Raw genomic sequence first — 56,530 nt, 5'->3', positions numbered from 1 at the left:
CAGCCTCGAGCTCGCGCCGCTGTCCGCCGAGGACGCCCGCGCCCTCGCCCAGGCCCTGCTCGCGCGCCAGGGACGTACGGGCGCCGGACCGACCGACCCGACGAGCGACGAGGCCCCCGCCGAGGCCGTCGCGCGCCGGGCCCAGGGCAACCCCTTTTATATCGGCCAGATGGTCCTCGGCGACGACCCGCACGAGAGCAGCGACGCCTCCCTCGATCGCCTCGTCGCCCGGCGCATCGTCGCCCTCGACCCCGGGCCCCGGGCCCTGCTCGCCGCCGTCGCCGTGGCCAGCGGACCCACGCCCCTGCCCGTGGTCCTCGCCGCCGGGCTCGCGGCCCTGCCCCCCGAGCTGCGCGCCGAGAACGGCCAGACCTTCGACGAGGCCGCGGCCCTGGGCAACCTCGAGCGCGAGAACCTGCTGATCCGCCACGAGGACGGCCGGGTCGAGTCAGCCCACGATCGCATCCGCGCCGTCGCGGTCGGCGAGCTCCCGCCCCACGAGCTGGCGGCCACCCACCTCGCCCTGGCCGCGGCCTACGAGCGCCACGGCGCCGGGGAGGCCCAGGCCATCGCCGAGCACTACGCCCTCGGCGGTGATGAGCAGCGCGCCCTCGAGTACACCGAGCGCGCGGCCGACGAGGCCGCCCAGGCCCTCGCCTTCGAGCGGGCCACGGAGCTCTACCGCCGGGCCCTCGCGATCCTCGGGCGCGCCGACGAGCCCGACACCAGCAGGCGCCGCCAGCTCGAGCTCGCCCTCGCCAAGCAGCTCGTCGACATGGGCCGGGGCGGCGAGGCGGCCGACCGCTTCGAGGCCCTCGCGCGCACGGCCGAGGACCCCCGGGCGGCCCGAGACCTGCGCCGCCGCGCCGCGAGCGAGCGCGTGAAGATCGGGCTGCTCGACGAGGGCATGGACACCATCACCCCGGTGCTCCGCGAGATCGGCGTGTGGCAGCCCCGGGGCGTCGGCATGGCCATCCTCAGCACCGTCTGGCACCGGCTGTGCCTCATCGTCCGAGGCCACGCCTTCGAGCGGCGCGCCGAGGCCGACATCGATCCCGACCTGCTCGAGCGCATCGACTCGCTGCTCGCGACCAAGACCGGCCTGTCCCACCACGAGGCCATCTTCGCCGGCTACCAGCAGTCCCGGGCCATGCGCCTGGCTCTGCGCGCGGGCGAGCCCAAGCGGCTGATCCGCTGCCTCGTCCACGACGCCTCGATCTTCGTGGCGATCGGTCGGCGCGAGAAGGGCCGCGAGCTGATGACCGCCGCCCGCGAGCTGCTGCCGCACATCGAGGAGCCCGAGTATCACCGCGTCGTCGAGTACGTGACCGCCAACCACCTCGACCACTCGGGGCGCTGGCCCGAGGCCGCCGAGGCCTTCGCCGCCCTCCAGGTCCGCCTCGAGACCAGCCCCAACTCGGGCTGGATCCGCGGCGCGAGCACGGTGCAGTGGAACTGGGTGCGCAAGATCCTCGGGCGCTACGGGGAGCTGCGCGCCGAGCTGCCCGAGCTCCTGGCCGTGGCCCGCGATCTCGGCCAGCACCACGTCGGCGTGTCCCTGGGCTCGCTCCACGCCCTGACCCTCGCGGTCTACGGCGAGGGCGAGGACGCGCTGCTGCGCCTCGACGCCCTCGCCCGCCAGTGGCACCCGCGCCAGGTCACCTTCCAGCACATCGTCCTGGCCATGAGCCGCGTCGAGGTATCGCTGCTCATGGGCGACGCGCCCGGGGCCCTCGACGCCGTCGCGGCGGTCCTCGACGACTGGCGGGCGAAGGTCGTGGCCAACATGATGCCGAGCCACGTCGAGTTTCACGAGCTGCGCGCCCGGGCCCAGCTGGCTGCCCTCGCCGACGGCAGCCAGCCGAGCTCCGACCGGGGCCGGGCCCTCGCCCGCGTGCGCAAAGATCTGGCCAAGCTCGCCAAGAGCCACAAGCCCCAGGCCGCGCCGCTGCGCGCCATCTTGCTCGGCTCGCTCAGCGCCGTCGAGGGGGACGAGTCCGCCGCCGAGCAGACCTGGCGCGAGGCCGCCGAGCGCCTCGAGGCCCACGACATGCAGGCCCACCTCGCGGCCGTGCGCGTGCGCCTGGCCGCGCGCGGAGACGCGGGCGCAGCCGCGGCGGCTCAGGCCTACTTCGAGGCCCAGGGCCTCGACGACCCTCAGCCGCTCATCGCGACGCTGGTCCCGGCCCCTCGCCGCTCGAGTTGAGGGCCGCGATCGCGGCCTGCTCGAGCCGGTCGGCGATCTGCTCGACCCGAAACGCGAGCGCGGCCCGGCAGGCGACGGCGATCACCGCGACGCCGAGGCCCAAGCCGACGGGGCCAAAGGCGTCCGCGGCGTCTCGCACGACCCGGACCGAGTAGGGCTCGAGGGGCGGCCCGGCGAAGTTCCGAAAGGGAACCAGCAGCTCGAAGATGGCGCTCAGGACACCGAGCATCAGCGCCACCGAGCCCAGCCCCGTCAGCGTGGACAGGCCTCTGCGCAGCCGATGCAGCTCCTCGAGCAGCGACGTGTGTACGGCAGCGACTGCCCCAAGCCGCAGGCGCACGCCTCGGATGCGAACCCAGCGCTCGATCACCACGCCGAGCACGAGGACCAGGCAGCCGCCGATGGCGCTGGTCAGCCAATCATCCGTGGCGAGGTAGGGCAGCTCGACCATGCCGTCGAGAAAGCGTAGTCGACCTGCGCGCCTGCGCCAGCGCGGCTCGCCCGAGACCGCGTTGACGAGCCTAAGCCGCGACCACGCGCTCGGCGATCCACTCGGCGACGGCCGAGATGGTCATCACCGGGTGGCTGCCGATCGCCGTCGGGATCACGGCCCCGTCGGCCACGAACAGGCCCGGGTGGCCGTGGACCTGCCCGTTGATGTCGACCACGCCCTCGGCCGCCGAGCTCGACAGCGCGCAGCCGCCGAGGTTGTGGACGGTGAAGGTCTTCTTGAACGGCCCCCACAGCGGGAACTCGCCGAAGGTCCCGCCGTAGTGGCGGCACAGCTCCTCCATGGCCTGACGCTGGTAGCGGACGAGCTCGGCGTTCTCGCGGGCGTAGTCCCACAGCATGTCGAGCTTGCCCCGGCGCAGCACCAGCCGGCCGTTGGCGTTGTCCTGGCCGATGGCGAAGATGATCGCGTGGCGTCGGGCCGGGCCCGCCCCCGTGGCCGGGACGCGCAGGGGCTTGGACACCAAGCCCGAGCGAAAGCCCCGGCGCAGCAACCCCGGGACGCTGCGCCACAGCATGGGCGCGAACAGCTTGACCGCCTCGCGCGTGGGCGGCTGCCCAAAGGAAGCCAGGACCTCCATCACCGGGCGGTTGTAGGTCGGCGTGGCCAGCACGAAGCCGGGCTTGTCCATGCCCTCGGGCGGGTAGTGCCAGGCGACGGAGGTGACGTCGGGCCCGACCCAAGGATCGAGGTTGAGGTTCGCGTTTTGGACGTTGCCGAGGTAGTCGCCGTTGGCCGAGTAGCCCCGACCCAGGCGCCGCGAGAGCTTGGGCAGGGTCCGCGCCTCGTCCCGGCTGCGCAGCAGAATTTCGTTGCTGCCCAGGGTGCCCGCCGCGAGCACGACCTTGCGCCCGGTCACCACCGCGGGCTGGCCGGTGCGCATGTCCTCGTAGTGCACGTGCCAGCCCCCGCCCCGCGCCGGCGAGACGTGGGTGACCAAAAAGCCCGTCGCGACCTGGGCCCCGAGCGCCTCGGCCTTGGCCAGGTAGGTGAAGTCGAGGGTGTTCTTGGCCCCGTAGCGGCAGCCGAACTCACACTCGGCGCAGTGCTGGCAGGTCTTGCGGCCCTGGCCGTGGCCCTCGGTCGAGCCGTGCAGCTTGGTCCAGCTCACGGCCTGGGGCGTGTCGAAGCTGTCGAGCTGCATGGCCTTGGCGGCGCGGTGGAAGGCGTCGCGCTTGGGCAGCGGGACGTCGCCCGGCACCGGCTCGACGCCGAGCTCCGCCGAGACCCGCTCGTAGTAGGGTCCGAGGCTGTCGAGGTCGAAGGGCTCGGGCCAGCGCGGGTCCTCGAAGATCCGCGCCTGCGGGCGGTAGTGAATGCTCGCGTAGATCAGCGAGCCCCCGCCGACCCCGGCGGCCACGGCCGTCGACACCCCCGAGAGGGTGCGAAAGTCGAACAGGCCGTGGGAGCGCGCCTCGTCCGGGTAGCCCCACAGCAGCTCGTCGACGTCGCGCACGTCCCGGGGAAAGTCCCGGGGCGCGTAGCGGCGGCCTCGCTCGAGCACGAGCACGGACTGCCCGGCCTCGGCCAGGCGCAGGGCGTTGATCGACCCGCCAAAGCCCGAGCCGATCACCACGGCGTCGTAGGTCGAGCGGGACACGGTCGGGGCGGGGCTCCACTCGCGCGGACGGTCGCGGTTCACAGGTTCGCCTCCAGGTGCTCGAGGATGTGCGGGTAGACGTGCTCGGCGGCGTCCTTGCCGAAGATGCAGTCGATGTGGCCGTAGTCGGGGATGACCACCCGGGAGTAGAGCGCAGGATCGTTGTGCTGGCGCAGCCAGGCGTAGCTGCGCTCGCTGCCCGAGGGCAGGTAGCAGGCGTTCTCGGCCCCGTGGATCATCCGCAGCGGCAGGGCCAGGCGCCCGACCTGGGGCAGGTAGACGTCCCCGCCCTCGGCGTCGACGATGTGCTCGGCCCGGATGATCGCCCCGAGCTGATCGAAGCAGCTCAGGTTGGCCACGCCGAACAGCTCGTGGAGGGTGTCGTGGGTCGCGACGTTGAGCTGGTCGTGCTCGTAGAGCTGCGAGTAGAGGAAGGTGATGCGGCGGGCGGTCGCGCTGGCGCCCCGCTCTTCCTCCCGGGCGACGGGGTAGAGCTCCAGGGCCCGGTCGTAGAGGCGGTCGAGCCAGCCGTCGTGCTTGTCGGTGTAGGCCGTGAGCGAGGTGAAGCCGAGGCTCTCGAGCACCGCCGGCAGGCGCAGGCCCGACTTGATCCGGTGGTCCCGGGAGCCGTCGATGTGCGGCGTCGCCTGGGAGGTCAGCGCCGCGCGCACGCCCTCGAGCTTGCCGGCCAGGGCGCTCATGTAGAACAAGGTCGCGCCGATGCAGTGGGCGATGACCTGGACCGAGTCCGCGCCGCTGAGCCGGCGGACCTCGGCGATGCCCTCGGGCAGGTCGACGGTCGCCATCAGGTCGCAGCTCGCGGGCACCTCGGCGCTGGCCAGCTCGATGCTCGCCCGGAAGTCGAGGAGCCACAGGTCGTAGCCGTGGGCGAACAGGTACTCGACCAGGTTGGTGCCGATGGTGTCGACGGTGAAGATGCCGCTCGACACGCCCAGGCCGTGGATCAGCACGACCGGGCCCTTGCCCCCGCCGCGGTAGCGGGTCAGCACGAGCGGGGCGCCGTCCGAGGTGTGGAAGTAGTGGATCGTCGGCGCGTCCGCGCGCAGGTTCCGGCGCACCCGCGGCGGCGCGTCGGGGTCGAACACCGAGGGCCGGGAGAACACCCCGGCGTAGGTGTCGAACAGCGAGCCGACGAAGAAGCGGCCGAAGCGGACCTGGGCCGTGAGCGCCTCGAGCCGGGACTCGGCCCCGGTCACGTCGATGGTCCGCAGCTGCTTGGCGAAGTCGGCCATGGAGATGTGCAGCTTCCCGCGCGCGGCCAGGGCCCCGGTCTGCGCGTCGTGGATCTCGACGAAGAGCGTGGTCGTGTCCGACCACAGGTCGAGGCCGCGGTCGTCGTGGACGTACTTGACCCCGCGAAAGCGCCACCGCCGGCCGTCCTCGGCGTTCAGCGTCATCGCGTAGATCATGTTGGTCGTGGCGCGGTGCTCCGGGTCGTCGGACAGCAGCGAAAAGTGGCCGTCCGAGACCTGCAGCGGCTCGGGCGAGAGCGCCGGGATGTCCACGGTGCCCGCGATGTCCATGGGCTTGGTCGGGCTGGCGAGGGTCGCCTCGAGGTTGGCGCTGCTCAGGGTCAAGACGAAGGCGCAGCTGCTGCGCTCCCGCCCCGCGCTCGCCGAGGCCTCGAAGTCGACCTCGCCGGCCATGCGCTCGGTGAAGCGCACGCCCACGCCGGACGGCGCCACGGGCAAGCGCGGCGGCCCCGAGGGGCGGTGGTCGAGGGCGTACTCGATGGTCCAGCCGCGCTCGCGGGCGAGCAGGGCCATGTTGCGCTCGGCCAGGGCCGAGATGGTCAGCAGCGGGTTGACGCCCAGGGGCGAGGGCATGAGCGAGCCGTCGGCGACGTAGAGGCCCGGGTGGACCCGCGCCCCCGAGTCGCCGGCGAACACCTGGCCCTTGTGGTTGGTGACCCCGCCCTCCGCGTCCTCGGCCATGGCGCAGCCGCCCAGGGGGTGCACGGAGATCAGCGAGGACTCGAGGCGGTTGCTCCACAGCGGGTTGGGCACGAAGGTCCCGCCCAGGGCCGCGGTCGCGTCGACGAGCTTGGCGTGCAGGCGAGCGATGCTCGGCTCCTCCTCGACCCCGGGCCAGTCGATCCGCAGCTGCTCGTCGACGTCGAGCTTCAGCGTGCCCGCGCCGCTGTCCAGGGCCATGCCCAGGTAGGTCTGGGTGTTGGCCACGGCCCCGGCCAGGGCGCCGCCGGGCAGGCGGCTGCGCAGGATCCGAGCCCGCTCCTCCACGGCGTCGACCAAGCCCGAGTCCGTGGCCTCGCCGTGCGCCCGGGCCTGGAGCTCGAGGCTCGTCGAGTAGATGGCGTCGATGCAGCCCGGCAGCGCCCCCTCTTGGAGGACGAAGTGCTCTCCGAGCGGCCGCTCGGGGGTCCGCCCGTCGATGACCGAGGTGATCGTCGGGCCCACGGGGTGCTCGGCGCTGGGCTTGCGCGGGCCCGCGCCCACGCCGTCGATGCGCTGGTCGTTGTTGTAGCCAAAGGCCAACACGTCGGAGTTGCCGCTGAAGGACTCGCCCAGGCGGGCCGAGAGCGGCAGGCCGGCGGCGCGCGAGCGCAGCAGGATCTCCGTCGAGCCCAGGGCGCCCGCGGCCAGCACGACGAGCTCGGCGATCACCACCGGGTCCACGTCCGCGTCGAACTGCTCCCGCCCGGCCTCGACGGGGCTGTAGTGTACGGCCCACAGCCCGTCGCTCCGGGCCTCGACCCGGTCGACGGCAGCTCCGTGACATGCGCGCGCCGTGGTTCCACGCGTCGCGCAGGTAGGTCCCGGCCACGGTCTTCTTCGCGCCGTAGTTGCAGCCGGCGACACAATCACCACACAGGGTGCAGGCCGCCTCATGGGTCCCGAAGGCGTTGGTCTTCTCCGCGAAGCTGACGTTGATGGGCGTGCGCGCGAAGGGCTCGCCCATGGCCTCGGCCGATTGGCGGTGGGCGTCGAGCTTGGCCAGCCGCGGCCAGCTCTCGGGGTAGGTCTCGGGCGCGAGCACCTCCTTCGCCCGGCGGTAGCCCGCGTCGATGCCCGCGCCGTCCTCGGCCAGGGCGCGGGGCCAGCGGGGGCCGGCGAACACCCGCCGATCGGCCTCCAGGGCCACGCCCGCGTTGATCAGCGAGGTCCCGCCCAGGCCGCAGCCGCGCAGCACGTTGAGCACCTTCTCGACGTGAAAGTCGAACAGGGCCAGGCGCGACCCGAGCTGCTCGCAGCCCCCCGCGGCGCCCGGGATGCTGGCCTGGGTCTCGCGCGCGGCTTCGGCCTCGCGCGTGGGAAAGTCGCCCGGCAGGTACTCGCGGCCGCGCTCGAGCACGACGACCTCTCGGCCCGCCCGGGCCAGGCGCGAGGCGGCGATGCCCCCACCGTATCCGCTGCCGACGACGACGACCTCGGCTCGCAGGGGGAGCTCGCTGAGTTTGGAAGACAGCCGCATCATGGCGCGGCCAGGGTACCACCGCGGCTTCTATTCGGGGCCCGGCTCGGGGACCGCCTCGGGGACCACCTCGGGCTCGATGTCGACGACGTGGGCGAAGCCGCCGAGGGGCCCGGCGTCGACCTCGACCCGGTCCCCCGGACGCAGAAACCGTGTCGAGCTCGTGAACCCGCCGATCGCCGCCCGGAGCTTGCCGACGCGGTCGAGCAGGCGCTCGCCGACGGCTCGCTTCCACCGCGGCACCGTGAACGCGATGCCCGAGGGCGTTCCCGTCAGGACCACGGCCTTCGCCGGCAAGGGGCCCGCCGACGCGAGGATGCGCCCGAGCATCTGCCTGGGCGTCTCCATGAGCAAGCTCGTGCTCGCGTCCTGGCGCAGCTCGCCGTTGACCCGAGTGCGCAGCCGCAGCTCGGGCCATCGATCGAGGGGGAGGGACTCGAACAACCAGGCCCGCTCCGCGGTCGGGGCCAGGCCCGGCAGAGATTTCGCGGCGCCCCAGTAGTCGAGGCGCGCGCCCTGGCCCTCGCCGAGGATCTGCAGGCTGCGCGCCGTCAAGTCGTTGGCCACCGCCATCGCCACCCGGCCCGGCTGGCTCAGCTCCTCGACGCGCGTCAGGCCCTCGGGGAACACGAGGGCGAGCTCGACCTCGTAGTCGAGCATCGCGGGCAAGAAGCCAAAGCCAGCCAGCTCCTGGCGCAGGCCCGGGTCGAGGCGCTCGCAGGCCTCGAAGAGCGCGGCGCTCGACGGCCGGAGCAGGCGGGCGGGCTGGCGCTCGCCGTGGACCGGGAGGCCCACCCAGGCCGAGGGCGCGACCTCGAAGACCACGGGGTCGGCCGCGCTCGCGGTCTCTCGGGCGTGGGCGCGGAAGGTCAGGCCGAGGGCCAGGATCCTCGCGGGTCGCTCGACCCGGATCCAGCGCCCGGGGCCCAGCGAGGCGCTCGGGTCCTCGCTCGCCTGGGCGCTCACGGGGGGCTCGCGGCCGCCTGCGCCCGACTGCGCCCCCTCCCCTTCGGCGTCCCAGGGCGCGTAGCGAAACTCCGGGTAGTCCGGCAGGCCGTGGAACTCGAGCGCCGCGCAGGTCGAGCGGCTGCGTCGCAGGGGCTGCCAGCCCATGCCGACCCGGGTGTAGTGCTCGAGCTCGGCGTGGCCGAGGTTCGACTGGGCGACGTGCAGATCCAGCGCCGGGCCCGAGCCCGCGGTCTGCCGGTAGTCCCAGCCCGCGAAGGTCTCGGGCCGCGCCCACACCCGCGCGACCACCCGGCCGCCCGCCCCCGCCTGGTTGCCGCCGGGGCTGGCGACGTGGTGCAGCACCCCCGGCCGCGGGGCCACGAGCTTGGCCCGCAGCGCCTGGGTCAGGCCGCAGCGATCGATGATCGTCGTCGGCGACCCGTCGGCCCCGGCCCGGGCCCACAGGTTGACCAGGTTGCCGCCCCCGTCCTTGGGCGCGACCCCGGTGAGCTCGAGGGCGCCGCCGTCGTCGAAGCGCGGCGCCCAGGCCCAGCGCAGCCACTCGACCCGCGTCGTCCCCCAGATGTGCATCTGCGAGAGCAGGCCGCCGCCGAGGCTCAGCTCCCGCTCGCCCACGCGCACGCTGCCGGTGACCGGCGCCTCGGCGTAGGGATGGTTCGCGTGGGTGCCCACCGGCACGAAGCCGGGGACCCGAGCGACCCGCTGGACCCCGGCGTCGCCGGCTTCAAAGCGCAGCGACCACTCGACGTCGCCGCAGCGGCCCTGGGTCTCCCCCGCCAGGAAGCGGACCGACTCGCCCACCGCCAGGCCGGGGCGCCCGCCCTCGTCGAGCTCGCGCAGCGCGTCCACGGGCAGGCGCTCGCGCTGGGTGTGGACCGAGCCCGCGTCCGAGACCACCGCCCAGACCCGCGCGTCCGACTCGCCGGCGTGGGCGAAGCGGGTCATGCGGACCCACAGCGCCCGCTCGGCGCCGGGCACCAGGACCACGAAAAACCAGATCTCGAAGCCCTGGCCTGTCCAGCGCGGGCGGTTGGCTCGTTCGGCGGGGGTCATGGCGGGTCTCGGCGCCGAGCATAGCTCAAGCGAGCGAGCGCCCGAGTGCCCGAGCACACCCACAGGACCGCCAAACGCCGACGGCCCCGGACTCGATGTCGAGCCGGGGCCGCCGCGAAGTATCCCGTAGGGGAGTCGAACCCCTGCCGCCTGGTTGAGAACCAGCCATCCTGACCGCTAGACGAACGGGACGTGAAGTTGTCGTCATGAAGCATCCCGTAGGGGAGTCGAACCCCTGCCACCTGGCTGAGAACCAAGCATCCTGACCGCTAGACGAACGGGACGTGAAGTTATGGATGATGAGCATCCCGTAGGGGAGTCGAACCCCTGTCTCCTGGTTGAAAACCAGCCATCCTGACCATTGGACGAACGGGACTTGGCGCGTGCGCGCGATGTGGGGGACCAAGAGGGCCCGGTGGGAATCGAACCCACGTCCCCGGGCTAACAAACCGACGCTAAAACCACTCAGCTACGGACCCTGATGTTGCGATTGCTCGCGAGAGTCGACGCAGCCTGGGCTCCAGCGTGGGGTTCCAGTCCAGTCGCGGTGACGGATGGTGGCTCTGATTGTTCGGCAGAGATTCAGCCCACGGACCGCGTCGACTCGCTCACATTGCGACCTTCGGCGCTGCGTTCTCGCGCGCGCTCGGTCGCATTGGCGTGATTTCGATTGCGTTCCATGGGGACCAACCTCTACGGGCTCAGGAGTAGCGCAGCATCGGGGGGGCGCAAGCTCGAATGTCGAAAAAAGATTCGCGCGCGCGAGCTGCTATGGTCGGCCCATGGGGGTCCGCGCCTGGCTCGACGATGTGCTCGGTCGACGGCCGCGCTACCGGGCCGTGGCCATGGCCGCGGTGGTCGAGTGCCGCCCCGGCGAGGCCGTCGAGCTCCGCGGCGTCGTCGAGGTCGACGAGTCGGGCGCCCTGCTCCACGATCCGCTGACCGGCGCGCCCGCGGTCGTGCTCCGCTACGAGGCCACGCCGCCGACGATCACCGAGCGCTACTTCGGGCTCAACGCCGAGACCAGCCGCTACTCGAGCTGGCAAGCCACGGACTTCATCCTCCGCGCGGGCGAGCACGCCGTGCGCGTGGAGCTAGCCCCCGGCGGACGCGTCGACGAGCTCCACGCCCGGCTCAGCGCCGAGCACGGCGTCCGCCTCGAGGTCGAGGTCGAGCGCATCGCCCCCGGTGACCGCATCACCGTCCGCGGCCGCATCGGCGAAACAGCACCGACGGGCTCCCCCCACCGGCGCGAGCCGTGGACCGCCACCATCCACGCCGACGAGTTCGACGACGCGTCACCGAGCTAGCGCCCACGCCATCACCCCCAAAAAGAGGCGACCCTCACCTCCGCCAAACAAACGCCCCCGCGAGCGGGGGCGACCACATGCCCCCTCGCAGGCACGAACCCCACTGCCCCCCAAGCCAAAGCGGAGGAGCGGACAGCGACGAAGCGCCCCCAGTTCAGGGCGCCTGGTGGGGGCATAATCAGGACCCGCCGGCGTCGGAGCGAGCGTAGCGCTGGAGCTTGCGGTACAGCGTCTTGCGATCGAGGCCGAGGGTCTTGGCGGCGAGGCTCTTGTTGCCGCCGACGACCTCCATGACGTGGAGGATGTAGCGGCGCTCGATCTCGGCGAGCTCGGCGAGCTCCGAGGGGTCGTCGGTGCCCACGACCAGCTGGGCGCGGCTGTGGGTGCGCACGCGCTCGGGCAGGTCCTCGACCTGGATCTCCGGGCCGCGGCCCAGGGCGACGGCGCGCTCGATGCAGTTGCGCAGCTCTCGGACGTTGCCGGGCCAGTTGTAGGCCATCAGCCGCTCGGCGGCGCCGGAGCTCAGGCCCTCGACGGCCTTGCCAAAGCGGGCCGCGTAGCGCTCGAGGAAGCTCTGAGCCAGGAGCAGGCAGTCCCCGCCGCGGGCGCGCAGGGGCGGGACGTGGATGTGGATGACGTTGACGCGGAAGAAGAGATCCTCGCGGAAGGATCCGTCCTCGACGGCGGCCTCGAGGTCGCGGTTGGTCGCGGCGACCAGGCGGACATCGACGTCGGCCTCCTTGTCCGAGCCCACCGGCCGGACCTTGCGCTCTTCGAGGGCGCGCAGCAGCTTGGGCTGAACCTGGAGGGGAATCTCGCCGATCTCGTCGAGGAACAAGGTGCCCCCCGTGGCCTCGACGAACAGGCCGGCCCGCGACTTGCGGGCGTCGGTGAAGGCCCCCTGGGCGTGGCCGAAGAGCTCGCTCTCGAGGAGCTGATCGGGGATCGCCGAGCAGTTGACCGGCACGAAGGGCGCCCCGCTCCGGGCGCTGCGCCGATGCAAGGCCCGAGACACGAGCTCCTTGCCGGTCCCGCTCTCGCCGGTGACCAGCACCGAGGCGTCCGTCTCGCCCGCCCGCGCGACCAGGTCGTAGAGCTTTTGCATCGGGGCCGAGGTGCCCAGCAGGCCCTCGAAGCCCCGCTCCTCCGCGACGATCTCGCGCAGGCGCTCGACCTCTCGCAGGGTGTCGCGCTCGCGCACCACCCGGTCGAGGCGGTGGACCAGGGCGTCGACATCCAGCGGCTTCATCAAGTAGTCGTAGGCGCCCGCGCGCAGGGCCTGGACCGCCGACTTGATGCTCGAAAAGGCGGTCATCACGACGACCTCGAGGTTGCCCCGCTCGGACACGACGCGGGAGCAAAAGTCCAGGCCGCTCATGCCCGGCAGGTTGATGTCGGTGACGATGATGTCGTGAGCCGCGACCTCGAGCATCTCGAGGGCGCGCTCGGCCGAGCCGCACACTTCGACCTCGTAGCCCCCCGCTTCGAGTCCTGCTTCGAGCAGGGCGAGCAGATCGACGTCATCGTCGACCACCAACACCCGGGCTTTCTTTCGTCGTCCGCTCGGCTCGCTGACCATCTCAGTCGTTTATGGCAGCCCGGATCAGCCGCTGACAAGGGCTGAATCGAGCTTTCCCAAAGAAAGCGGGCGCCCTCCCCTCGATTTCGGCCAGCCTCCCCATTCAGAGCGCGCGCGCACGCGGCCCTGCGCGCGCGAGTGGTCCCGGGGCAGCCCTGGGGGCATACTCTAGCAGCCATGGCCGACCCCTTGCTCGAAGCCATGCCCAACCGCGCCGCCCTCCTCGACGCCGAGGGGCTCGTGATCGCCGCGAACCGCAATTGGTTGTCGCCGCCCGATTGCGATCCCCCCGACGCGCCTCCACGTCGGCCGATCGGGAGCCACTACGTCGCCGAGCTCAGCCCCCGCGGGCCTGGCGACGAGGTCGGCTCCTTCGTCGCGGGCGTGCTCGCGGTCCTCGACGGGCGCCGCTCTCGCTTCGAGTACGAGCTGTCCCGGGACGGACCCCGCGGTCGCTGCTGGTACGCCGTCCAGGTCAGCGGCGTGGCCGGGACGCAGCGGCGCGTGCTCGTCACCGAGGAAGACGTCACCTCCCGGCGCCGGGCCCAAGAGGCCCTGTCCGCCAGCGAAAACCAGCTGCGCACGATCATCACGGGCGCGCCCATCGTGCTGTTCTCCGTCGATCCCGACGGCATCCTCTCGCTCTTCGACGGCCTCGGGGCCTCGGGCCTGGGCGTGTCCCCCGAGCGCGTCGTCGGCCGCTCGGTGTTCGAGGTCTTCGCCCACGTGCCGCAGATGCTGACCGCCGTGCGCAAGGCCATGGCTGGCGAGACCGCGGTCACCAGCGCGCCCATCGGCCGCATGACCTGGGAGCTGCGCTGCTCCCCCGCCGTCGCCGGCGACGAGCGCCTCGAGGGCGTGGTCGGCATCGCCACGGACATCACCGAGCGCGCCCGCATCGAGCGGCTCAAGAACGAGTTCGTGTCCATCGTCAGCCACGAGCTGCGCACCCCGCTGACCTCGATCCGCGGCTCCCTGGGCCTGCTCGAGGGGGGCGTCGCGGGCGAGCTCGACATCCGCATCAAGGGCTTGGTGCGCATCGCCCTGAGCAACACCGAGCGGCTGATCCGCCTGGTCAACGACATCCTCGACCTCGACAAGATCGAGACCGGCAAGCTCGAGCTGCGCAGCGAGGTCCTCGACCCCATCCGCTTGACCGAGGACGCCATCGCCGAGATCTCGGGCTACGCGACGGAGAGCGGCGTGTCCCTGGTCCGCGAGTTCGAGTCGGCCTGCGACGTGCGGGGCGACCGCGACCGCCTGCTCCAGGTGCTCATCAACCTGCTGTCCAACGCCATCAAGTTCTCCAAGCCTGGTGACACGGTCACCGTCGAGATCGAAGAGATCTCCCCGGGCACCGTACGCTTTAGCGTGTGTGACGAGGGCCCCGGCATCGCCGAGGACCAGATGCCCAAGCTGTTCCGCAAGTTCTCGCAGCTCGACGAGTCGGCCACGCGCTCGGCCGGCGGCAGCGGCCTGGGCCTGGCGATCTCCAAGGCGATCATCGACGCCCACGGCGGGGGCATCGGGGTCGAGAGCCAGCTCGGCGTCGGCTCGCGCTTCCACTTCGCCCTCGGCGAGAGCGTCAACGACCTGCCCCAGCGACGCTTCCGCGCCGAGTCCACGCCCATCGACACCTCCGAGCGGCCCCGCACCGGCGACCCCACCAAGGACTCGCTCTACGAGCTCATCGACAACTCGGTGGTGTTGATCGGGACACCCACCCTCGGCGAGGGGGATCGCCCGCTCACCGCCCGGCTCAGCCGCCGCGCGACCGGGCTGGCCCGCCAACGAGGGATGCCGGTCATGGCCCGCTCCAAACTGATCGGCTTGGGCAACGCCCTGGGGGCTCTGGGCACGAGCAAGACGGCGGCAGACGAGCGAGACCACCGCCAGGCGCTCGCCGAGGCACTGCGTGCCCTCGAAGAAGAGGTCCGCAGTCTACGATGAGCCCACCCACCCCCTCTCCCTCCCGGCTGACCGACGCACCACGACCATGGCGACCATCAACTCGATCCTGCTCGTCGACGACGAACCCGACATCCGCACCATCGCCGAGATGAGCCTGTCCCACGTGGGCGGGTGGAAGACCCACATCGCAACCTGCGGCGCCGAGGCCCTGACCCTCGCCGAGCAGCACACCCCCGACGTCATCGTGCTCGACGTCATGATGCCGGAGATGGACGGGGTCAGCACCTTCAAGGCCCTCGCGGGCAAGGAGGCCACGCGCGGCATCCCGGTCATCTTCATGACCGCGAAGATTCAGCCCCACGAGCGCGAGCACTACGTCGGGCTCGGGGCCGCGGGCGTGATCGCCAAGCCCTTCGACCCCATGCAGCTGCCCACGGAGATTCAAAAGATCCTCGCGCAGCCGGCCCAGACCCGGGGCCGCAACCGCATGGACGCCCTGCGCCAGCGCTACGCCGAGCGCCTCGGGGAGAAGCTCGGCGGGCTCCAGGCCGCCCTCGAGGCCGCCCGCGCGGCCACGCCCGAGGGTCGGGAGCAGGCCTACGACGCGGCCCACCGCATCGCCCACACCCTCCACGGCACGGCCGGGACCTACGGACATCAGGAGGTCTCGGAGCTCATGGCCAGCATCGAGCTGACCCTCGAGAGCCTCGCCCGCGCGGCCGAGCCGGCGACCGAGGCCGACGCCTGGGCCGAGATCGAGCGGTGCATGGCCGCCGCCGGGCGCATCGCCGAGTAGCGCGGGGCCGCGCTATCCTGAGGGCCGATGACGGGGTCCAAGCCGCCCAGCCTCGACCACACCATCTCCAGGGATCCCACCGACTCCGCGGCCCTGACCCTCCCCGGGCACCTCGACACCCTCGACCTCGAGGCCATGGGCGAGGCCCGGGCCGAGGGCGGGGGCGAGGGCGAGCACGACTACGAGGAGGTCGAGCGGGTCGGCCGCTACATGGTCCTCGAGCGCCTCGGCTCCGGGGCCATGGGGGTCGTGCTCGCGGCCTACGACCCCGAGCTCGACCGCAAGGTCGCGCTCAAGCTCATCGACACGCGCCAGCCCACCCTCGACCGCGCCCGGGCCCGGCTGCAGCGCGAGGCCCAGGCCCTCGCCCAGCTCGGCCACCCCAACGTCGTCGCCGTCCACGACGTCGGCAGCCACGAGGGCCAGCTCTTCGTCGCCATGGAGTTCGTCGCCGGCCAGACCCTGAGCGCGTGGATGCGGCTCGAAGCGGCCTCCGAGCTCGCCCCCGACACGGGCGAGGACGCGGACGGCCCCCGCCCGACTCGGCCGTGGCGCGAGGTCCTCGAGGTCTTCGCGGCGGCCGGCCGCGGCCTCGCGGCGGCCCACGGCGCGGGCCTGGTCCACCGGGACTTCAAGCCGGACAACGTGATGCTCGGCGCCGACGGCCGGGTGCGGGTGCTCGACTTCGGCATCGCCCGCAGCGCCAACGAAGCCGACCCGCCCGAGACCGACGCCTCCCCCGAGACCCGAGCCAAGGACGCGCCCGCCCAGCTGACCGAGTCCGCCGCCGCCGACACCAAGCTGACCCGGACCGGCGCGCTGATCGGGACGCCGGCCTACATGCCCGCCGAGCAGTTCAGGGGCAGCAAGGTCGACGCGCGCAGCGACCAATTCAGCTTCTGCGCCTCGCTCCACGAGGCCCTCTACGGCGAGCGCCCCTACCCCGGCGGGACCGTGGGCGCGCTGCTCTACGCCGTCGAGAACGAGCAGCTGTGCCCGCCGCCCCGAGACACCGACGTGCCCGCGTGGGTCCACCGCGCGGTCGTCCGCGGCCTGGCCCGCGACCCCGACGCGCGCTGGCCCGACATGGCCGCCCTGCTCGAGGCCCTCGCCGACGACCCCGCGCCCCGCCGACGACCGCTGTGGGCGGGCCTGGGCCTGAGCCTGATCCTCGGCGCCTCGATCGCGATCGTCGTTGCGAGCGCCCGCGCGGACGCCCAGGTCTGCACCCTCGACGGCCGCGAGGACGCCCAGGCCGAGCTCGAGGCGGTGTGGGGCGCCGAGGCCAGGGCGCGGGTCCGAGCGGCCATCCTCGACACCGGCCTCGAGCACGCGCCGGCGGTCTGGACCCAGCTCGAGTCCCGCCTCGACGCGCACGCCGAGGCCTGGGTCGACGCCCGAGTCGACGCCTGCGAGGCCGCCCGGGACCTCAGCTCGCCGGAGCAGCGCGAGCTCAGCCAGCGCCGCGCGACCTGCCTGCAGCGCGATCTGGTCCACCTGCGCGCGACGGTCGAGGAGATCGAGCGCATCGGCGCGCACGGCCAGAGCTCGCCGCCCATCGCCGAGCGGCTCGGGGCCGCCCTCGACAGCGTCGCGGCGCTCCCGCAGCTCGGGCGCTGCGCCGACCTGCGCGAGCTCATGGCCGAGCTCCCCCCGCCCGAGGATCCGGCCGCCGCCGCGAGGGCCGAGGCCCTCGATCGCCGCTTGATCGAGCTCCAGGTCAAGCACAACGCGGGCGAGCGCGCGGCCGCGAGGGGGGCCCTCGAGGCGGTCATCGCCGAGGCCGAGGCCCTCGACCACGCGCCCTTGCTGACCCGCGCGTGGCTGCGCCGCGCGAACCTGCTCGAGGACGCCGCCGAGTTCGACGAGGCCGAGCGGGCCTACCTGCGCAGCCTCGAGCTCGCCCTCGCCAGCGGCATGGAGCGCGAGGCCGCGAGCGCGGCGCGGAACCTGGTCTGGCTGATGCGCTACGAGCAGGCCCGCCCGGCCGAGGACGCGACCGAGTGGGACCTGATCGCCGGGGCGATGACCGCCGCGGTCGACACCGACGAGGCCTGGGCCAACCTGAATTGCACCCGCGGCATCGTGGCCTACACCGAGGGCGACCCCGACCGGGCCCGCGCGCTGCTCGAGACCTGCCTGCGCCTGCGCGAGGGCGACCCCAACCCCGACGAGCTGGGCATCGCCAGCGCCCTCAACAACCTGGCGATCATCGAGCAAGCGCGCTCGGACTACGCCGCCAGCCGCGAGCTCCAAGAGCGCGCCCTGGCCATCCGCGAGCGCGTGCTCGGCCCCGAGCACCAGCTGGTCGCGGCCTCGCTGTCCAACCTCGGCTCCCTCGCCGGCTTCGAGCAAGACTGGGAGAACGCCCGCGACAGACACGAGCGGGCCCTGGCCATCCGCGAGCGCGTGCTCGGCCCCGAGCACCCCGACGTCGCCAGCTCGCTCAACAACCTCAGCAACGCCGAGCTGTCCCTCGACAACCTCGACGCCGCGCGCGGCTACGCCGAGCGGGCCCTCGAGATCAAGCTCGCGTCCCGGGGCCCCGACCACCCGAGCACCGCCTCGACCTACGCCGTGTTGGCCATGCTCGACCGCCAGCAAGGGCGCTTCGACAGCGCCATCGAGAACATCAACCGGGCGCGCAGCGTGTGGCTGAGCGCCTACGGCGGGGACAACACCCTCGTCGGGCTGGCCCTGTCCGTGCGCGGCATGACGCAGCTCGACCGTGGGCGCTTCGACGAGGCCATCGCCGACCTCGAGGCCGCCGAGCGCCTGTCGCTGGCGAACGAGGGCGACGCCGGGGAGCTCGCCGACGCGCGCTTCGCCCTGGCCCGCGCCCTGGTCAGCCGCGAGGGCGCGAGCGCGGCCGATCGGACCCGCGCCGTCGCCCTCGCGCGCCAGGCCCGAGCGGTCTACCTCGAGTACGCCACGGTCAAGCGCCGCAGCCTCGCCGAGGTCGAGGCCTGGCTCGAAACGCACGCAGCCGAGCCCGCGTCAGATCCGGAATAGCGCCACGAAGCGCGGCGTTGCATCCCTCGCCGCGGCGGGGACCCCTCGAATCTCCCCGCCGTGCAGGAGTTGTGCAATGGCTCGAGAAACGAGTGAGACGGGCGGCCGTCGGGTGTTCCGCGCCGTCCATGGATTGACCGCCTGGGCAGGCATGCTCGTCGGCCTGCCCCTGGCCACCCTCGGAGGCATGGCCGCCGTGGGCACCTTCGTCGACAACGGCTGGCTGCGCCTGCTCGTCCCCACGGTCGTGCTGGTCGCCGTGCCCGCGCTGCTCGCCGATCGCCTGCTGCCCACCGACGCCGACAAGCGCCGCCCCGGCCTGGTCCGCGACGTGCTCTCGGGCAGCTGGATGGCCGCCGCGCTGGCGACCAGCGTGCTCGCGGGCGGCGTGCTCGGCTCCCCGCTGCGGGTCGAGGCCGAGCGCCTCGAGCAGGCCGAGCGCCCCCGGGCCTCGCAGCTGAGCCGCTGGCTCGCGGGGCCGGCTCCGCGGGAGACCCTCGCCGCCGCGGACCGCCCCGAGGCGCTCGAGCCCGCGGGACCCTCCGCACCAAAGGTGCACGAAAACGCCACGGAGGAGGCCCCGACTCTCGACGAGACTGAGCTCGAGGCCGCCGCCGCGACGCCGGAGCCCGCACCCAACCCCGAAGCCGATGCCGAAGCGGACGCCGAGCCCGAAGCAAAAGCCCCGGAGGACCCGAAGCGCGAGGGCGATCCGAGCTACACCCCCGCCGATCTGTTCCAGCGCTACGCCCCCGCCGTCGTCGCGCTGACCGTGACCCCCGAAGACCCCCTCGGCATGTTCGGCGGCAAGAGCAGCGGCACGGGCTTTTTCATCGACGATCGCGGCACCCTGGCGACCAACCACCACGTCATCGAGGGCGCCGGCCGCATCGAGGTCGAGCTCATCGACGGGACCACCATCGACAGCGTCGAGCTGCTGACCTCGGACCCCGAGGTCGACCTGGCCCTGCTGCGCATCGACCCCGAGCGCGTGCCCGAGTCCGTCGCGCTCACCGTGACCACCCTCGGCGACTCCGAGGCCGTGGCCGTGGGCGAGCCGGTCAGCGTGATCGGCAACCCCCTGGGCCTCGATCACACCCTGACCACCGGGGTCGTGTCCGCCCGGCGCATCTACGAGGGCGAGCGCTACATCCAGATGTCCGCGCCGATCTCCCCCGGCAACTCCGGCGGGCCCGTGTTCGACACCCACGGCCAGGTCATCGGGGTGTCCGTGGCCGGCCTCATCGGCGGCCAGAACCTCAACCTGGCCGTCCCCGTCAGCCAACTCTCGGAGCTGATCGCCGCCGACGATCGCTACCCCGAGCGACGCACCTTCGGCGCCAAGTCGTGGTGACCATGAACGCAGAGCCCTCCCCCACCCGCCCCTTCGCCTTCGTGTTGATCGCGGGCCTGGCCACGGCCCTGGGCCTGAGCCTGGCGCTCAAGCCGGCGAGCCCGGCCCACGCGCGCGCGACCCAGCCCCTCGAACACACCGACGTCAGCGCCGAGCCCAGCGCCCCGCCGAGCCAAGTCACGCCCGACCGCGAGGCTGCCCCCGAGCCGCTCGCCCGCGGCGAGGCGCCGACCCTGGCCGAAGCCAAGGCCGCCCCCGAGGCCGCCCCCGAGGCCCCGGTGCCTCCGCCCGAGCCGCTGCACGTCGTCGGCCTCGGCTGGGAGCTCGTCGCCCCCGGGGTGCTCGCCAACGACGGCCTCGCGCCCGGCGAAGACAGCCGCTTTCGGGCCCACGGCATCGACGCCCGATTCACCGTGACCACCGAGGTCGCCGGCCTCGAGGCGGCCCTGGCCCGGGGCGCGGTCGAGGGCGGCGCGGAGCTGGCGATCCTGCCTCTGCCGACCTTCGTGGCCTCCTACGAGCGCCTGCGGGCCCTCGACCCCGAGGTCTTCTTCGTGCTCGGTTGGTCCACGGGCCGCGACGCCCTCGTGCTCGAGCCGCGGGACTGGCTGGTCAACACCGGCAGCTCGAAGGCGAGCACCATCCGCGTCGAGGGTGAGCCCGGGCGCGCCTCGACCTACCTGGCCCTCCACGTCCTCGACGCCCACGGCGACGACCTCGATCGCGTCGAGCTGGTCCAGCCGGGCAGCACTCGAGAGTCGAAGCCCCGGGTCAGCGCCCGCGCCATCGAGCGCTCGACCCGGACCGCCAACACCGACGCGGTCGTCGACAGCCGCGCCCTGGCCCTGAGCAGCGCCGACGCCCCGCAGCTCATCCCCTTCGTGGCCGTCGCCCCGGCAGGGGTCGTGCGCGCCCGCGGGGACGATCTGGCCCGCTTTTGCCAGCTGTGGCTCGAGGGCACCGAGACCCTGGCCGCGGACGTGCCCAAGGCGGCGCGACGCATCGCGGGCGAAGCGGGTGCCCCCGAGGCCATCGCGCTGCTCAACGCCCTCGCCTACCTCGAGCACGCCGACCTCGACGCGGCCGCTCGCGCGGCCGGGCTCTCGGGCCGAGGCGCCGTCTCCATCGAGCCCCTGTTCCAGCGCAGCTGGGCGCTGTGGCGAGCCGTCGGCGTGCTCTCGACCCCCGCGCCCGCGCACGCGCCCCTCGACAACAGCGTGCTCGCCCAGGTCGCCCTGGCCCACCGCGCGAGCGGCAGCGCCGACGCGGTCACGCGCGCGGCACAAGAGCGCCGCGGCGGCGACCGCCTGGTGCTCGTGCATCACCACGGCGAGGCCGCCCTCGAGCGCGACGCGCTGATCGACGAGCTCGGCCTGCTCGCGGGCAGCTTCAGCCAGGCCCACGTCGAGCTCCGGGTCCGGGGTGATCGCAAGGTCAGCAGGGCCATCGTCGACGAGGCCGTCGAGCGCTTCGGCCTCGATCCCGAGCACATCGTCGTGGGGCCCCGCGTCAAGGGCAAAGACACCGCCCAGATCCGCGTGCTCGTCCCCTGAGCGGCGCCGCTGCGTGCCCTTTCACGGCCCCGATCGCCCTCGATCCGGGGGGAAGCACTGGCACTGACCCTCGCCGTCCCCTACCGTCGAGGGGATGGTCTCGCGGACCCACCGCCCCCTCGCCTCCCTCGTCGCGCTCACCCTCGCCCTGGGCGCGAGCAGCTGCGCCGCTCCCAAGGCCCCCGTCGCCCGGGAGCTCGCCTCCCTCGACGGCGATGATCTGCGCGCGCGCGTTCCCCTGGGCCCGCTCGGGCGCTACGGCGAGGCGGGGCCCGGCGCCCAGGCGCGCGCGGCCGAGGCCGCGCTCGGGGCCCTGAAGCTCGGCAACCTCGACGAGGCTCGGGCCTTCGCCCGCGAGCAGCTCGAGCTGGCCCGGGTCGAGTTCGTCCTCGCCCGCCTCGCCCTCGAGCCCGACCCCGCCCGGGAGCAGGCCGCCCGCGAGGCCCTCGCCGGCGCGGCCGCGATCGCCGTGGAGGTCGGCGACGCGGCCCTCGACGGCCCCCTCGTGCTCGAGGCCGCCCAGTTCCTCGACAACCCCGCCCGCGAGCGCAAGGCCATCGACCGCGCCCTGCTCACGGCCCAGACCGCCGACATCGGCTGGGGCTACGCCCGGCTGTGGTCGGCCTACGGCACCCGCCCGCGCCAGCTCGCCGCGCTCCAGCGCCTGCAGTGGCGGGCCCACGACGGCGACAGCATGCCCGAGGGCGCCCCGCGCCTGTCCCCCGAGCAGATCGGCGCGCTCGGCTTCGAGGGCGTCGACCTGCTGTGGCCCGAGGCCGACCGCGCCGCCACGGAGGGACGCGGCGAGAACCTCCAGCGCTGGCTCGACGCGATCCTCGACGCCGATCGCTGGGACCCCGACGCCGCCTCGGCCCGCCTGGTCCTCGACGCCGTCGAGCGCGGCGTGCTGACGAAGGATCCCCAGCTGCTCCCGGATCTCGCGACCAACACCAACGACATCCTCGGCGCCCAGGCCCGGTGGTTGCTGCGCCTCGAGGGCACCAGCGGCGAGGCCCGGTGGACCGTCCAGCTGCGCCGGGCGACGGACATGCTGCGCACCGGCAGCTTCGGCGACGCCGGCCAGCTGCTCGCCGAGCTCGCGGCCGAGGGCGACGCGCCCAGCTCCGCCCTCGACGACCTCGCCGACACCCTCGCGGCCATGGTCGCCCTCGAGTCGGGCACCGACGAGGGCCGGGAGCAGTTCGCCCGCTGGCGGCGCAAGCACGGCGGCGAGGGCTCCAACAACCTGGCCGAGTGGACCCAGCGCTTCGACATGGAGAACGCCCCCGAGGGCCACGTCGACGAGGCCCGGCGCGCGAGCTACCGGCTGTTCGACGCCTCGGGGGGCCGCGCCTCGCCCCGCGTCGGCCTCGGCATCCAGGCCTCCGTGGCCATCGATCGCAAGGCCCCGCGGCGCGTCCGCCAGCGGGCCCTCGCCGCCCTCGCCTCCCAGCGCCACGACCTCGGCGCGCGCGTCGGGATCTGCCGCGAGCGCGCGCTCTTTGGCGACGACTGCCGCGACCTGCTCGTCGAGCTCGGCAAGCTCGACGACGCGAGCGAGGACTACCCCGCGGGCCTCGACGCCCTCGACGGGGCCGCCAACGTGCGCTCGTCATGGTTCGCCCCCGTGCCCTGGCTCGGCTCCGGCGAGCTGCCCATGGTCCGCGACCGCCTGAGCCGCTACGAGGGCACCCGCGTCGCCGCGACCACGGACTTCCAGACCGCCGCGCTGTTCTCCGAGCTCGCCGCCAACCGCCCGGACCTGGCCCGGGCGCGCCTGGCCGTCGTCGGCGACCTGCTCCGCCCGGAGACCCAGCTCATCGCCCAGATGGCCCTCGCCGACCTCGAAGAGGGGCTCATCGACCCGGCGGCGCTCTCGAACTTGCTGCTCGAGATCCCGCCCGCGGAGATCGACGCCGAGTGGATCATCGAGGGCCGACTCCCGGGCGAGCCCGCCGAGGCCGCCCAGATGTTCCCCGGGCGCTCGCGCCTGGCTCGCTTCGCCCGCGGCATGGCCATGGCCCGCATGGGCGCGTGGCAGCCGGCCACGGCCGAGCTGCTCGGGACCCTCGAGGTCGTCGAGGGCGAGGCCCGGGGCATCGTCGCCGGTCGCCTGGCCCTCGTCGCCCAGCTCGCCGGCGAGTCCACGCTCTACGCCCGCGCCCTGACCATCACCGAGGGCGAGTCCCCCGACGCCTTCATGCTGTCCTTCGTGCGCGCGCGGGCGGCCGAGGCCGCGGGTCGGCCCGAGATCGCCAACCGCCACTACGCCGACGCCCTGGCCAAGCGCCCGACCTCGCGCACCGCCTTCGACGGGGTCCTGCGCACCCTGCCCCTGGCGCGCCGCGAGCTCGATCGGGTCCGCGACGCCCTGCTGGTGTTCCCCGACCGCGCGACCCACTGGCACGCCAGCGCGCTGCTCGACGCCGCCGCCAACCCCGAGCGCGCCGGCGGCCTGGCCCTCGACGGCCACCTGATGACCTCGCTGTGGCTGGCCCGCGAAGACGGCGACGCGGCCCTGGCCCTGGGCGAGCCCGCGGCCCGGGTGGCGACCACCGCCGAGGCCGGCCTCGACCGCATCCTGCTCCAGCTGCGCGGGACCCCGATGGCCTCCGAGGCCTTCCCCATCGCGGTCAAGGCCCTCGACTGGCTCGCGGCCATGCCCGCGGACCTGCGCGTCGAGTACCGCGACGTCGAGCTGTGGCTGACCCTGCTGATCCGCCCCGACGACGAGTTCATCGGCCTGCTCGACTCGCCGCACCTCTACGACGGCTACCCCGAGGCCCGCGACCCCGGGAACTCCATGCGCCTGCTGATCGACGCCCGCAAGCGCCGAGCCATCGACGACATGTTCACCTGGTCGCTGGCCCGCGCCGAGCTGTGGGGGGTCGAGGACGAGGTCACCCAGGTCGAGCTCGCGCGCCTCTACGGGCCCATCTCGGACCCCGCCCTGGCCGAGTTCGCCTGCGTGCACATCATCCGCCAGGACGAGTTCGACCTCGCGACCGAGCGCTGCGTGCCGCTGTGGAACGAGACCGGCGGCACGGCCTTCATGGCCCCCGACGTCGCCTACCTCGCCCTCAACCGCCCGGAGCTCGTGCGCGCCAAGGGCCTCGACACGGACAGCCTGTTCTCCGCCGCCGAGCGCATCCCGGCCCTGGCCGAGGACTCGACCTGGCTGATCAACGCCTCGCTGTGGGCCTCGCTCCAGGACGACGACCGCGCCGGCGCCCGGCTGCGCGTCGAGCAGCTGGCCCGGGCCCCCTTCGCCCGCGAGCTCGACGACATCGAGTGGGGCCAGGTCCAGTTCCGCGGCCCCCTGGTCCGCCAGCAGGTGCTCGCCGAGTACGACCCCGAGGATCGCCGCCGCCTCGCCCGGGTCGCCGGCCTGGCCGTGCGCAGCCTCGACTTCGTGGCCGCCGAGCTCTACAGCCGCCGGCTGCTCGCGTGGCTGTCCCCCGAAGCGGGCGAGGGCCCCGAGCTGACCGCCGAGGCCCCCCAGGTCCTCGCCGCCCAGCGCCTCGAGGGCGAGACCTCCGACGCCGAGCTCCAGCTCATGGCCCTGTTCTCCCTGGGCATGGGCGAGCTGGCCGAGGAGGACCTGCTCGCCGGGCGCATCGAGCGAGACGCCCTGCTCGCGCTCTTCGACGCCTACGCCGAGGACCAGGGCCTGAGCGCCTACGAGCCCGCCCTCGAGCAATTCCCGGACTGCCAGGTCGCCATGCTCATGGCCCTCGAGGGCTACCAGGAGGCGCGCATGCGCGATCAGGCCATCGAGATGGCCCGGGCCCTCGTGGCCCTGCGCCCGACCCACCCGCTGGTCCTCGGCGAGGCCCTGCCGCTGCTCACCGGGCCCGAGGACCTCGACTCCGCGCGCACCCTGCTCGCCGCCGCCCGGGTCCTCCACCCCGAGGATCCCTGGCTCAGCGACGCGGTCCTGCCCACGGTCCTGACCGACGTCGACGACGTGCTGCCCGGGTGGCTGCGCGACCCCGCCGACTACGATCGCGCCCGCGCCAAGGTCGACCTCGACACCCTCGCGCGCCTCCAGCCCGAGCGCCAGCTCAACGTCGAGGTCTCGGCCGAGGCCTTCTTCCCCGCCCAGACCACCTCGACCGGCGCCGACCGCCTCGGCGTGTCCTCGCCCATCCCGCTGAGCTCCGGGGGCGACGGCGCCTCGGTCGAAGAGTCGGAGTTCAGCCGGGTGCAGTTCGTCGTCCGCGAGGCCCGGGCCTCGCGCTGCGAGGGGGTGCAGTGCGCCGAGTCGCTGATCGCCGAGTGGAGCGAGCGGGGCTACGCCGTGCTGTGGGTCCGCGAGCGCGAGCTGCCGGCGGGCCCGGCCGTCGAGTTCGTCGTCGCCGACGACGAGTCGGTGATCAACAACGTCGTGATCCCCTCGGGCGGCAACGTGTTCGTGCTCGTGTCCGGCTCGACCCCCGAGGACTTCGGGGCCTTCCTGCCCCACCTCGAGCTGCTCCACGAGAGCTTCCGCGCCCTCGACTACCACCTGGGGCCCAACGCCGCGGAGACCCTGCGCTCGGCGGGGCTCGAGGCGCCGAAGGACGACCTGCGCTGGCGCGGCCGCCGGGCCCTCGCGCGCCTGTCGTCCGCCCCCGCGTCCGAGGGCGCCGACGCCTGCGTGCTCTCGGCCGACCCGGAGTTCGCCCCGCTGTGGCAGCCCCTCCAGCCCAGCGCCCGCGCCGAGCTGCTCCTCGATCTCTACCTGACCACCAAGGACGCCCGCGAGCGCCGGGCCCTGCTCGCGTGCACGCGCCCCGACGCCCCGGAGGCCGCGCGCCTGACCCTGCTCGCGCTCCTCGACAGCGACGCGACCAGCTACGAGTTCGGCCGGGCCGCGGCCAAGGTCCACGACCAGCGGCTGATCAACGACGCGCGCCGCATCCTCTACGTCGACCGCGAGCCCGCCGTCTCCGACCCGGGCCTGACCACCGCCGGCAACCAGCCGCCCTTTGGCCTGCTGCAGGTCATCGCCGCCCTGCCCGACGCCCAGGCCCGGGACCTGACCCGGGAGATGCTCGGGCGTCGAGACCCGCGCATGCGCGCCCTGGCCCTGCTGGCCACCGGCGCCATCGACTACTTCGGCGACGGCGGGCTCAGCCCCGCGACCGCCCCCCGGGACAGCCGCACCGATCCCCAGGCGCTCTACGACGTCGTCGAGAAGGGCAAGGCCAGCGACGCCCTCGTCGCCCTCGACTCGCTCATGGGCCACCCCGGCGCCCCGGCCCTCGCGGCCATGCGCGCCCGCGCCGACGCGATGATCGCCGAGGGCGTCGACGACGAGATCGAGCGCTCCTTGGCCCTGAGCCTCGGCTGGGTCATCGCCCGGCACCTCGAAAAAGAGGACCGCAAGCGCCTCGTCGCCCTGGCCGCGGCCATCTCGCTGACCCCCGAGGACGGCGACACCCGCCGAGCCGAGCGCACCCGCGAGGTCATCGAGGGCTTCGTCGAGGACTTCGACGCCGGGCGCAAGCTGCTGGCCAAGCGCAAGGCGACGACCAACAGCGAGAACCCCGACCTGTGGGCCCGCCTGCGCCAGGCACGACCGGCCGCGCGCAGCTCCGAGCAGGTCGCGGGCATGTCCCTGGCCGAGCTCATCCCCGGCGCCGACTGGACCTTCGTGCGGGTCGGCAACGCGGGCCTGTTCGCGACCAGCCTCGAGGGCCTGCTGCGCCGCCTGGCCCCGGCCAACCCCGCCGACGCCTACCTCGTGCGCGCCATCGTCTACGACATGGTGCTCGAGGGCGGCTTCTCCATCCTCGCCGAGGAGGGCGGCCTCGACCTGAGCAAGCCGATCGAGTGCGCCTCGCCCAAGGGCTCCCAGTCCTTCGTGTGCTCGGCGAGCATCACCGACCGCGAGCGGGTGCTCTCGATCCTCGCCGACCGGGAGATGGGCGACGACGCCGGCGTGTCCATCCCGCTGAGCGTGGCCACCGACATGGCCGCCCTGCCCCTGACCCTCGGCGCCCTGCCGATCATGCTCCACGCCATCGTCGAGTCCCCCGAGGACGACTTCGGCGGGGGCGAGTCCGTGGAGATCGCGGCCGAGCGCGTGCGCTCGAGCCGGACCATCGCCGGCTTCGACCTCGAGTACTACGCGACCGTCGAGGTCGAGAGCGACAACGTCGTCGTCGACTCGGAGCACTACCTCTTCCTCGACGATCGCCTGCTGATCTTCTCGGGCTCGGACCTGGCCGAGCTGCTCCTGCGCGAGACCCCCAAGGGCGTGGACCCCCTCGCCAGGGCGCCCGCCTTCGCCGAGGCGACCGAGCGCTGGCGCGACGGCGTGGCCATGCAGGCCGTCGACTTCGCCGACGAGCTGGGCATGGACCAGATCGCCCTCGAGCTGGTCCTCGACAACGCCGGGCTCGAGTTCCGCGCCACGGGCACCAGCGACGGCGTCGGCGACTACGGGACCCTCGACCAGCTCCTGCCCGAGGGCGCCGTGTCCTCGCTGAGCCTCGCCCTCGACGCCGAGGGCGTGGCCGAGAGCTTCGAGGACATGGAGCTCGAGCGCTGCGCCGCCCAGGCCGTGGACATCCCCGCGCCCAAGCCCGACGCCGACCCCGACTCGGATCCGGACGCCAAAGCAGACGCGAAGCCGGCCAAGTGCGGCCTCGCCGAGGGCGACAAGCTCCCGCCCAGCACCCTCGTCGCCGCCAGCAAGGCCGCGTCCCTGGGCTGGTACGCCAACCCCGGCGACAGCCTGTGGCAGCCCTGGGTGCTCGCCCTGCCCCTCGACGCCAAGGTCCGGCGCGCGGCCAAGGCCGCCAAGATCCCGCTGCCGAGCAAGGCGCGGACCATCACCGAGCACGGCGGCCTGTTCTGGCTGACCCGCGACGGGGCCCTCGTGGTCGCTACCACCAAGGCCCTGGCCGAGGCCGCCCTCGCGCGCCCCGACGTCGTCGCCCCCAAGCTCCCGCCCTTCGCCCGCGGCCACCTCGACGGGCGCCGGGCCGCCGAGGTCATGCGCGGGATGATCGACACCTACGAGGGCGAGAGCCGCGGCAACTACATCCGCATCCTCGCGACCATGGTCGGCCTCGTCGACGAGGTCGAGTTCTCCGGCGAGTGGGTCGAGGCCAAGGAGGGCAAGCTGCGCGCCATCGTCCGCCTCAACCTCGCCGAGTCCGAGGAGGAGCTCGAGCTCATCGACCGCTGGCTCGCCAGCCCCGAGGTCAGCAACGCCAGCAAGCTGCCCCGGCACCTCGCCTCGGCGGACACCCAGTCGCGGCTACAGTACGGCGTCCGCGTCCAAAACGCCGAGCAGTTCGCGGCCACCAGCATCCCCGACGACAACCCGCGCATGCGCGTGGAGATCCTCGGCGACGACGAGCTGCGCCTGACCGTGCTGCCCTCGTCCTCGGTCCCGGCCGGGACCAGCGACCCCCTCGACGAGGCCGAGCGCGAGCGGATGCTCGACGAGGACGGGCTGATGCGGGTCACCGACCCCAAGATCGTCGCGCTCGCCAAACAGCTGCGCGTCCCCGGCAACGACGCGGCCACCGTCGCCGCCGTCGTGCGCACCGTGCACGAGAAGGTCCGCTACGAGATCACGCCCAAGAGCCTCGACGCGGTCACCATCCTCGAGCGCGGCCAGGGCGACTGCACCGAGTACGCCCTGCTCACCGTCACCTTGCTGCGCGCCGCCGGCATCCCCGCCAAGCTCCAAGAGGGCATGGCCGCTGGCGGAGACGAGATGGTCGCCCACGCCTGGGTCGCCTGGCACGACGGCAAGCGCTGGCGCGAGGTCGATCCGACCGCCGGCATGACCACGGTCGGATCCGGCCACCTCGAGCTGAAGGTGGTCGACGTGCTGGCGATGATCTCCCTGGGTCGCTTCGAGATCACCGAGATCAAAGTGATGCCCTGAGCCGGCCGCGCCCCCCAACACTATCGTGATTGAATGGGACCGGTTCGACGACCGGTCTCCGCCGACACTGCAGGTGCCGTCGCTGATCCCCAGTTCAGCGGAGGTCCAGCCCGGCTCCGCCTGGCTCTGCGAACTTTGCCCCACGTCTTTCGCGCATTGAGGCTAGTGTTTGCGATATCTCTGAGCTAAAGACCCCCAGCGCTCGCGCGGGGCTCTAGCCGCTCGACGCACCACCACGCTCTCTCCGACCACGCTCTCCCCGACCACGCTCTCCCCCCAACACGACCACCATGGAAACCCCCGACTTCAAGTTCCTCGCTGACGCCCTCGAGCCCCTGGGCCTGGAAGCCTACGCCGGCCTCATCGGCGGATCCGTGACCGCCCTCTTGCTGATCATCGTCGGCTTCATCGTCGCCGGCTGGATCGCCGGCCTCGTCCGCAAGATGCTGATCAACCGCAAGGTCGATCAGTCCCTCGCGGGCTTCCTCGCCTCGCTCACGCGCTGGCTGGTGGTCGCCGCCGCGATCATCACCGCGCTGTCGACGGTCGGCATCGAGACGACCAGCCTGGTCGCGCTGCTCGGCTCCGCCGGCCTGGCCATCGGCCTGGCCCTGCAGGGCAACCTCGCCCACTTCGCCAGCGGGGTCATGGTCCTGCTGTTCCGCCCCTTCCAGGTCGACGACTACATCGCCGCCGCCGGCCACGAGGGCACGGTCACCGAGGTCGGCCTGTTCACCACGACCCTGCTGACCCTCGACAACGAGGTCGTCATCATCCCCAACGGCGCGGTCACGGGCGGCCCGATCACCAACTACTCGACCTCGGGCTCGCGCCGGACCCAGATCGCCGTGGGCGTCGCCTACGGGGTCAAGGTCGCCGACGTCCTCCCCGTGCTGCAAAAGGCCGCCGAGCGCTGCGAGCTCGTGCTGAAGGACCCCGGCCCCGGCGTCGCCTTGGTGGGCCTCGGTGCCAGCTCCATCGACTTCGTCGTCCACGTCTACTGCAAGCCCAACGACTTCCACGCGATGATCCACGAGGCGCGCACCGCCGTGTACACGGACCTCGAGGCCGCCGGGATCGAGATTCCCTTCAGCCAGATCGTCGTGCACCAGGCCGACGCGGCCGCGGCCGCCGAGTAGCCTCGGTCCGCAGCGAGCGACGCGCGTCCTCGCTGCATTTTGCTCTGCCCGCTGCCCAGATTTTTTCTGGTCAGCGGGCAAAGTCGTCTCATGCTCTCGACACCACACGCTCCCCCCACAGCTCCCCATGACCACGACCAAGCTCTCGCTCTCCTCCCCCCTGCTGTCCGCCTCGCTTTGCCTCGGTGTGTGGGCCCTCGCCCCCGCCTCCGCCCACGCCTCGATCTTCGCCGGTGAGGACGAGCTCGAAGCCCCCGCCGAAGACCCCAACGTCCCCCAGGGCACCGCTGATCAAGGCACGGCCAGCGCCGGCTCCACCGAGCTCGGCGACGGCGGCAAGTTCTCGACGGCCCAGGACCTCGGGCCCAACGAAGAGCCCGCGGAGGGCGAAGACGGCGAGCTCGATCCCCACGCCAACGACGCGACCGAGTTCGACATCGCCCTCGGCGGCATCTTCAGCACCGGCAACTCGCGCAACATCGCCGCGACCGGCGTGAGCAACTTCCGCCTGCGCCGGACCATCCACCAGTTCGGCGCGTCCGTGGCCGGCAACTACGGCGCCGCGGGGGTCCCCGACGCCGATCGCTACGAGACCAACATCGGCAACGTCCAGGGCCTCGCGCGCTACGACGTGTTCTTCGCCCGGGACTGGACCGCCTTCCTCCAGTACACCGGCCGGCACGACACCTTCCAGGGCCTGACCTACCGCATGAACATCGACCCCGGCTTCGCCTACTACGCGATCAACAAGCCCAAGCACCGCCTGTGGTTCGAGGCCGGCTACGACTTCCAGTACGACCTGCGCACCGACGAGGCCCGCACCCTGCTCGACGCCGACGGCGTCCCCGTCCTCGACATGGACGGCGACACGCAGCTCGACCCGGACATCGACAAGACCCTCGTCAACCACGCCGCGCGCGTGTTCGTCGGCTACAGCAACAAGCTGTCCGACAAGGTCAGCTTCGACACCGGCCTCGAGTACCTGCAGAGCGTGATCGTGGTCCGGCGCTTCCGCCTCAACTACCTCGCCGGGCTGAGCACCCAGCTGGGCGAGCGCTTCTCGCTGGCGACGACCTTCACGCTCCGCTACGAGAACGACCCGCTGCCCGAGGTCCAGAAGCTCGACACCATCACGTCGGTGTCCTTGGCCTACCGGTTCTTTTAGGCCCCCGCAGGCGGTGGGGACCGGGGGCGCTTTGCCGCTCCGCTCCTCCGCTTTGGCTGGTCCGCAATGCTGTTCGTGCCTTCTTGGGGGGCATGTGGTCGCCCCCGCTCGCGGGGGCGATGTTTGTTGGAGGGTGGGGTTCGAGTTGGAGAGTTTGGGTTTGGTGGAGGGCGCGGATCCTGGGTGGATGGGGTACGGCTGGGGCTCAAATTTGTGAGCGCCTGTACTGGGCGGGGCTCTGGCCGGTCCATCGGCGGAAGGCTCGGCGAAAGGCGCTCTCGGTCGAGTAGCCCAGGGCGAGGGCGACCTCGAGTAGGCTGAGGCTGGGATCGGAGATCAGCTGGCGGGCCGTGGCTGCGCGGGCCTCGTCGATGATTGAGCGGACGGAGGTGTGCAGATCGTCGGCGCGCCGCTGGAGCGTTCGCAGGCTCATGCCGAGGCGGCGGGCGAGCGCCTCGGCACCGTACTCGCCCCGGGCTGCGTTGCGCGCGGCGGCGTCGCGGATGCGTCGGAGCTCGGGTGGGTCCTCGCGCTGTTCGAGCTGCTGGCGGACGAGCTCGAGCTGGGCTCGCAGGACACGCAAGCGCGCGCCGGCGTCGGGGTCGATGGGTTCGCCGAGCCGCTCGGCGTGGAAGAGCAGCGCGCTGTGGGGCGCGTCGAAGCGCACCGGCACGCAAAAGACCTCTTCGTAGCGCTCGGTCGGCGCCGTCGGTTGATGCTCCATCCACACCGCGCGCAGAGCCTGGGGCAATCCAAAGCCTTCGACGAGCACGCGCGCGCCCATCACCAGGCCCATCTGCGCCCCCAGCCCGCCAAACTCCAGGTCGTTCGGGTGCTCCAAGCGCAGCATCGGACCCGGCGGCGCCTCGACGAACGCCAAGTCGGCGCTCGTGGACAGCACGCTGCCAAAGCGCGCGAACATCTCGAGGCCTGCCCGCAGATCGGGGACGAGGCGGACCATCGGCGCGAGCGGGCCCAGGAAGTGCAAGGGAGCCGCGCTGGCGACGTCGAGGGCCACGGGCTCGTCTGGGAAGCATCGCTGGAGCAGGTCGAGGATGCGCGAGACCGCGTCCTCGGGAACGCGCTCGGGCGTAGAGATCAACACGTGGGGCTCGAGCCCAGCCGTCTCGGCGATGCGGTCCAGCGACAGGCCCCGGCGCACGGCGTAGGCCGCCGCCGCGGCCATGATCGAGGCCAGCATCGAGGGGCCCTGCGAGTTGTCGTCAACGGCTCGATCTTTGTCGTGCATGGCGCGGCCCGCCGAACCCCGGGTGGCTAGCTTGAGAGAGCTCGATTTTACACGAGCGCATCACCGACACCGAAAGGGACCAAGCCATGAACACCACCGTCGAAGACCTCCTCGTCCTCCCTGGCCAGGGCAAGAACATCAACGACCACATCTTCATCACCGTGGGCACCGAGCACACCGGCGGCGTGTTCTCCGCGATGAAGGTGACGCTCGCTCCGCACCAGCTCCTCGCCCCGCACACCCACGACACCGAGGACCAGGCCGTCTACGTGATCTCCGGCGAGATCGAGTTCGAGGTCGGCGGCGAGGGAGGCCTGCGCTTCACCGCGCCCGCCGGCAGCTTCGTCCGCAAGCCCGCCGGCGTGGAGCACTGCTTTTGGAACGCCACCGACACGCCCAGCGACTACATCGAGCTCAACGCGGGGGAACGCTTCCAGCGCTTTGTCGAGGCGACCGCCAACGGGGCAATCCGGGCAGCGATCGGGTCGGACAAGAAGTACGGCGTGACGATCAACTACGCCCGCGTCCCCGGCATGCTCGCCAAGAACCGGCTCACCAGCGTCGCGACCATGAACATGCCCTGGGAGGGCATGGCCCCGCCGAAGTTTGGCTGATCGGTGCTCGCCCTCGCTCGCGGGGGCGACCCTCGCTGGCGGCTTGGGCTCAGGGCTGGAGCGCGCGAGCTCGACGCGCTTGGCGGAGCTTGACGTGGGCGGAGCAGTGTTCGTCGCAGCGCTGGTTGAGCGGCGGGTCGGTGACGCGGCACAGGCTCCAACCTCGAAGGTGGGCCCCGCCCTCGCCCAGGGAGATGAGCGGGGCGGGGTCGCCCAGGAAGGGGAAGCGGTCGGACTCGCGGGCGTGCTCGAGGAAGTCGAGGGTCCACATGAACAGCTCGCGGGCCTCGAGGGCGCCGTCGCCGAGCTCGTAGCCGTCCTCGAGGGCGTAGATCGTGTCTGCGCTGCCCACGAGGAGGATTTGCGGGTCGGGCTCCAGTTCGTGGTCGTGCGCATCCATGGCACGGACTCTGGGCCGGAGCACGGGTCCACGCAACGACACTTTCAGACAAGCACGGCGCGCGCACTCGTGCGAGGATGGCAGCGTAGATAAAACGACGGCGCTAGCGGTCGGGCGGAGACGCCGACGGGGCCTCGCCGTCGTCGCTCTTGCTCGCGCGCTCGTGGTCGTGGAGCGGGCGGATGTCGTCGAAGGCGTGGTAGTTGAAGCGCAGGCGGCCGTCGTCTTCGAGGCTGATGATGTCCTCGAAGTGGTGGTCGACGGCGATGTCGGCGGGGCGGTAGAGGTGCCGGGCCTGGACGATCTGGGCGAAGGTGCCGTCCATCCCGGTGAGCGTGACGATGAACAGGATCCGGCCCGAGTAGAAGTCCTCGAGGCGCATGCCGAACAGCGGGCTGTCCTCGTCGATGACGTGGATGACCAGCCAGCTCATGCGGAACAGCGGGGTGTTGGCGCGGACGAGCTTGAGCTGCTCGAGGCGGCGCAGGGTGTGGCCCTCGCGGGTGACCCGATCGATGGCGACCGCCAGGCCGACGCTGGCCTCGACGACGTCGTTGCCCCGGATGTTGGCGACGCGAAAGTAGAGGCTCGGCAGCCCGTCGTAGGGCGAGAGCATCATGTTCTTGGAAAACGCGAGCTTGGCGTTGGGGCGGGAGAACTTGGCGAACATCAGCCCCGTGGCCAGGGCGACCCCCAACACGCCGGTCATCGCCTCGGCGGTCATGACCAGCTCGGCGTAGCGGGTCTTGGGCATGAGCCCGCCGTAGCCGATGGTCGACAGGGTCTCGACCGAGAAGAAAAAGGCGTCCGCGAAGCTCCCCGGGGTCGCGCCCTCGATGCAGTCGCCGCCCGCGAGGTAGAGCAGCGCGAACGCGACGTTGGCGAGGATGTAGCTGACCCCGAACACGCACAGGACCAGCAACCAAGAGCCCTCGAGCATGTAGTAGTAGAGGTCCTGGAGCGGCCGCACGGGCATGCCCTCGCGGATCATGGCCTCGTCGAGGGAGAGGATCGGGCGGTGCTTGGTGGCGAGCTCCTCGTGCAGGCGCGCGTGCGCGGGATCCATGGCCATGCTCCGCTTCTCGCACCGACGGCGCGAGAGCACAATCTCGACTGGGCGGGCTGCCGAGATGGTGGGGCCGAGACCAAGACCAGGGCCAAGACCCAGGTTCGCTCGCTCAGCGCGGCGGGCCGGCCAAGAGCGCACGCAGCTCGGCGGGCGCGTCGACGTGGACCCAGTGCGCGGCCTTGGGGATGACCTCGAGGTGGAGGCGACCCGCGGCGGCTTCGGCCTCGGCGCGCTCGCGCTCGGAGCCGAACACGGCCTTGGAGCGGCCGCCGACGACGAGGCCGATGGGCAGCGCGGCCGACTGCTCGACCAGGGTCGGCCACAGATCGACGGCGGCGAAGTCCTCGATGAGCGCGTGCAGGTGCTCGAGCTCGAGGCCAAAGCGCCAGCCGCCGCCCTCCCCTTCGTCGACGGCGACGACGTTGGTCGCCAGCCACTGCGCCGTGCGCTGGGAGATGCCCGCGGCCATCACCGCCTCGGTGAAGGCCCGGCGGCTCTCGAAGCGCGGCGGCAGGCCGTCGAGGACCTCGAAGACCATGGTCGTGCTGCGATCCTCGGGGTCCGGGCGCGGGCCCAAAGGCGCGTCGATGATCCACAGCTCCTCGAGGCTCGCCCCCGCCCGGCGCAGGGCCGCGGCCCCGGCCAGCCCCACCTTCCCGCCGAAGCTGTGCCCGATGAGGCCCGCGACCTGGCCCCCGTGCTCGCCCTCGACGTGGGTCCGGAGCGCGAGCAGGTCCGCGGCCGCGGACGCGACGGTGTGCGGGGCCGGGAAGCCCTGGGAGTCTCCGTGCATGCGCAGGTCGACGAGCACCGCCCCCCAGCCCGGGCGCTGCTCCAGGACCTTGCGCATGAAGGTGCGCCAGTTCGAGCGCCGGCCGAGGATGCCGTGGAGCACGAACAGCCAGCGCTCGGGGGAGTGTTGCTGGCCGAGGAGCTCGTGGGCGAGGAGCATGGCGCGGATGGTAGAGGAGCCGGCCCGCTCCGCGCCAGGCACGCTGAGCGCGCGCAGGCGGGCGAGTCGGGCCGCACAGGCCACAGAAATGACACGCTGGTGCGCAACTAAATGCGCACTGGTCGTTTTTGGCGTAGAACCAGGGGGTGGATGAGGGCCTCAACTACATCGCGTTCGCCATCCCCGTGTTCCTGGGTTCGGTCCTGCTCGAGGCCTACCTCGCCCGCAAGCGGGGCAAGCCCGAGCTCTACTACCTCGGCACGGCCCTGTCCGACATCACCACCGGCACGGTCTTCCAGGCCCTCGAGGTGCTGCTCAAGCTGATCACCTTCGGCGTCTACATCTGGGTGTGGGAGCACCTGCCGGTGCTCGACTGGGGCGAGCACCAGTGGGTCGCGTGGGCCATCGGGCTGATCGGCGTCGACCTGGCCTTTTACTGGTGGCACCGGGTCAGCCACGTCGTGAACTTCATGTGGGCGGTGCACGGCGTCCACCACCAGAGCGAGGACTACAACCTCGCCGTCGCCCTGCGTCAGCCCGCCTTCGAGCCCGTCACCTGGTTCTTCTTTTACCTGCCCCTGGCCTTCCTCGGCGTCAGCCCCGAGGTCTACATCGCCAGCTACGCCATCAACCGGCTGTACCAGTTTTGGATCCACACCCAGCTCGTGGGCAAGCTGCCCGCGCCCTTCGAGTGGGTGCTCAACACCCCCTCGCACCACCGCGTCCACCACGGCGTGCAGGACCAGTACCTCGACAAGAACTACGGCGGCGTGTTGATCATCTGGGACCACATGTTCCGCACCTTCGAGCCCGAGGGCGAGGAGGTCGTCTACGGCACGACCGTGCCCCTGCGCAGCTACAACCCGGTGTGGGGCAACCTCCAGCACTTCGCCCGCATCGTCGAGCTGGCCCGGCGCGCGCCGAACTTGGGGGAGAAGCTGTGGGCCGTCGTCGCCCACCCGGCGTGGCTGCCCACGGGCATGCAGCGCGACCCCAACGAGGACAAGCGCATGCTCGGCCCGGGCCGCCCAGGGCCCAAGTACCGCCCGGACATCCCGACGCCGACGGCCCTGTACGTGCTCGTGCACGCGGGCCTGTCCGGCGCGCTCATGGTCCCCTTCCTGCTCCTCGAGCACGAGCTGTCCCTGGCCAAGCTGGGCGCCGGCGCGGCCGTGCTGATCTTCGGCAGCATGGTCTTGCTCGCGCTGATCGAGCGCCGGTCGTGGGCGATGCAGGCCGAGCGCATCCGCGGCGCCGTCACGACCATGGCCGTCGCCTGGCTGGCCAGCCCGTGGTTGAGCGAGCTGGCCGTGCTCGCCCTGGCCCTGACCATGCTGGCGTTCATGGCGGGGAGCTACGCCCTCTACGAGCGGATCCAGTCGCGGAGCTGAGGGCCGCGCGTCAGGGCACCAGGCCCGCAGGCAGGCCCAGGTACTTGTCGCCCATCGTCACGATCACGGGCTGGTCCGCCTCGAGCACGTGCATGCCCTCGTCGAGGACGAAGCGGGCCACCCACCAGCCCGGCGCGAACTCGTAGGGCGGATAGAGCAGGCCCGGGGGCGTGCCCCCGTCGATGGTCAGCTCCGTGTTGGCGGGGTAGGCCACGGCCACCTGCGTCGTGCTCAGCAGGAAGTCGACCACGGGCAGGCCGTAGCGCGTCGCCGCGTGCTCGTAGGGGATGAGCTGGGCCATCGCCGGGTACTGAAACTCGACGTTGCCGAACACCATGATCGGGTCGACGCTCTCGAACAGCAGCTCGCCGAACTCCGGCGCCGAGCCGAACTTCCACACGTCGAAGGAGCGGATCTCCTTGGGGTCGATGGAGGCCTCGGTCCAGTCGGGCTGGACGTAAAAGCCCGGCGCGCTGGTGATGGTGTAGTCCGTCGCCTCGACCCCGACCACGAAGTACTCCCCGTCGTCGTTGTCCCCCTCGCGGGTCGCCCCGGCCGCGATGCTGGGGTGGAGGGTGCCCAGCAGGCTCAGGGGCAGCAGCTGCTCTTCGTAGTGGTACGTCTGGCTCGAGCCGTAGCCGCCCACGAACACGGCGATGGGGTGCGCGGCGTCGGTGCTGATCTCGGTGCCGTTGAGCACCCCCGCGTAGAAGTCGTCGGCCTCCACGCGCAGGGTCTCCCCGGCGTGCATCAACACCTGGAAAGGGCTGGAGGTCGGCGGCACCCCGGGCGCCTCTTCGAGGGGCTGGCTGGGATCGATGAACACCGTGGTGTCGTCCACGCTCGCTACGACCACGAAGTAGGGGTTCAAGCCCGAGCCCCCGACGTGGAAGACCTGGTACTCGTGGCCCAGCACCGGCGCGGGCAGCAGCAAGGACCCGCCGCCCCGACCGATCTCGTCGTGGGGGCTGTACTGGTGCGCGACGATCGGCGCGTCCGAGCTGATGCGGTAGCCGTAGCCCTCGGCCAAGCCCTGAGGGACGATATCGCCGCCCCCGAAGAAGTAGAAGCTGTGCGTGTCGCTGGCGGCGACGGGTAGCGGGCCCGCGACGTTGTCCCACTGCCCGTCGACGTTGAGCTCGACGACCACGTTGGCGACCCCCGGGCCGGGGTTGCCGATCGTGAACTGCATGGCGTAGTCGTCGAAGAAGGGCTCGCGCGCGGGCAGCTTGGCGCCGTAGAACACGCAGCCGAACGCGCCGTCGGGGTTGTCGCAGGTGCTCTCGGGCTCTCCGGTCGTCGACCCGCTGTCCTCCGAGCTGTCCTCCTCGGAGCTGCTGTCCTCGCCGCTCCCGGACTCCGTGGTGGTGCCGGTCTCGCCCTCCGTGGTGGTCCCGCCCGGGTCCGTGCACAGCTCGTCCTCGCACACGAGGTCGCCGAGGCACTCACCCTCGACGCAGGGGCAGCCAGCGCTCCCCGGCGTGCACTCGGCCTCGGCGCACACCCCCTCGACGCACTCGAGGCTGCCCAGGCAGCTGTCCTCGACGCACTCGCAGCCGAGGCTCCCGGGCTGACAGTCCGCCTCGCTGCCCGCCCCCTGCTCTGCCTCGTCGGCCCCGCCCTCGTCGCCCTCATCCTGGCAACCCAGGCCCGCCACGGCCACGGCGACCGCCGCAAGTCGCATCCTTCGCATCGCTCGCTCAATGGATGACCAGCTACGCACGGACTGAGCATAGCCCAATCAAACCCGCGCCGGTGTATGCTGACTCGATGTCCGTGGGGTGGGGCCAAAGTCGCGCGCTCGTATCGCTGAGCCTCTCGCTCGCGCTGGCCTGCGTCGGCGGGGGCGAAGGGGGCGCGGACACCCAAGCCGAGGACGACTCCGCGACGGACGAGTCCAGCTGCACGCCTGGCGCCCTCAACTGCGCCTGTGTCGAGGGCGCCTGCCTCGGCCCCCTCGAGTGCGTGGCGGGCCTGTGCGCCGAGCCCGGCGAGGGCAGCGAGGCCGAGAGCTCGACGCAGGAGTCCGAGTCCGAGTCCTCCAGTAGCTCCGACACCGAGGGGTCGTCCTCCGACGAGACCTCCTCCGACGAGACCTCCTCCGACGAGACCTCCTCCGACGAGACCTCGACCGAAGAGATGGGCAGCGCCGAGACCGAGTCCGAGACCCAGGGCGAGTGCCCGAGCTTCAACCAGATGATGTGCGAGGGCGAGTGCATCGACGTCCTGGTCAACAGCCAAAACTGTGGGGACTGCGGGGTCGAGTGCACCCTCTCGGGGCAGTCCGGCGCTTGCCAGGACGGCGAGTGCTCGCCGGTGTGGAGCAACTGCATCTCCTCCGACGAGGGCCTGGGGATGAACTGCGCCGAGATCTGCGGCCTCACGGGGCAGACCTGCGTCGAGCAGGGCTGCGGCGGCGAGACCATCCTGCTGACCCAGACCCTCAACGGCTGCCAGCAGGGCAACGCGGCGACCAACCCGCCCTTCGACTGCGACGTCGCCTTTGGCTACCAGGGCCTCGGCTACGCCGCCTGCTGCTGCACGCAGTGAGCGGGCTCGCGGGCGAGCCCGCGGTCTTGAATTTAGTGGGTCCGGCCGCCAGCGGTCGTGCTCGCGCTCGAGCCGGCGTCCTCGCTCGACTCCTCGGTGCGTCGGCGTCGGCGACCACGAGTCGTGCTCCGGCCGGCGCGGCCGCGGGTCGTGGTCTCGGCCGCGGCCCCGTCGACCATGCTCTCGCTGACGCTGCCCTCGACGGTGCTCGCCGCGGGCATCGGCCCCGCGGGGGCGCCGATGGTGGGGTGCCGGCCGGTGATCGGGCGGTCGGCGTTGGAGTCCTCGCGCAGGGCCTCGTGCTTGCCCGTGCCCGCCTTCTTGCGTGACGCGCTCGACTGCTCGTGGCGCAGCCCGTCGGGGCGCGGGCCCAGCTGACTCTCCGCCGCCGTCGCTCGACCGCGGCGGCGCTCCGAGGCCGGGGTCGCCATGCCGTCGAACATCTCGCGGAAGCGCCGGCGGTCGATGTTCTGGTGGACGACGAAGCCGAGGCCGAAGACCTTGTCCTCCTCCGTGGTGTCCTCGCGGTTGAGCACCCGATCGATCTCGTAGCGCAGGGCCATCCGCTCGCTCTCGCTGTGGCCGAGCTCGCCGCGGGCCATGAGCTGATCGATGCGCGCGTTGAGCTTGGGCAGCTCGACGCCGCGGAGCAGCTCCTGGACCAGGTCCGCCCGATCGACGGGCATCGAGGCCCCCCAGTTGCGCTGGACGATCTTGCCGGTGTTGGTCAGCTCGCTGGTCTTGACGATGAGCTCGGTGCCGTTGGCCTCGACGACCATCGCCTCGTCCTCGCCCAGCGGGACCTCGGGGAGGTGCTTGGCCACCGCGCGCAGGAAGCTCTCGCCCATGAAGTCGAGCAAGATGAAGCCGAGGGCGTAGCTGCGCTCTTGGTTGGGGATCTTGCGGTCGGCGACCTCGCGGATCTGGTTGGCCAGGTCCTGCTGGGCCTGCAGCGTCAGGTTCTGACGGCTGCCGGTGATCATCGTGCTCGCGTGGGTCTTGGCGCCGTCGAAGTCCTTGCCCTTCATCACCGCGACCACGATCTGCACGCGCTGGAGGGCGCGCTGGCGGTCGATCTGCGCGTCGATGACGTTGAGCAGCTGGTCGATGACGTAGCCCGGGCCGATGGAAATCTGCTCGTCGCCGACGTGGGCCGTGAACACCCGCGAGCGCAGCACCACCGCCGCGCTCAGGCCCGCGACGAAGGCCAGGCTCACCCCGGCCGGCTGGGCCTCGAGGTCGCCGTAGGCGCTGGTCAGCAGGATGAAGTAGGCCGCGATGGCCATGGTGCCGTTGAGCAGCAGGTAGACCCAGGCCCACAGGCTCGTGGCGATGACCGTGAAGGGGTCATCTCGATATCGGGACAGCAGCTCGATGAGCGAGGTGCCGATGCCGACAGCGAAGGCGAGGAGCCAGAAAAAGTCCACCGTGCGAAATGTAGCAGGCCCAGCGCTGGAGTCGCGCTGGGCCTGATGACGGGTCCCGAAGTCGGGCTTGGGTGCTGGGCTCGTTCAGGTGAGCAGCCTGCTCAGGTGATCCGCCGTCCGTCTCGCGTCAAGCTGGCCACGAGGTAGCCCTCGCGAGACGTCGTGTTGACGAGACCTTCGATGACCAGGCCATCGATGGCTTGGCGGATCCGTGAGGGGGGATGGTGCACCCGCGTCCGGAGTTCGAAGTCCGTCGCGCTGCCCCCCACATCGGCGAGGTACCGCAACAGGGCACGCTGCACGTGATCGATTCGCACGTCGACGTCCTCCACCAGTCGCCAGAACAGACTCTTGTCCGTCGGCCGATCGCCTACCTTTGCCACGGAACGACAATAGCGGGGCCCTCCGGGGGGTCAAGCATGAAATTTTCCAGGCTCGCGTGTGCGGACTCTTGGTGCGTAGAATTGCCCCACCTGAATAATTGAAATCCACATAGATCGGCGCGCGCTCGGAGCCGCGATCAACGCTGAGCATGCACGACGTCGCGCTCAGAGCCCTTCAGCGAGAGCGTGAGCGATCCGTGGTACGGGGCCTCGTGATTCCAGTATCCCTTCTCAACTGCCCGAGAACACTGTCACCCGGAGCCTCTTCTGGTGAGCGAGGCTCACACTCGAGCCCGGACCAGCCGCGCAGCCGCTAGCGCGCCTCTACCGCGACATTAAAGAATGTATTCTGAATTGCTAACTCCACTCGTCTCGAACTGGGCTAAGCAATCATCAGGCCAAGAGCATTTCGCGCACTATCGCCCCAGGGGGCTGCTCCTCCCAGGCCTGGACTGAGAATTCCAGGTCCGGGCGAACCAAGATTTCGTTCTCCCCGCGCGCTCTGGCGAGCGCCCCCAAGGGCTCAGTGAGCTCAGCGGTGCGGCAAACCCGGAGCGATCTGCTCGAGGGCGACGGCCAGCTGGGCCTTGGCACCGCGCTCGACGATCTCGCCGTGGGCCATCACGAGGCGATCGAAGTCCCACTCGAACACCCGCTCGAGGCTGCGGCGCGCCCCCTCGCGGTCGCGGATCATCGCGCGCACGACCGGAGTCTGAGCCAGGCGCTGCCACCCGCCCATCGAGCGCAGGTAGAGCCGCGAGACCAACGAGCTGCTCGAGTGGATGTTGAACACGAGGTCGACGACGACCAGGGTCCGCGAGGACCGGTGAAGACACAGCAGCTCGCTGGCCACGGGGGCGCCGACGAACAGGGCGACGTCCAGGGTGTCGGTGAGGGCCTCGGGCGCCCGGTCCCCGATCACGTCGTCGAAGCCGAGGTCGCGGCGCTTGGCCGGCAAGCCCGGCGCCGCCCACAGCTTCGCCCCGGGCCAGCGCCGCGCCGCCCCGAGGACGTAGAGGTGGTGCATGCGGCTCGGCGCGACGATGTGCTCCACGGGGCCGAGGGCGTCGATGGCCTCGGCGGTGGCGTCGTCGAGCTCGACCGGCGAGTGCAGCACCAGCCCTCCGCCGGGCCCGCGCATCACGGTCATGCGCAGGCTCAGGGGCATGCCCGCGATCGCCATCTGGGCTTCGACGCACCACAGCCCCTCGGCGATCGGACGCACGGCCATCCTGCGACTTCTACACCACCGACGGAGACGGCGCGCGCAGCCTCGCGTGTGCTGCCTCCGTCTGCACCCCGCGCCCCCTGCCCGCTCCGCTTGCGCCCCCTGCCCCCCTGAGCGACCATCCGCGACCCATGGGCTACTTCAGCGGCAAGGTCGTGTGGATCACCGGGGCGTCCTCCGGAATCGGGGAGGCGCTGGCCATCGAGCTGGCCAAGCGCGGCGCGTCGCTGATCCTGTCCGCGCGTCGAGAGGCCCAGCTCGAGGCCGTGCGCGGGCGCTGCGAGCGGGCCCGGGAGCACCTCGTGCTGCCCCTCGATCTGACCGAGACCGAGTCGCTGGCCCCGGCCACGGCCAAGGTCCTCGACCACTTCGGGCGCATCGACGTGCTCGTCAACAACGGCGGCATCAGCCAGCGCGGCACCGTGGTCGACACCGACATCGCCGTCGACCGGCGGATCATGGAGGTCAACTACATGGGCACCGTCGCCCTGACCAAGGCCGTGCTGCCCTCCATGCTCGAGCGCCGCAGCGGCCACGTCGTCGTGGTCAGCTCGCTCATGGGCAAGATCGGCACGCCCATGCGCTCGGCCTACGCCGCGTCCAAGCACGCCCTCCAGGGCTTCTTCGACTGCCTGCGCGCCGAGGTCCACGACAAGGGCGTGCGCGTGTCGATCGTCTGCCCGGGCTACGTGCGCACCGACATCACCAAGAACGCGCTCACGGCCGACGGCTCGACCTACGACCAGATGGGCCACGCGCAGGACAAGGCGATGACCTCCGACGTGTTCGCGGTCAAGGCCGCCGACGCCCTCGCGCGCCAGGTGGAGGAGATCATGATCGGCGGCAACGAGGTCTGGGCCGCGCGCCTCGAGCCCTTCTTCCCGCGCCTCTACAGCTTCCTGGTCCGGCGCGTGCGCAGCACTTAGATGCCCCCGCGAGGGCCTCGCCCGGCGTTTTTAGGTGTTCAGCGAACGACGCGGGCGTGGATCTTCGGGAGGACCGGCGGGCACCTGGGTGGGAGTTGGGGGGAGGCTCGTGGAGCCTCATCCCGACGCCAGCGAGCGCAGGCGAGTCGAGCGATGAAGTCGAGCGAGCAGGGCTTCATCGCTCGATGAAGCCGCACGACGCGAAGTAGGCGGCAAAGGTCACTTGGGGACATTTCGGGCGGATGATCGATCTGTAGCCTCGGGGGCACTCGTAGGGCATGCCCCCCCGCATCCGTCTCCCTGCCCTCGCGTGCGTCCTCGTCGCGGCCGCCTGCGCGCCCGACGATGCCGAGGTCCCCGAGCGCGAAGGCGACGCCCTGTGGGTCGTCGCCGAGGTCGAGGAGGGCGACGAGCTGGATTCGCTGTGGGCTTTCGACATCAGCAACCCGGATCAGGTCATCGCCAAGCAGCGCTTGCTGGAGAGCACGACGTCCTCGGACCGGCCCGATATCCTCGGTGAGACGCCCTGGGGGGCCCTGATCGTCGGGCAGGAGGGGTCCACTCGCCAGCTCCGCCTCGACGCGGAGGGGGAGCCCGAGTGGGCGCCGCTGCTGCCGGAGGGCGCCCCCAGCGAGCTCGTCGCCTCGACCTTCGCCGAAGGGGCCCAGCGCATGCTGGCGACCTTGAAAGATCCACAGGGCGCGATGGAGCAGCTGTGGCTCCTCGACTTCGACCACAGTGAGCTCGTCGCCGGGGTGCTCGTGGGAGAGGGGCAGGACCTGAGCCTCTCCCGCTTCACCCCCGACGGGGGCGCGGTGCTGTGGCGGGACTTCGACGCGGGGGGCGGTACGCCAGGCCCGCTGTGGATGGCCCCGCTCGAGCCGGCCCTCGGGCCCTCACAGGTGCTGATCGACGCCCCCGTCCGCGTCTACACCTTCTTCGGCGAGCAGCTGTTTGTGCGGGCCTTCAGCGAGGGCTTCGACGACCAGGAGTCATGGCTGCTCCCGCTCGCGGATCTGAGCGCGGCTCCGGTCCCCGGACCCTCGCTGGCTTGGAACGCCGCGACCAGCTTCAGCGCTGACGGGCGCTGGCTGTGTTTCAGCGAGCAGGACACCCTCAGCGTGATCGGCTTTTCGGGGGTCGATTTCTCCGAGCCGACCGTCGTCAGCACTCCCGAGCTCGCGGGCTGGGGCTGCAAGCTCCCGCGCGCGGACACGCTCATCTACACCATGGGGGATATCGACGTCGACACCGGCGTGGTCATGGTCGATCTCTCGGGGCCCGAACCGGCGGCGCCGGTGCAGCTGGTGTCCGGGTCGAATCTACTCAACATGCGGACCTCCTCCGACGGCGAGCGGCTCTACTTCGTGAGCGCGGCCGACGATGTGTATCGCCTGAACTACGTCGAATTCGCCGGCCCCGGCGCGCCGGTGGAGCTCCTCTCGACCTCGTCCTACCAGGGCTACCAGCTCGTCGATGATCACCGGCTGCTGCTCGCCGGCGACAGCTTCTGGTCCGTCGATCTCGACGACGGCTCGAAGACCGTGCTCGACGCGGACGAGCTTTCGCCTCCCGACCTCTCCCGGGCCAGGCTGACGCCGAAGCTCGACGAGGTCGTGTTTTCCCTGACCCGCGAAGAGCTGTGGCGCGCTCCCATCGACGGGGGCCCAGCCTCGCCCATCGATCGAGTGCCTGGCTGGCGCTACACCACGCACGCGATGCTCGGTGGGTAACGCCGCGCTCAACGCTTTAGCGACAACCCCACGAGGTGGGCGTCCTGGAGAGCCGCCCACCTCGTTGCTTTATCGGTGATACGCGAGCCTCCCGCCGCTATAGTGTCGACCCGTGTCCAAATCTCCTCTCCTCGCGCGCGCGCTGTGCGGTGTCTTCGTGGCGCTCCTCGGCTGCGTCCATGCACCCGCCAGTTTGTCCATCGAGCCCACGCCGGAGCGCGAACAGGCCGAGGCCCCCGCCTTCGAGTCCCTCGACGCCGTGGTCGGCTTCACCCCGGGGCCGTGGCCCGAGGCCGTCGAAGACCGGCGCCAGAACGTGCTCTTCGATCACGGCGCGTGGTTTGGCCTCGCCCTCCCCGACCCCGCCCACGCCGGGAGCTTCGCCGGGCCCTACGACCTGCGCGTGCCGGGCTGGGTGGGCTTCGGGGGGCTGCGCTTCGAGCTCGAGGGCCTGCGCCCGGATCCTGCGAGCCTGAGCCTCCGCGAGGGGCCTGGGGTCCTCGAGCAAAGCCTCGACTACGCCGACGCCGACGGCCAAGCCCGCGCCCGCGTGGAGCTCCGCGCCTTCTTTGCCAGCGCGGACGAGCTGTTGGTCGCGGCCTCGGTCCGCAACCTCGGCGAGCAGCCCCTCGCCCTGCGCCAGGCTTGGTCGGGACGCGGCGAAGGCCTCGCCCTCGAAGGAGGCGCGGTCACGTGGACGCGGGCGGCTCGCTCGACGCCGCTGCGCCTGAGCGTCGCTGCCGACGCGGAGGTGAAGCTCGACGCCGCCGCGGGCTACCGCGCCCAGGGCCCCGAGCGCGCCCTCGATCCAGGCGCCGAGCAGCGCTACGTCGTCGCGCTGCGCTCGACCTCGGGCGCCGCGCCGACGCCCCTCGAGGCCGACGCCGTCGAGGCCCGGTGGGCGCGCAACCGCCAGCGCTGGGACACCTACTTGCGAGGCGCCTGGCTCGGCCGCGCGGACACGCCGAAGTCCGAGCGAGACCTCGCGGCCCGGGCCGTGATGACCCTGATCGCCAACTGGCGCGCGCCGAGCGAGCGGGTCGCAGGCTCCGGCCTGTTCCCCTCGTGGGCCTACGACGGCTTCCACGGCTACTGGGCCTGGGACTCGTGGAAGCACGCCGTCGCCCTGGCTCGCTTCGCCCCGGAGCTCGCCCGCGCGCAGATCCGCGTGCTGCTCGATCGCCAGCGCGAGGACGGGATGATCCCCGACGTCATCTACCCCGGGCCCGAACAGGACAACTGGCGCGACACCAAGCCCCCGCTGGCGGCGTGGGCCGTGGCGGCCGTGGTCGAGGCCACCGGCGACGCCGACTTTGCGCGAGAGTGCCTGCCCGCGCTGCTGCGCTACCACGCGTGGTGGTACGCCCAGCGCGACCACGACGGCGACGGGCTGTGCGAGTACGGCTCGACCGACGGCACGCGCATCGCCGCGGCCTGGGAGAGCGGCATGGACAACGCGGTTCGCTTCGACGACGCGGCCATGCTCGCCCACCCCGAGCAGCCCGGGGCCTGGTCCATGGACCGCGAGTCCGTCGACCTCAACGCCTACCTCGTCGCGGACAAGCGCGCCCTGGCCCAGGTGCTCCGCGCGCTCGGCCAGGGCGAACACGCCGACGCCCTGACGGCCGAGGCCGAGGTCCTCGCGGACCGCGTCCGGACCGAGCACTGGGACGACGCGCGCGGGTGGTTTCGAGACCGCCGCCTCGACGGCAGCTGGGCCCCGGGCTGGGGCCCCGAGGGCTGGACGCCGCTGTGGGCCGGGCTCGCCACCCCCGAGCAGGCCCAGCGCCTGCGCGCCACCATGCTCGACCCCGAGGCCTTCGCCACCGCCGTCCCCCTGGGCACCCTCGCGGCCAGCGACCCCAACTTCGACCCCGAGCGCGGCTACTGGCGCGGGCCCGTGTGGCTGGACCAGGCCTACTTTGGCGTCGCCGGCCTGCGCCGCGCTGGCTTCCACGACGACGCCGAGGCCCTCACCCAGACCCTGCTCAGCGCCCCCGAGGGCCTCGCCACGGGCGGGGCCATCCGCGAGAACTACCACCCGCTCACGGGCGCGGGGCAGCACGCCCGGCACTTTTCGTGGTCGGCCGCGGCCGTGCTCATGCTGCTGTGGGATCGTTGGGAAGCCCACAGCGCATGAGCGCCTTCGCCATCGTCAGCTTCGTGGTCGCAACGGCGACCGTCGCCGTGCTCACCCGGCTGTGGGTGCGCCGCCTCGACGTGGCGAAGGACGCGGCCGAGGAGTACTTCAGCGGCGGCCGGGCCCTGACCTGGCCGGTGGTCGCGGGCTCCTTGCTGCTGACCAACCTGTCCACGGAGCAGCTCGTCGGCCTCAACGGCGCGGTGTTCGGGGACGGCAACCTCGTCGCCATGGCCTGGGAGGCCCTCGCGGCCGTGGCCATGGTCGTCACCGCCCTGACCTTCCTGCCCCGCTACTTCCGCTCGGGCTTCACCACGACCCCGGCCTTCCTCGAGGAGTGCTTCGACTACCGCGTGCGCGGGGTGGTCTCGCTGCTCTTCCTGCTCGGCTACGTCACCGTGCTCGCCCCGGTGGTGCTCTACACGGGCTCGCTGGCGCTGATCGGCATGTTCGATCTGCAGCTGCCCCTGGCGGTGATCAGCACGGGCGTCGGCCTGCTCGGGGCCGGCTACGCGGTGTTCGGCGGGCTCAAGTCCGTGGCCGTGAGCGACACCATCAACGGCGTCGGGCTGCTCGTCGGCGGCCTCGCCGTGCCCGCCCTCGCCCTCGCCGAGCTCGGCGAAGGCTCGGCCCTGGGCGGCCTGCAGGCCCTGCTGCGCGACCACCCCGAGCGCTTCGTGGTCCTCGGCGGCCCCGAGAGCTCCGTGCCCTGGCCGACCCTGCTCACGGGCATGATGCTGATCCAGCTGTTTTACTGGTCGACCAACCAGGTCATCGTCCAGCGCGCCCTGGGTGCGCGCACCCTCGCCGACGGCCAACGCGGCGTATTGTTCGCCGCCGGCCTCAAGCTGCTCGGCCCGCTCATGCTGTGCATCCCGGGCCTGGTCGCCCTGCACCTCCCGGGCCTCGAGCTCACCGCCAACGACCAGGCCTACCCCGCCGTGGTCCGCCGCGTGCTCCCCGACTGGTCCCTCGGCCTGTTCGCCGCGGTCCTCGTCGGCTCGATCCTCAGCTCCTTCAACAGCGCCCTCAACAGCGCCTCGACCCTGTTCTCCCTCGAGTTCTACCAGACCTACATCGACCCCCAGGCCGACGACCCCAGCACCGTGCGCGCCGGCCAGCGCTTCGCCATCGCCGTCGCCATCGCGGCCATGGCTCTGGCCCCCGCCCTCGCCAACGCGGGCTCGATCTTCGCCTACCTGCAGAAGATCAACGGCCTCTACAGCGTGCCGATCATCGCCGTGTTCCTGGCCGGCCTAGCGTGGAAGCGGGCGACGGCCAAGGGCGCGATCGCGGGCATGGCCGTCGGCCTGGGCTGCTACTCCTTCTTCACCTTCGGCGAGCCCCCCGGGCTGCACTGGCTCCACGGCTACGCCATCAGCTTCGGCGCCTCGCTGGTCGCCATCGCCATCGTCAGCCTGCTCGACCGCAGCGGCGCGCGCGGGGAGGCGCCGCGCTCGGTGCTCGAGGTCACCCCGGAGATGGCCGCGAGCTGGCCGCTGGCAGGACCCGTCGCCATCTCCCTGTGCGTAGTCTTGGGGACGGTCTACGCCCTGCTGACCGGGCTGGCGGCCTAGCTCGACCGCCTCACTCGACCGCGCCGACCCCCAAAAACACGCCGTGCTCGTCGCGGATCGCCTGCGCGGACAAGGGCGCGCGCTCCCAGGCCAGCGACCCGTAGAGGAGCACTCGCCCGTCCGCCTCGCGGCGCTGCCAGTGCAGCGCTCCATGGTCCAAGCCGCGAAGCTCGGCGCGTCGGTCTCGCTCGGGTCGAACTCGCTGGCGTCGCCCTCGATCACCGCCAGCTTCGACCACCGCAGCCTCGGACCCTCGCTCGCCGGCTCCGAGCCATCGAGGTCATCCCGCCAACCTGGCCTGCCCCCGGCGGAACCCCACCACCACAGCCCCCCACCGAGCAACACCAAGACGACCGCGAGCGCGGCTCCCCAGCGCGCACGACGACGCCGCGCGCCAGCTAGGGATCGGGCCACGCCGCAGACCTAGCACCTCAGAAGAAAGGCACCACGAACTCGATGGGCTTGGGCTTGGCCGCCGCCCCGCCGGCCTCGACGATCATCTCGAGCTTCAGCTTGGAAAAGGCCGTGAACGCCCCGGGCTTGCCCTTGGGCCCGCGCAGCTGGACCTCGGCCTCGATCCAGCCCTGGGTCTGGGCGACGGCGATAGCGTCGAAGCGGGCGACCAGATCGTCGGCCCGGTCGACGTGGGTGAACACCCCGCCGGTCTCCGTGGTCAGGCGCTGCATGGGCCCGACGTAGCCCAGGCCCTTTTGGTCCCCGGCGCCGCCGAGGGAGACGACGTAGATGCGCACCTTGGCGGCCTTGGCCCGGTTGATGACCGTAGCGACCCCGTGGGAGCTGGCGGTGTCCTTGCCGTCGGTGAGCACGAGGATGGCCCGGCGGTAGCCCGTCTTGCCCGAGCCCTCGAGGGCGTCGATGGAGCGGATCAGCGAGGTGTAGAGCGCCGTGCTGCCGACGGCGTCGACGGCCTGGATGGCGTCGCTGGTCGCCTTCATGCCGCTGCCCATGGGGGCCCGCTCCTCGACCGTCGTGTTGAACTCGATGACCCCGAACTGGTTGCGCTTGTCGACGCGGCTCAGGGTCTCGACGAAGCGCTTGGCCGCGCGCACGCGCTCGCGCTTGGGATCGCTGCGGCGCATGCTCGAGCTGCCGTCGATGTCGATGACCACCTGCGTGGGCCGCCCGCCCGGGGCCGGGCGCACCGCGCTGATGGCCGCGCTGCCGCTGATCTCGAAGCGCAGGTTGCTGGTCACGATGAAGCTGACGCGCACCTTCCCGTCGAGCACCGCCCCGCCGGGGGCCAGGGGGACGAACAGGATCTCGACCTTGCCGTCGGACTTGAAGTTCGGGCTGAAGCGGTAGCCGATCTGGCGCACGGCGCTGATCGGGGTCAGCCCCGCGCTCGCGCCCGGGTCGGCGGTCGTCGAAAAGAACGCCCGGCCGTTGCCGAGCTTGGGCATCTCGGGGAGATCCGCGTCCCCCTGGGTCTCGATGCCGTTGGGGCCAATCTCGACGCCGCCGCTGCCAGCGACGCAGCTGGTGAGCAGGACGAGAAACAACAGGGCTGCGAGCGCGCGAGACACGTGTCGACCCGACGCTCGCACACGCGCGCAGCTTCAATCGCCCGCGGCTTCAGTCAGTTCTTGGCCCAGGGATCCTGCACGCCGGCGTCCTCGAGCAGGACGCGGAGCAGGTCCGAGCGCGAGCGGGCGCCGGTGCGCGCGAGCACCTGGGACACGTGGTACTTGACCGTCCGCTTGGTGCAGCCGAGCAGCTCGGCGATGCGCTGGTCCGGGTCGCCCCACAAGAGGCGCCAGGCGGTGATGGTCTGGACCGGGCTGAGCCCGGCGACGAACTGCAGGCGCATCAGGCCGTGGCGGATGTCGAACTCCACCGGGCGGGTCTGGTAGCCCTGCATCTCCTCGTCCGTGGGCGTGGGCAGCTCCTCCGAGCCGGTCTGGCCCAGGGCCACGCGCCACGCCTGGGTCGCGCGCACGGTCGCGCCGATGCCCGAGAGCAGCGCCGAGTCCTCGACGGGCTTTTGGATGTAGCCGTGGGCGCCCGCGCTCATCAGCTGGGCGGGGACCTCCTCGTCGTCCTGACCGGTGACCACCAGGGCCTTGGTCAGGGGCTTCTTGTCGAGGAGCACCGGGAGGATGTCGAGGGCCGTGCCGTCGGGCAGGGAGAAGTCGAGCAGCGCGGCGTCGAAGTCCGCGTGGTCTTGGAGGGCCCGGAGGGCCTCGGCCTTGGTCTCGCACCCGACCGGGTCATAGCCGGCCGCACGGAAGGTGCGCAGGTAGGTCTGGAGCACCACGTCCATGTCCTCGACGACGAGGAGCTTGGGCTTGGAGCGGCTCACGCGGCCAAGAGTTGCGGGGATGTCGGGAGCCCAACGGGTGCTGGAATCGGAGTCGCTCACAAGGTCCTCTGGCGCCGCAGCTCACAGCCGGCGCCCGAGTCGTTGGTATCAGGGCAGCGCACATTGTGTCCACGCAAACCCTCCCGCGGCGAGATCGTCAGGTCCGAGGCCCACGCTCAGGGCCCGACAACCCGGCGCAGAAGGCCTAATTCCGGCAGTTTTGGTGGGGGTCACTACGCCGAGCCCCCGCCCGGCGCGGGCTCGACTGGACCAAAGACCACGGTCCCGAGCGTCGAACGGGCACCGGACACGGGGCCTGTCCAACACGTCGGGACCGCTGAGAGCCGCTCGGGGGCTCGGTCGCAACGACAGGTGGAGGCTAAAAGCGCGTCAGCTCGACGAAGCGATCGTAGCGGGCCTGGGCGTCCTCCCGGGACAGGCCGCGGACCGTGTCGTAGGAGAAGCCCTCGACGCAGAAGCTGGCCATCGTCGAGCCCCAGATCACGGCCTTGCGCACGTTCGGCGTCGACAGATCGCCGGTCCGCGCGAGGTGACCCATGAAGCCGCCCGCGAAGCTGTCGCCCGCGCCCGTGGGGTCGACGACGTTCTCGAGGGGCAGGGCCGGCGCCGCGAACTGCGTGCCGTCCTCGCAAAAGCACAGCGCTCCGTACTCGCCGCGCTTGATGACCAGGGTCTTGGGGCCCATGCCCTGGATCTTGCGCGCCGCGACCACGAGGTTGGTCTCGCCCGACAGCTGCAGGGCCTCCTCCTCGTTGATGGTCAGCACGTCGACGCGGCCGAGGACCTTGATCAGGTCGTCGGTGGCGATGTCGATCCACAGGTTCATGGTGTCGAGGCCGACGAGCTTGGGCCGCCCGCCCATCTGCTCGAGCACGTCGAGTTGGAGCGTGGGCTGGATGTTGGCGAGGAACAGGAAGTCCGCGTCCTGGTAGCTCTCGGGCAGCTTGGGCGAGAAGCTCTCGAACACGTTGAGGTGGGTCTCGAGGGTGTCCCGCGAATTCATGTTCGCGTGGTAGCGGCCCTTCCAGCGGAAGGTCTTGCCCTCGGCCCGCTCGAGGCCGGCCAGATCGACGCCCGCGGCCTCGAGGTCGGCGATGGCCGGGGCCGGGAAGTCGTCCCCGATCACGCCGACGAGCTGGGTGCTGCAAAAGGGCGCGGCGGCCATGGCGAAGAACACGGCCGCTCCGCCGACGCTCTCTTCGCGCTCGGCCTTGGGGGTGATGACCCAGTCGACGGCCACGCTACCGACGACGACGATCTTGCTGTTGGTGGTCATGTGCTTGTTCGTCCGTTCTCTGCGTTCGGCCTCAGGCCGACAGGTAGTGCCCCACGATGAGCTCCAGGCTCACCCGCGTGGCCGGGGGAATCTTGGTCGGATCGGTGATCAGCGCGCCCGCGAGGGCCCGCGGCCAGGGCAGCTCCTCGCAGGACTCGGGCAGGCGCGTGGCCAGCTCGAGGATGATCTTGCGGACCCGGGCGACGTTGGCCTTCATGATCGCTATGACCGCGTCGACGGTCACCTCCTCCTCGCTGAGGTGCCAGCAGTCGTAGTCCGTGGCCGTGGCCAGGAGCGCGTAGGCCATCTCGGCCTCGCGGGCGAGCTTGGCCTCGGGCAGCGCGGTCATGCCGATGATGTCGCAGCCCCAGCTGCGGTAGAGCTCGGACTCGGCGCGGGTCGAGAAGGCCGGGCCCTCCATGACCAGCAAGGTGCCGTCGCGGTGCAGCTCGGCCTCGTCGTCGGTCGCGATGACCGCCTCGGCGGCCTCGAGCACCTTGTCGCGCAGGCCCGCGTCCATGGGGTCGCCGAACTGCACGTGGGCGACGCAGCCCCCGCCAAAGAAGGTGGTCTCGCGGTGCTTGGTGCGGTCGATGAGCTGATCGGGGACGACCGCGTGGCCGGGCACGATGGCCTCGCGCAGCGAGCCCACGGCCGAGGCCGCGAGCAGGTGGGTGACGCCGAGCTGCTTGAGGCCCCAGATGTTCGCCCGGTAGTTGAGCTCGCCGGGGAGCGCGAGGTGGCCCGGCCCGTGGCGCGAGACGAACACGCAGGTCAGGGGCTCGCGGCCCTCGCCGCGGGGCAGCTTGCCGACGGTGAAGGGGCCCGAGGGCGCGCCGAAGGGGGTCTCGAGGGTGCGGACCTCGACCTCTTCGAGCTCGTCCATGGAGTAGAGGCCAGAGCCTCCGATGACGCCAAGGACGACCTTGGACCGGGCTTCGGGGGACGCGGGGTGCGGCTGTTGAGTGCTCATGGGGACCTCCGAGCGACGCAGGGTGCTCGGCTGCCCGCTCGGGTGCCGCGGGCGCGGCATGGTAGCAGGCCCGTCAAGGCCTCCCGCGGGGCTCCCACGCACCCCGCGCATTTGCTCCCCTGCCCTCGCTGTCGCCGTGGTAGCCCTCGATCATGACGCGCGCGCAGTCCCCGGAGCACGGCGATGGCTCGGCCCCCAGCGACGCGGTGGGGAGCGGAGATCTCGTCCTCCAAGGGCGGCGCGCGGCCCTCGAGGAGCTCCGCGCCGCCGACCGCATCATGGCCAGCGCCCTGGGCACCCTCGAGACCGTCAGCCGACACCAGCGCCTCGACATGATCGGCTTCAACACCGCCGACGGCCTCTACGGCGACGCGACCCGATCGGACGTCGGCACCGCCATCTCCGAGGTCAACATCGCCCAGGGATCGCTGCGCAAGGCCCTCGAGCTCCTCGGCGGCCACGCCGAGTCGGGCTGGGTCGAGCTCGAGACCTGGGGCCTGGCCGAGGGCATCGTCGACGGCATCTTCGACGTGTTCGCCGCGCTCAAGGCCCAGCGCAACATCGCCGCCGCCCGGGGCGTGCACGGCCAGATCCGTCAGCTCTTCGAGCGCGTCCGGGCCAGCGACCCGAGCCTCACCGACGTCCAGCCCCTCGCCGACTGGGACGAGGGCGGAGGCATGGGTGGGATGGGCGGCATGCTCGAGGAGCTGCGCGCGACCTGGGCCTTCAACAAGCCGGCGATCCTGTGGCGCGTCGGCGTCGTGGTGTTCATCCTGCTCTCGGTGCTCTCGGCCATGCTCGGGCTGTTCGAGTAGGCCCGCGTCACCCGAGCGTCACTGCGGCTCGGGCAGCGTCGACTCGCACTCGGTCAGCGGCCCGGTCATCCCGCTCCAGCCCGCCGGCGCGTCCCCGGCCGGCGCGGGGCCGGTGATCAGCGCGGGCGAGAGCGCCAGGCTGACCGGGTCGGCCTCGAACAGGTTCGCGTCGAGGTCCATGACGTAGAGCCGCGCCACGCCGTCGTCGAACAGCGGGCCGCCCAGGGCGTGGATGGCCCAGGTCCCGCCCATGCCCAGGCTCACCCCGGTGCCGGTGTTGTAGTCGAAGTCGTAGACCGTGCCCGAGTCGATGGCGAAGCCCTGCCCGTCGGTGATCTCGCCCATCGCGTCGATGCCCGGGCCGAGGTCGTCGATGTCGGCGACGCTGGCGTTTTGCAGGTCGGTGATGACCTCGTAGCCCAGGTCCCCCGCGAGGTAGTCGCCGGTGAAGCGGATCAGCCGGTTGCCGGTCGCCGTGGACCAGTTCGTCCCGCTGTCCATCAGGTAGACCAGGCCCTGGCAATCGGTGTAGAGCGCCTCGATGAGCAGGTTGTCGGGGACGACTCCCAGAACCTCGACCTCGACCTCGCTGCCGTCCGTGGGCGGCTCGGGGATGTAGAAGATCTGCGAGGTCACCGGCTCGTCGATGACCCGCAGGCCGAGCAGGCCGCCGTTCTCGAGCATGGTCAGGCCGGTGAAGCCGTCGATGATGTCGGTGGTGATGGTGCTCGACAGCAGCTGGACCACGGAGCCGTCGGCGGGATCGATCTCGATGTAGTGGAGCTGGTCTTCGACGGCGTACCAGAGGTTGGGGCTGATCCACAGCGGGTCGGCGCCGGTGTCCGTGGAGGTCTCCGTCTCCGACTCGGTGTCGGTCTCGGTGCCCGTGTCCGTCCCCGTATCGGTCTCCGTTCCCGTGTCCGTCTCCGTCGAGCTCTCGGTCTCGGTCTCGGTCTCGGTCTCGGTCTCGGTCTCCGTCGAGCTCTCGGTCTCCGTCGAGCTCTCCGACTCGCTCGAGCCCGACTCGCTCGAAGACTCCCCCGTCTCCGACTCGCTCGACTCGGTCTCCGTGCCCGCCGTGGCCCCGACCTCGTCGGCGCCTTCGTCCGTGTCGCCGCCGCTTCCGTCGTCTCCGCACGCAGAGGTCGAGAGCGCCACCGGGGCGATTCCAAGGAGCAGTGCGAGGGTACGAGGGGTCGCGCGCATGGCCGAACTCTAAGCCATGACGAGCGAGCTCGACGACTCAGAGGGTCGTGGACGACGCCACGCCCTCCCTGCCCCACGTCCACGACTCACCGACCGACGAGGATGACCATCACCGCGCCGGCCTCTCCAGCCTGCGCGATCCCGATCCCCACCCGCACGTCGGTGCCCAGCTCGGTCCACAGATCGAGGGTCAAAAACTGCCGGAAGGAGCCGGACACCTGGTGAATCGAGAGGCCGCGGACCCCCGTATCGCCGGCGCGCTCTTGAAACTCCTCGTCGCTGATCTTGGGCCCGACGCCCGCCCCGGCGTCGGCCCGCAGCTGGGCGAGCTTGCTCAGCGCCTTGTCCCAATTCAGCGCCGGCAGCCCCGCCCCGCGACGCGTGCCGTCGACGGACTCGCGCAGCGCCGGCACGGGCTTGTCCGGGGTGCTCGCCCCGGGCTTGGCGAAGAAATTCTGGGTCAGGAAGACCGGCCGAGGGGCATCGGCGGCGCTCGACTCCGGCGGCCCGAACACCACCCCAATCCCGACGTGGGTGATGTCCGTGGCGATGACGTTGGCCCGGTGCCCGGGGCTGTTCATCAAGCTCTCGTGGATGCCCTTGGGGCCGTAGCCGCGGGCGACGTTCTCGCGCACGACCTCCGCGCGGATCTTGGCCCGGGCAAAGCGGGCCGCCGGGTCCCCGGTGTTGGGCGAGACGTGGCCGACGAAGCCGCTGCGGACCATGTCCTCGCCGTGCAGGCGCGCGACCTCGGCGGCGCGGTCGTCCCAGGCCAGGG

Annotated in this window: 38 protein-coding genes, 3 tRNA genes and 1 pseudogene; 18 read left to right on the top strand and 24 right to left on the bottom strand. The window is 71.8% G+C overall.

Features of this window, described 5'->3' with window-relative positions; genetic code table 11:
• Positions 1-2,206 (top strand): ATP-binding protein (locus PPSIR1_RS27585; RefSeq protein ID WP_006974486.1); only part of this gene is annotated, 2,206 nt, incomplete at its 5' end.
• Here PPSIR1_RS27585 and PPSIR1_RS27580 read toward each other — a convergent pair.
• From PPSIR1_RS27580 to PPSIR1_RS27550, 8 genes and pseudogenes are all read right to left on the bottom strand, one after another.
• A complete protein-coding gene (locus PPSIR1_RS27580) occupies positions 2,166-2,657 on the bottom strand; it encodes a MotA/TolQ/ExbB proton channel family protein (RefSeq protein ID WP_006974485.1) in 492 nt (163 codons plus the stop codon). The genes PPSIR1_RS27585 and PPSIR1_RS27580 overlap by 41 nt on opposite strands.
• A gap of 70 nt (positions 2,658-2,727) precedes the next feature.
• Positions 2,728-4,317, bottom strand: a complete 1,590-nt coding sequence (locus PPSIR1_RS27575) for a GMC oxidoreductase (protein ID WP_045116863.1) — start codon at positions 4,315-4,317, stop codon at positions 2,728-2,730.
• A gap of 38 nt (positions 4,318-4,355) precedes the next feature.
• The gene (locus PPSIR1_RS27570) at positions 4,356-6,974 is read right to left on the bottom strand and encodes an alpha/beta fold hydrolase (protein ID WP_006974483.1); all 2,619 of its coding nucleotides are present in this window, start codon (positions 6,972-6,974) and stop codon (positions 4,356-4,358) included.
• 145 nt (positions 6,975-7,119) lie between these two features.
• Positions 7,120-7,770: pseudogene (locus tag PPSIR1_RS51310) on the bottom strand (NAD(P)-binding protein); the annotation flags it as partial.
• A 30-nt stretch (positions 7,771-7,800) separates the two neighbouring features.
• Positions 7,801-9,792: a fumarylacetoacetate hydrolase family protein gene (locus PPSIR1_RS27565; protein WP_006974481.1), complete on the bottom strand. Its 1,992-nt coding sequence runs from the start codon at positions 9,790-9,792 to the stop codon at positions 7,801-7,803.
• 120 nt (positions 9,793-9,912) lie between these two features.
• Positions 9,913-9,984: transfer RNA gene (locus PPSIR1_RS27560), tRNA-Glu, on the bottom strand.
• Between the two features lie 20 nt (positions 9,985-10,004).
• Positions 10,005-10,076: transfer RNA gene (locus PPSIR1_RS27555), tRNA-Glu, on the bottom strand.
• Between the two features lie 20 nt (positions 10,077-10,096).
• Positions 10,097-10,168, bottom strand: a tRNA-Glu gene (locus PPSIR1_RS27550).
• Positions 10,169-10,574: 406 nt separating this feature from the next.
• Here PPSIR1_RS27550 and PPSIR1_RS27540 point away from each other — a divergent pair.
• Positions 10,575-11,102, top strand: a complete 528-nt coding sequence (locus PPSIR1_RS27540; protein WP_006974480.1) for a hypothetical protein — start codon at positions 10,575-10,577, stop codon at positions 11,100-11,102.
• A 178-nt stretch (positions 11,103-11,280) separates the two neighbouring features.
• On the opposite strand, the gene PPSIR1_RS27535 is transcribed toward PPSIR1_RS27540, so the two are convergent.
• The gene (locus PPSIR1_RS27535) at positions 11,281-12,681 is read right to left on the bottom strand and encodes a sigma-54-dependent transcriptional regulator (RefSeq protein WP_006974479.1); all 1,401 of its coding nucleotides are present in this window, start codon (positions 12,679-12,681) and stop codon (positions 11,281-11,283) included.
• A 177-nt stretch (positions 12,682-12,858) separates the two neighbouring features.
• Between PPSIR1_RS27535 and PPSIR1_RS43930 the strand changes: the two genes are divergently transcribed.
• The 8 genes from PPSIR1_RS43930 (at position 12,859) to PPSIR1_RS27495 (ending at position 31,502) form a co-directional block, all read left to right on the top strand.
• On the top strand, positions 12,859-14,631 hold the full coding sequence (locus PPSIR1_RS43930) for an ATP-binding protein (RefSeq protein ID WP_006974478.1): 1,773 nt from the start codon (positions 12,859-12,861) through the stop codon (positions 14,629-14,631).
• 46 nt (positions 14,632-14,677) lie between these two features.
• Positions 14,678-15,388, top strand: a complete 711-nt coding sequence (locus tag PPSIR1_RS46610; RefSeq protein WP_006974477.1) for a response regulator — start codon at positions 14,678-14,680, stop codon at positions 15,386-15,388.
• A 27-nt stretch (positions 15,389-15,415) separates the two neighbouring features.
• Positions 15,416-18,400: a tetratricopeptide repeat protein gene (locus PPSIR1_RS27520; protein ID WP_006974476.1), complete on the top strand. Its 2,985-nt coding sequence runs from the start codon at positions 15,416-15,418 to the stop codon at positions 18,398-18,400.
• Between the two features lie 76 nt (positions 18,401-18,476).
• The gene (locus PPSIR1_RS43925; RefSeq protein ID WP_086001742.1) at positions 18,477-19,754 is read left to right on the top strand and encodes a S1C family serine protease; all 1,278 of its coding nucleotides are present in this window, start codon (positions 18,477-18,479) and stop codon (positions 19,752-19,754) included.
• A 2-nt stretch (positions 19,755-19,756) separates the two neighbouring features.
• Positions 19,757-21,307, top strand: coding sequence for a hypothetical protein (locus PPSIR1_RS27510; RefSeq protein WP_157596043.1), 1,551 nt, complete (start codon positions 19,757-19,759; stop codon positions 21,305-21,307).
• A 94-nt stretch (positions 21,308-21,401) separates the two neighbouring features.
• Positions 21,402-29,198 carry a lasso peptide biosynthesis B2 protein gene (locus PPSIR1_RS27505; protein WP_006974473.1) on the top strand — a complete coding sequence of 2,599 codons (7,797 nt, stop codon included), beginning with the start codon at positions 21,402-21,404 and terminating at the stop codon, positions 29,196-29,198.
• A 290-nt stretch (positions 29,199-29,488) separates the two neighbouring features.
• Complete coding sequence (locus tag PPSIR1_RS27500; protein WP_006974472.1) at positions 29,489-30,337, top strand: mechanosensitive ion channel family protein; 849 nt, start codon at positions 29,489-29,491, stop codon at positions 30,335-30,337.
• 127 nt (positions 30,338-30,464) lie between these two features.
• A complete protein-coding gene (locus tag PPSIR1_RS27495; protein ID WP_006974471.1) occupies positions 30,465-31,502 on the top strand; it encodes a DUF481 domain-containing protein in 1,038 nt (345 codons plus the stop codon).
• 205 nt (positions 31,503-31,707) lie between these two features.
• Here the strand turns inward: PPSIR1_RS27495 and PPSIR1_RS27490 are convergent, their stop codons facing one another.
• Positions 31,708-32,703, bottom strand: coding sequence for a helix-turn-helix transcriptional regulator (locus tag PPSIR1_RS27490; RefSeq protein ID WP_198154626.1), 996 nt, complete (start codon positions 32,701-32,703; stop codon positions 31,708-31,710).
• A 134-nt stretch (positions 32,704-32,837) separates the two neighbouring features.
• On the opposite strand from PPSIR1_RS27490, the gene PPSIR1_RS27485 reads away from it, so the two are divergent.
• Positions 32,838-33,365, top strand: a complete 528-nt coding sequence (locus tag PPSIR1_RS27485; RefSeq protein ID WP_006974469.1) for a cupin domain-containing protein — start codon at positions 32,838-32,840, stop codon at positions 33,363-33,365.
• Positions 33,366-33,414: 49 nt separating this feature from the next.
• On the opposite strand, the gene PPSIR1_RS27480 is transcribed toward PPSIR1_RS27485, so the two are convergent.
• The 3 genes from PPSIR1_RS27480 to PPSIR1_RS27470 form a co-directional block, all read right to left on the bottom strand.
• The gene (locus PPSIR1_RS27480; protein ID WP_006974468.1) at positions 33,415-33,765 is read right to left on the bottom strand and encodes a hypothetical protein; all 351 of its coding nucleotides are present in this window, start codon (positions 33,763-33,765) and stop codon (positions 33,415-33,417) included.
• Positions 33,766-33,868: 103 nt separating this feature from the next.
• Complete coding sequence (locus PPSIR1_RS27475; RefSeq protein ID WP_086001741.1) at positions 33,869-34,837, bottom strand: ion channel; 969 nt, start codon at positions 34,835-34,837, stop codon at positions 33,869-33,871.
• A gap of 106 nt (positions 34,838-34,943) precedes the next feature.
• Complete coding sequence (locus PPSIR1_RS27470; protein WP_006974466.1) at positions 34,944-35,786, bottom strand: alpha/beta fold hydrolase; 843 nt, start codon at positions 35,784-35,786, stop codon at positions 34,944-34,946.
• A 146-nt stretch (positions 35,787-35,932) separates the two neighbouring features.
• Between PPSIR1_RS27470 and PPSIR1_RS27465 the strand changes: the two genes are divergently transcribed.
• A complete protein-coding gene (locus PPSIR1_RS27465; protein WP_006974465.1) occupies positions 35,933-37,177 on the top strand; it encodes a sterol desaturase family protein in 1,245 nt (414 codons plus the stop codon).
• Between the two features lie 10 nt (positions 37,178-37,187).
• On the opposite strand, the gene PPSIR1_RS27460 is transcribed toward PPSIR1_RS27465, so the two are convergent.
• Positions 37,188-38,861: an IgGFc-binding protein gene (locus PPSIR1_RS27460; RefSeq protein WP_157596042.1), complete on the bottom strand. Its 1,674-nt coding sequence runs from the start codon at positions 38,859-38,861 to the stop codon at positions 37,188-37,190.
• A gap of 86 nt (positions 38,862-38,947) precedes the next feature.
• Between PPSIR1_RS27460 and PPSIR1_RS27455 the strand changes: the two genes are divergently transcribed.
• Positions 38,948-39,727: a hypothetical protein gene (locus PPSIR1_RS27455; protein WP_157596041.1), complete on the top strand. Its 780-nt coding sequence runs from the start codon at positions 38,948-38,950 to the stop codon at positions 39,725-39,727.
• A gap of 32 nt (positions 39,728-39,759) precedes the next feature.
• On the opposite strand, the gene PPSIR1_RS27445 is transcribed toward PPSIR1_RS27455, so the two are convergent.
• The 3 genes from PPSIR1_RS27445 to PPSIR1_RS27435 form a co-directional block, all read right to left on the bottom strand.
• On the bottom strand, positions 39,760-41,154 hold the full coding sequence (locus PPSIR1_RS27445) for a hypothetical protein (protein WP_006974462.1): 1,395 nt from the start codon (positions 41,152-41,154) through the stop codon (positions 39,760-39,762).
• Positions 41,155-41,255: 101 nt separating this feature from the next.
• Positions 41,256-41,537 (bottom strand): hypothetical protein, encoded by a 282-nt coding sequence (locus PPSIR1_RS27440; RefSeq protein WP_157596040.1) that lies wholly within the window; start codon positions 41,535-41,537, stop codon positions 41,256-41,258.
• 532 nt (positions 41,538-42,069) lie between these two features.
• Complete coding sequence (locus tag PPSIR1_RS27435; protein ID WP_006974459.1) at positions 42,070-42,768, bottom strand: DUF4336 domain-containing protein; 699 nt, start codon at positions 42,766-42,768, stop codon at positions 42,070-42,072.
• Positions 42,769-42,896: 128 nt separating this feature from the next.
• Between PPSIR1_RS27435 and PPSIR1_RS27430 the strand changes: the two genes are divergently transcribed.
• The 4 genes from PPSIR1_RS27430 (at position 42,897) to PPSIR1_RS27415 (ending at position 49,141) form a co-directional block, all read left to right on the top strand.
• The gene (locus PPSIR1_RS27430; RefSeq protein ID WP_006974458.1) at positions 42,897-43,691 is read left to right on the top strand and encodes an SDR family oxidoreductase; all 795 of its coding nucleotides are present in this window, start codon (positions 42,897-42,899) and stop codon (positions 43,689-43,691) included.
• 278 nt (positions 43,692-43,969) lie between these two features.
• Positions 43,970-45,424, top strand: coding sequence for a PD40 domain-containing protein (locus tag PPSIR1_RS27425; protein WP_006974457.1), 1,455 nt, complete (start codon positions 43,970-43,972; stop codon positions 45,422-45,424).
• Between the two features lie 112 nt (positions 45,425-45,536).
• Positions 45,537-47,564 carry an MGH1-like glycoside hydrolase domain-containing protein gene (locus PPSIR1_RS27420; protein ID WP_157596039.1) on the top strand — a complete coding sequence of 676 codons (2,028 nt, stop codon included), beginning with the start codon at positions 45,537-45,539 and terminating at the stop codon, positions 47,562-47,564.
• Positions 47,561-49,141 (top strand): solute:sodium symporter family transporter, encoded by a 1,581-nt coding sequence (locus tag PPSIR1_RS27415; RefSeq protein ID WP_006974455.1) that lies wholly within the window; start codon positions 47,561-47,563, stop codon positions 49,139-49,141. The genes PPSIR1_RS27420 and PPSIR1_RS27415 overlap by 4 nt, the downstream gene beginning before the upstream one ends.
• A 10-nt stretch (positions 49,142-49,151) precedes the next feature.
• Here PPSIR1_RS27415 and PPSIR1_RS48335 read toward each other — a convergent pair whose 3' ends face one another.
• From PPSIR1_RS48335 to mtnP, 5 genes are all read right to left on the bottom strand, one after another.
• Positions 49,152-49,301: a hypothetical protein gene (locus PPSIR1_RS48335; protein WP_006974454.1), complete on the bottom strand. Its 150-nt coding sequence runs from the start codon at positions 49,299-49,301 to the stop codon at positions 49,152-49,154.
• A gap of 271 nt (positions 49,302-49,572) precedes the next feature.
• Positions 49,573-50,685 (bottom strand): vWA domain-containing protein, encoded by a 1,113-nt coding sequence (locus PPSIR1_RS27410; RefSeq protein ID WP_006974453.1) that lies wholly within the window; start codon positions 50,683-50,685, stop codon positions 49,573-49,575.
• Positions 50,686-50,738: 53 nt separating this feature from the next.
• Positions 50,739-51,461 carry a response regulator transcription factor gene (locus PPSIR1_RS27405; protein WP_006974452.1) on the bottom strand — a complete coding sequence of 241 codons (723 nt, stop codon included), beginning with the start codon at positions 51,459-51,461 and terminating at the stop codon, positions 50,739-50,741.
• 379 nt (positions 51,462-51,840) lie between these two features.
• A complete protein-coding gene (locus PPSIR1_RS27400; RefSeq protein WP_006974451.1) occupies positions 51,841-52,758 on the bottom strand; it encodes a PfkB family carbohydrate kinase in 918 nt (305 codons plus the stop codon).
• A gap of 31 nt (positions 52,759-52,789) precedes the next feature.
• Complete coding sequence (mtnP, locus tag PPSIR1_RS27395) at positions 52,790-53,731, bottom strand: S-methyl-5'-thioadenosine phosphorylase (protein ID WP_045116856.1); 942 nt, start codon at positions 53,729-53,731, stop codon at positions 52,790-52,792.
• A 152-nt stretch (positions 53,732-53,883) separates the two neighbouring features.
• On the opposite strand from mtnP, the gene PPSIR1_RS27390 reads away from it, so the two are divergent.
• Positions 53,884-54,546 (top strand): hypothetical protein, encoded by a 663-nt coding sequence (locus tag PPSIR1_RS27390; protein WP_006974449.1) that lies wholly within the window; start codon positions 53,884-53,886, stop codon positions 54,544-54,546.
• An 18-nt stretch (positions 54,547-54,564) separates the two neighbouring features.
• Here PPSIR1_RS27390 and PPSIR1_RS27385 read toward each other — a convergent pair whose 3' ends face one another.
• Together PPSIR1_RS27385 and PPSIR1_RS43920 are read right to left on the bottom strand one after the other, a co-directional pair.
• Positions 54,565-55,752 carry a hypothetical protein gene (locus PPSIR1_RS27385; protein ID WP_086001740.1) on the bottom strand — a complete coding sequence of 396 codons (1,188 nt, stop codon included), beginning with the start codon at positions 55,750-55,752 and terminating at the stop codon, positions 54,565-54,567.
• Between the two features lie 86 nt (positions 55,753-55,838).
• The coding region (locus PPSIR1_RS43920; protein WP_232296556.1) for a CAP domain-containing protein at positions 55,839-56,530 on the bottom strand (692 nt) is incomplete at its 5' end.

The sequence above is a fragment of the Plesiocystis pacifica SIR-1 genome (assembly GCF_000170895.1).
Classification (GTDB): domain Bacteria; phylum Myxococcota_A; class Polyangia; order Nannocystales; family Nannocystaceae; genus Plesiocystis; species Plesiocystis pacifica.
This window is presented reverse-complemented; position numbering and strand designations above follow the sequence as displayed.

Coding starts and splice junctions, on each gene's coding strand:
- PPSIR1_RS27580 (WP_006974485.1), bottom strand. CDS start 2,657: ATGGTCGAGCTGCCCTACCTCGCCACGGATGATTGGCTGACCAGCGCC.
- PPSIR1_RS27565 (WP_006974481.1), bottom strand. CDS start 9,792: ATGACCCCCGCCGAACGAGCCAACCGCCCGCGCTGGACAGGCCAGGGC.
- PPSIR1_RS27540 (WP_006974480.1), top strand. CDS start 10,575: ATGGGGGTCCGCGCCTGGCTCGACGATGTGCTCGGTCGACGGCCGCGC.
- PPSIR1_RS27535 (WP_006974479.1), bottom strand. CDS start 12,681: ATGGTCAGCGAGCCGAGCGGACGACGAAAGAAAGCCCGGGTGTTGGTG.
- PPSIR1_RS43930 (WP_006974478.1), top strand. CDS start 12,859: ATGGCCGACCCCTTGCTCGAAGCCATGCCCAACCGCGCCGCCCTCCTC.
- PPSIR1_RS46610 (WP_006974477.1), top strand. CDS start 14,678: ATGGCGACCATCAACTCGATCCTGCTCGTCGACGACGAACCCGACATC.
- PPSIR1_RS27520 (WP_006974476.1), top strand. CDS start 15,416: ATGACGGGGTCCAAGCCGCCCAGCCTCGACCACACCATCTCCAGGGAT.
- PPSIR1_RS43925 (WP_086001742.1), top strand. CDS start 18,477: ATGGCTCGAGAAACGAGTGAGACGGGCGGCCGTCGGGTGTTCCGCGCC.
- PPSIR1_RS27510 (WP_157596043.1), top strand. CDS start 19,757: ATGAACGCAGAGCCCTCCCCCACCCGCCCCTTCGCCTTCGTGTTGATC.
- PPSIR1_RS27505 (WP_006974473.1), top strand. CDS start 21,402: ATGGTCTCGCGGACCCACCGCCCCCTCGCCTCCCTCGTCGCGCTCACC.
- PPSIR1_RS27500 (WP_006974472.1), top strand. CDS start 29,489: ATGGAAACCCCCGACTTCAAGTTCCTCGCTGACGCCCTCGAGCCCCTG.
- PPSIR1_RS27495 (WP_006974471.1), top strand. CDS start 30,465: ATGACCACGACCAAGCTCTCGCTCTCCTCCCCCCTGCTGTCCGCCTCG.
- PPSIR1_RS27490 (WP_198154626.1), bottom strand. CDS start 32,703: ATGCTGGCCTCGATCATGGCCGCGGCGGCGGCCTACGCCGTGCGCCGG.
- PPSIR1_RS27485 (WP_006974469.1), top strand. CDS start 32,838: ATGAACACCACCGTCGAAGACCTCCTCGTCCTCCCTGGCCAGGGCAAG.
- PPSIR1_RS27480 (WP_006974468.1), bottom strand. CDS start 33,765: ATGGATGCGCACGACCACGAACTGGAGCCCGACCCGCAAATCCTCCTC.
- PPSIR1_RS27475 (WP_086001741.1), bottom strand. CDS start 34,837: ATGGCCATGGATCCCGCGCACGCGCGCCTGCACGAGGAGCTCGCCACC.
- PPSIR1_RS27470 (WP_006974466.1), bottom strand. CDS start 35,786: ATGCTCCTCGCCCACGAGCTCCTCGGCCAGCAACACTCCCCCGAGCGC.
- PPSIR1_RS27460 (WP_157596042.1), bottom strand. CDS start 38,861: ATGCGACTTGCGGCGGTCGCCGTGGCCGTGGCGGGCCTGGGTTGCCAG.
- PPSIR1_RS27455 (WP_157596041.1), top strand. CDS start 38,948: ATGTCCGTGGGGTGGGGCCAAAGTCGCGCGCTCGTATCGCTGAGCCTC.
- PPSIR1_RS27435 (WP_006974459.1), bottom strand. CDS start 42,768: ATGGCCGTGCGTCCGATCGCCGAGGGGCTGTGGTGCGTCGAAGCCCAG.
- PPSIR1_RS27430 (WP_006974458.1), top strand. CDS start 42,897: ATGGGCTACTTCAGCGGCAAGGTCGTGTGGATCACCGGGGCGTCCTCC.
- PPSIR1_RS27425 (WP_006974457.1), top strand. CDS start 43,970: ATGCCCCCCCGCATCCGTCTCCCTGCCCTCGCGTGCGTCCTCGTCGCG.
- PPSIR1_RS27415 (WP_006974455.1), top strand. CDS start 47,561: ATGAGCGCCTTCGCCATCGTCAGCTTCGTGGTCGCAACGGCGACCGTC.
- PPSIR1_RS27400 (WP_006974451.1), bottom strand. CDS start 52,758: ATGACCACCAACAGCAAGATCGTCGTCGTCGGTAGCGTGGCCGTCGAC.
- mtnP (WP_045116856.1), bottom strand. CDS start 53,731: ATGAGCACTCAACAGCCGCACCCCGCGTCCCCCGAAGCCCGGTCCAAG.
- PPSIR1_RS27390 (WP_006974449.1), top strand. CDS start 53,884: ATGACGCGCGCGCAGTCCCCGGAGCACGGCGATGGCTCGGCCCCCAGC.
- PPSIR1_RS27385 (WP_086001740.1), bottom strand. CDS start 55,752: ATGCGCGCGACCCCTCGTACCCTCGCACTGCTCCTTGGAATCGCCCCG.